The organism is Yeosuana aromativorans (assembly GCF_014646655.1).
Lineage (GTDB): Bacteria > Bacteroidota > Bacteroidia > Flavobacteriales > Flavobacteriaceae > Yeosuana > Yeosuana aromativorans.
The window spans coordinates 1-57,671 of the sequence record NZ_BMNR01000010.1; the positions used below are offsets into that span (position 1 = coordinate 1).

46 protein-coding genes (1 of these 46 running past the window's edge) are annotated in these 57,671 nt (G+C 33.0%); 12 read left to right on the top strand and 34 right to left on the bottom strand.

Annotated elements, in window-relative coordinates; translation table 11 throughout:
* Window positions 1–796: PIG-L family deacetylase (locus tag IEW94_RS15660; protein WP_188654809.1), on the top strand; the 796-nt coding region annotated here is incomplete at its 5' end.
* Window positions 797–1,044: 248 nt separating this feature from the next.
* Here IEW94_RS15660 and IEW94_RS15665 read toward each other — a convergent pair.
* From IEW94_RS15665 to IEW94_RS15710, 10 genes are all read right to left on the bottom strand, one after another.
* Entirely contained in the window at window positions 1,045–1,371 is a 327-nt protein-coding gene (locus tag IEW94_RS15665; protein ID WP_188654811.1) for a hypothetical protein, read from the bottom strand.
* A gap of 22 nt (window positions 1,372–1,393) precedes the next feature.
* Window positions 1,394–2,671, bottom strand: coding sequence for a DUF4832 domain-containing protein (locus IEW94_RS15670; RefSeq protein ID WP_188654813.1), 1,278 nt, complete (start codon window positions 2,669–2,671; stop codon window positions 1,394–1,396).
* Between the two features lie 67 nt (window positions 2,672–2,738).
* Entirely contained in the window at window positions 2,739–4,880 is a 2,142-nt protein-coding gene (locus IEW94_RS15675; RefSeq protein WP_188654815.1) for a hypothetical protein, read from the bottom strand.
* Between the two features lie 33 nt (window positions 4,881–4,913).
* Complete coding sequence (locus tag IEW94_RS15680) at window positions 4,914–5,921, bottom strand: acyltransferase family protein (RefSeq protein ID WP_373286648.1); 1,008 nt, start codon at window positions 5,919–5,921, stop codon at window positions 4,914–4,916.
* A 360-nt stretch (window positions 5,922–6,281) separates the two neighbouring features.
* Window positions 6,282–7,193, bottom strand: a complete 912-nt coding sequence (locus IEW94_RS15685) for a PKD domain-containing protein (protein WP_188654819.1) — start codon at window positions 7,191–7,193, stop codon at window positions 6,282–6,284.
* A 31-nt stretch (window positions 7,194–7,224) separates the two neighbouring features.
* Window positions 7,225–8,592 (bottom strand): DUF4832 domain-containing protein, encoded by a 1,368-nt coding sequence (locus tag IEW94_RS15690; protein WP_188654821.1) that lies wholly within the window; start codon window positions 8,590–8,592, stop codon window positions 7,225–7,227.
* A 21-nt stretch (window positions 8,593–8,613) separates the two neighbouring features.
* Entirely contained in the window at window positions 8,614–9,993 is a 1,380-nt protein-coding gene (locus tag IEW94_RS15695; RefSeq protein WP_373286649.1) for a Gfo/Idh/MocA family protein, read from the bottom strand.
* An 82-nt stretch (window positions 9,994–10,075) separates the two neighbouring features.
* Entirely contained in the window at window positions 10,076–11,548 is a 1,473-nt protein-coding gene (locus tag IEW94_RS15700; protein ID WP_188654823.1) for a RagB/SusD family nutrient uptake outer membrane protein, read from the bottom strand.
* A gap of 15 nt (window positions 11,549–11,563) precedes the next feature.
* The gene (locus IEW94_RS15705) at window positions 11,564–14,815 is read right to left on the bottom strand and encodes a SusC/RagA family TonB-linked outer membrane protein (RefSeq protein WP_229669552.1); all 3,252 of its coding nucleotides are present in this window, start codon (window positions 14,813–14,815) and stop codon (window positions 11,564–11,566) included.
* Window positions 14,816–15,041: 226 nt separating this feature from the next.
* The gene (locus IEW94_RS15710) at window positions 15,042–16,142 is read right to left on the bottom strand and encodes a mevalonate kinase family protein (RefSeq protein WP_188654827.1); all 1,101 of its coding nucleotides are present in this window, start codon (window positions 16,140–16,142) and stop codon (window positions 15,042–15,044) included.
* A 214-nt stretch (window positions 16,143–16,356) separates the two neighbouring features.
* Between IEW94_RS15710 and IEW94_RS15715 the strand changes: the two genes are divergently transcribed.
* Window positions 16,357–17,400, top strand: coding sequence for a substrate-binding domain-containing protein (locus tag IEW94_RS15715; protein ID WP_188654829.1), 1,044 nt, complete (start codon window positions 16,357–16,359; stop codon window positions 17,398–17,400).
* A gap of 1 nt (window position 17,401) precedes the next feature.
* Here IEW94_RS15715 and IEW94_RS15720 read toward each other — a convergent pair whose 3' ends face one another.
* On the bottom strand, window positions 17,402–18,022 hold the full coding sequence (locus tag IEW94_RS15720) for a carbohydrate-binding family 9-like protein (protein WP_188654831.1): 621 nt from the start codon (window positions 18,020–18,022) through the stop codon (window positions 17,402–17,404).
* 361 nt (window positions 18,023–18,383) lie between these two features.
* On the opposite strand from IEW94_RS15720, the gene IEW94_RS15725 reads away from it, so the two are divergent.
* From IEW94_RS15725 to IEW94_RS15760, 8 genes are all read left to right on the top strand, one after another.
* The gene (locus IEW94_RS15725; protein WP_188654833.1) at window positions 18,384–18,971 is read left to right on the top strand and encodes a Crp/Fnr family transcriptional regulator; all 588 of its coding nucleotides are present in this window, start codon (window positions 18,384–18,386) and stop codon (window positions 18,969–18,971) included.
* Window positions 18,972–19,046: 75 nt separating this feature from the next.
* Entirely contained in the window at window positions 19,047–19,667 is a 621-nt protein-coding gene (locus IEW94_RS15730; protein WP_188654835.1) for a hypothetical protein, read from the top strand.
* An 11-nt stretch (window positions 19,668–19,678) separates the two neighbouring features.
* The gene (locus IEW94_RS15735; RefSeq protein WP_188654837.1) at window positions 19,679–20,080 is read left to right on the top strand and encodes a DoxX family protein; all 402 of its coding nucleotides are present in this window, start codon (window positions 19,679–19,681) and stop codon (window positions 20,078–20,080) included.
* A gap of 10 nt (window positions 20,081–20,090) precedes the next feature.
* Window positions 20,091–20,540, top strand: coding sequence for a DMT family transporter (locus IEW94_RS15740; RefSeq protein ID WP_188654839.1), 450 nt, complete (start codon window positions 20,091–20,093; stop codon window positions 20,538–20,540).
* Window positions 20,541–20,546: 6 nt separating this feature from the next.
* Window positions 20,547–21,281 (top strand): GNAT family N-acetyltransferase, encoded by a 735-nt coding sequence (locus IEW94_RS15745; protein ID WP_188654841.1) that lies wholly within the window; start codon window positions 20,547–20,549, stop codon window positions 21,279–21,281.
* A 1-nt stretch (window position 21,282) separates the two neighbouring features.
* On the top strand, window positions 21,283–21,912 hold the full coding sequence (locus tag IEW94_RS15750; RefSeq protein WP_188654844.1) for an NAD(P)H-dependent oxidoreductase: 630 nt from the start codon (window positions 21,283–21,285) through the stop codon (window positions 21,910–21,912).
* 69 nt (window positions 21,913–21,981) lie between these two features.
* Window positions 21,982–23,202 carry an MFS transporter gene (locus IEW94_RS15755; RefSeq protein WP_188654846.1) on the top strand — a complete coding sequence of 407 codons (1,221 nt, stop codon included), beginning with the start codon at window positions 21,982–21,984 and terminating at the stop codon, window positions 23,200–23,202.
* 35 nt (window positions 23,203–23,237) lie between these two features.
* Window positions 23,238–23,813 (top strand): Crp/Fnr family transcriptional regulator, encoded by a 576-nt coding sequence (locus IEW94_RS15760; RefSeq protein ID WP_188654848.1) that lies wholly within the window; start codon window positions 23,238–23,240, stop codon window positions 23,811–23,813.
* Between the two features lie 29 nt (window positions 23,814–23,842).
* Here the strand turns inward: IEW94_RS15760 and IEW94_RS15765 are convergent, their stop codons facing one another.
* The 22 genes from IEW94_RS15765 to IEW94_RS15870 all read right to left on the bottom strand — a co-directional run bounded on the left by IEW94_RS15765 (window position 23,843) and on the right by IEW94_RS15870 (window position 55,785).
* Window positions 23,843–24,748, bottom strand: coding sequence for a carbohydrate kinase family protein (locus IEW94_RS15765; protein ID WP_188654850.1), 906 nt, complete (start codon window positions 24,746–24,748; stop codon window positions 23,843–23,845).
* 106 nt (window positions 24,749–24,854) lie between these two features.
* The gene (locus tag IEW94_RS15770) at window positions 24,855–25,157 is read right to left on the bottom strand and encodes a hypothetical protein (RefSeq protein ID WP_188654852.1); all 303 of its coding nucleotides are present in this window, start codon (window positions 25,155–25,157) and stop codon (window positions 24,855–24,857) included.
* 110 nt (window positions 25,158–25,267) lie between these two features.
* Window positions 25,268–25,927: an SDR family NAD(P)-dependent oxidoreductase gene (locus tag IEW94_RS15775; RefSeq protein WP_188654853.1), complete on the bottom strand. Its 660-nt coding sequence runs from the start codon at window positions 25,925–25,927 to the stop codon at window positions 25,268–25,270.
* Window positions 25,924–27,132 carry an alpha/beta hydrolase-fold protein gene (locus IEW94_RS15780; protein WP_188654855.1) on the bottom strand — a complete coding sequence of 403 codons (1,209 nt, stop codon included), beginning with the start codon at window positions 27,130–27,132 and terminating at the stop codon, window positions 25,924–25,926. The genes IEW94_RS15775 and IEW94_RS15780 overlap by 4 nt, the downstream gene beginning before the upstream one ends.
* A gap of 76 nt (window positions 27,133–27,208) precedes the next feature.
* On the bottom strand, window positions 27,209–28,444 hold the full coding sequence (locus tag IEW94_RS15785) for an MBL fold metallo-hydrolase (protein WP_188654858.1): 1,236 nt from the start codon (window positions 28,442–28,444) through the stop codon (window positions 27,209–27,211).
* On the bottom strand, window positions 28,410–28,874 hold the full coding sequence (locus IEW94_RS15790; protein WP_188654860.1) for a nuclear transport factor 2-like protein: 465 nt from the start codon (window positions 28,872–28,874) through the stop codon (window positions 28,410–28,412). Before IEW94_RS15790 ends, IEW94_RS15785 begins: the two co-directional genes overlap by 35 nt.
* Before the next feature lie 26 nt (window positions 28,875–28,900).
* Window positions 28,901–30,028: an alpha/beta hydrolase family protein gene (locus IEW94_RS15795; RefSeq protein WP_229669553.1), complete on the bottom strand. Its 1,128-nt coding sequence runs from the start codon at window positions 30,026–30,028 to the stop codon at window positions 28,901–28,903.
* Between the two features lies 1 nt (window position 30,029).
* Window positions 30,030–33,200 (bottom strand): M1 family aminopeptidase, encoded by a 3,171-nt coding sequence (locus IEW94_RS15800; protein WP_188654862.1) that lies wholly within the window; start codon window positions 33,198–33,200, stop codon window positions 30,030–30,032.
* Entirely contained in the window at window positions 33,197–34,075 is an 879-nt protein-coding gene (locus IEW94_RS15805) for an ABC transporter ATP-binding protein (RefSeq protein ID WP_188654863.1), read from the bottom strand. Before IEW94_RS15805 ends, IEW94_RS15800 begins: the two co-directional genes overlap by 4 nt.
* Complete coding sequence (locus tag IEW94_RS15810; RefSeq protein ID WP_188654865.1) at window positions 34,072–35,217, bottom strand: alpha/beta hydrolase; 1,146 nt, start codon at window positions 35,215–35,217, stop codon at window positions 34,072–34,074. The genes IEW94_RS15805 and IEW94_RS15810 overlap by 4 nt, the downstream gene beginning before the upstream one ends.
* 16 nt (window positions 35,218–35,233) lie before the next feature.
* Window positions 35,234–35,578: a 5-carboxymethyl-2-hydroxymuconate Delta-isomerase gene (locus IEW94_RS15815; RefSeq protein WP_188654867.1), complete on the bottom strand. Its 345-nt coding sequence runs from the start codon at window positions 35,576–35,578 to the stop codon at window positions 35,234–35,236.
* A 14-nt stretch (window positions 35,579–35,592) separates the two neighbouring features.
* A complete protein-coding gene (locus tag IEW94_RS15820) occupies window positions 35,593–36,675 on the bottom strand; it encodes a serine hydrolase domain-containing protein (protein WP_188654869.1) in 1,083 nt (360 codons plus the stop codon).
* Window positions 36,676–36,810: 135 nt separating this feature from the next.
* A complete protein-coding gene (locus IEW94_RS15825; RefSeq protein ID WP_188654871.1) occupies window positions 36,811–37,503 on the bottom strand; it encodes a DUF4386 domain-containing protein in 693 nt (230 codons plus the stop codon).
* A 314-nt stretch (window positions 37,504–37,817) separates the two neighbouring features.
* The gene (locus IEW94_RS15830; protein WP_188654873.1) at window positions 37,818–38,519 is read right to left on the bottom strand and encodes a PP2C family protein-serine/threonine phosphatase; all 702 of its coding nucleotides are present in this window, start codon (window positions 38,517–38,519) and stop codon (window positions 37,818–37,820) included.
* Entirely contained in the window at window positions 38,512–43,938 is a 5,427-nt protein-coding gene (gene mads8, locus IEW94_RS15835; protein WP_188654875.1) for a methylation-associated defense system ATP-binding protein MAD8, read from the bottom strand. The genes IEW94_RS15830 and mads8 overlap by 8 nt, the downstream gene beginning before the upstream one ends.
* Window positions 43,939–43,950: 12 nt before the next feature.
* Window positions 43,951–45,516, bottom strand: a complete 1,566-nt coding sequence (mads7, locus tag IEW94_RS15840; RefSeq protein ID WP_188654877.1) for a methylation-associated defense system protein MAD7 — start codon at window positions 45,514–45,516, stop codon at window positions 43,951–43,953.
* A 2-nt stretch (window positions 45,517–45,518) separates the two neighbouring features.
* Window positions 45,519–50,006, bottom strand: coding sequence for a methylation-associated defense system protein kinase MAD6 (mads6, locus tag IEW94_RS15845; protein WP_188654879.1), 4,488 nt, complete (start codon window positions 50,004–50,006; stop codon window positions 45,519–45,521).
* Window positions 49,991–51,406 (bottom strand): methylation-associated defense system restriction endonuclease subunit S MAD5, encoded by a 1,416-nt coding sequence (gene mads5 / locus IEW94_RS15850; protein ID WP_188654881.1) that lies wholly within the window; start codon window positions 51,404–51,406, stop codon window positions 49,991–49,993. Before mads5 ends, mads6 begins: the two co-directional genes overlap by 16 nt.
* Window positions 51,403–53,451, bottom strand: coding sequence for a methylation-associated defense system DNA methyltransferase MAD2 (mads2, locus tag IEW94_RS15855; RefSeq protein WP_188654883.1), 2,049 nt, complete (start codon window positions 53,449–53,451; stop codon window positions 51,403–51,405). Before mads2 ends, mads5 begins: the two co-directional genes overlap by 4 nt.
* 7 nt (window positions 53,452–53,458) lie before the next feature.
* On the bottom strand, window positions 53,459–54,301 hold the full coding sequence (locus IEW94_RS15860) for a nucleotidyl transferase AbiEii/AbiGii toxin family protein (protein ID WP_188654885.1): 843 nt from the start codon (window positions 54,299–54,301) through the stop codon (window positions 53,459–53,461).
* On the bottom strand, window positions 54,279–55,283 hold the full coding sequence (locus IEW94_RS15865) for a type IV toxin-antitoxin system AbiEi family antitoxin (protein ID WP_188654887.1): 1,005 nt from the start codon (window positions 55,281–55,283) through the stop codon (window positions 54,279–54,281). Before IEW94_RS15865 ends, IEW94_RS15860 begins: the two co-directional genes overlap by 23 nt.
* Before the next feature lie 283 nt (window positions 55,284–55,566).
* Window positions 55,567–55,785 carry a helix-turn-helix domain-containing protein gene (locus IEW94_RS15870; protein WP_188654889.1) on the bottom strand — a complete coding sequence of 73 codons (219 nt, stop codon included), beginning with the start codon at window positions 55,783–55,785 and terminating at the stop codon, window positions 55,567–55,569.
* A 152-nt stretch (window positions 55,786–55,937) separates the two neighbouring features.
* Between IEW94_RS15870 and IEW94_RS15875 the strand changes: the two genes are divergently transcribed.
* Window positions 55,938–57,101 carry a HEPN domain-containing protein gene (locus tag IEW94_RS15875; RefSeq protein ID WP_188654891.1) on the top strand — a complete coding sequence of 388 codons (1,164 nt, stop codon included), beginning with the start codon at window positions 55,938–55,940 and terminating at the stop codon, window positions 57,099–57,101.
* A 29-nt stretch (window positions 57,102–57,130) separates the two neighbouring features.
* Window positions 57,131–57,466 (top strand): hypothetical protein, encoded by a 336-nt coding sequence (locus IEW94_RS15880; protein ID WP_188654892.1) that lies wholly within the window; start codon window positions 57,131–57,133, stop codon window positions 57,464–57,466.
* A gap of 110 nt (window positions 57,467–57,576) precedes the next feature.
* Here IEW94_RS15880 and IEW94_RS15885 read toward each other — a convergent pair whose 3' ends face one another.
* Window positions 57,577–57,671, bottom strand: the end of a protein-coding gene (locus IEW94_RS15885) for a UvrD-helicase domain-containing protein (RefSeq protein WP_188654894.1). Its footprint extends 1,900 nt past the window's final position; the window shows 95 of its 1,995 coding nt (coding positions 1,901–1,995); its start codon lies off the right edge, out of view; the stop codon is at window positions 57,577–57,579.

A 57,671-nucleotide genomic window follows, 5' to 3' on the forward strand; every position in this document is an offset into this window, starting at 1 on the left:
CGGCACCTTCAAGCGCTTGCAAGAGCAGGGACATGAAGTGCACGTGGGCTATCAGACATCAGGGAACATAGCGGTGGCAGATGATGAGGCACTGCGCTTTGCAAACTTTGTTTGTGATTACAATGAAAAATTTGGAATCGACAACAAAGAGGCGCAATCAATCTTCAAAAAGGCCAAGACATTCCTCAAGAACAAGAAATCCAGCGAAATTGATATTCCAGAGGTTAGGTATATCAAAGGACTGATCAGGAAAGGAGAGGCAAAATCAACCTGCCATTATATAGGTGTTCCAGACAGTCAAATCCATTTTATGGAATTGCCGTTTTATGAGACCGGTAGCATTGAAAAGAAACCGTTGGCAGAAAAGGACATACAAATAACAATGGACCTGATAGAGAAGATCAAGCCCCATCAGATATATGCGGCCGGTGATTTGGCCGATCCCCACGGAACCCATAAGGTGTGCCTTGATGCTGTTCTTGAAGCTGTGAAAAAGCTAAAGCCCAAAAAGTTCATGGACGATTGTTGGCTGTGGCTGTACCGGGGTGCATGGCAGGAATGGGGCATTGATGAGATTGAGATGGCCGTTCCGATGGGACCGGACCAGGTACTTGAAAAGCGCAAGGGCATTTTTAAGCACCAGTCGCAAAAGGATGGGGTTGTTTTCCAAGGCTCGGACAGCAGGGAGTTCTGGCAGCGGGCCGAGGACCGCAACAGGGAGACCGCCGAGCTGTACGACCAATTGGGACTGTCACATTATGCAGCTATGGAGGCTTTTGTGAGGTGGGAGTATTAAAAAAACAGAAATGAGTTTTTGAGTTAGTTAGTTTTTTGGTTAGGACTACTCGATAGTATTGTTAATGATTATTAATATTCGAGTAGTTCACTAACTAAAATAGATTTTGATTTAGAATGGAAACTTTAAAAGGCAACAACTTACCAAACATTAAAATTTACTCAGAAAGCCATTTACAATAACACCAATAATTTGACTGGAACACTTATACATAAAGTGTTTGTTTTTAGAGGTTTGTTGTAATCAAATTATATATTTAACTCTAGTAATTGACTTTTATTTTTCAAATTCAAAGTGCTTTTTGAATGATATAAAATCCCATCAATCTTTTCTTTAATATAATTCCCTTTTTTTAAGGATTTACTGTAAATTGATATTTTAAATTTAATATCAACATTGTTATTCTCTTGTTCAGAAATGGTAAAATAGCCTCTTGGAAAATATACTACTAATTCACTTAATTCTTCTTTCAGATACAAATCAAATTCGCCAATTATCCAATTTATAAACCGTCTAAAAGCTATCCTATTTTCAAAGCTATCAAATTCTACCCATTCATATAAATTTTTCTTCATTGAAAGTTAAACGGTTTTTGCTTTAAAAAGACCTTTTAAAATCTATCCTTTGTCCTTTTAGTAGCCTATCACAGATTATCTTTAAAGTTTCATTTCCAGTATAATCAATAGTAAAAATTTTCTCTTGATTAGGAACTAATGATTTAAGCGATTCGTTGGATTTATTTCCATTAATTGAAAAATAGGCATCGTAATAAATTGGCGCAGTACCTGTATTTTTTACCGTTAAAAAAGTTTTAGTATTGGATTTTTCTAGCTTAGTAACTTCAAACTTATATCCTGTATGCAAACTGGCTTCTTTTATGCGCTCTGTAGTTTGATATTTGTATTGATCATTTCCAATCATGTAAGAAACATGGAATCTGGAAACTGCAGATTCATAGGATTCGCCATGTGGTCCATCTGGTGACAGTACATTTTCCTGATCAAAAGCAGTATAATAGTTGAATTCACCTCCTATTGGACTGTTTTTATACCTGTTTTCATACCCCAAAAATTTAAACCTTTGCTCATTAACCCTTGCGTGTTCTTCAGCCATAAATGAATCATCAAACAATCCAAATGACAAGTTTAATAAAGATGGATTTTCACGAAATGGTGTTACTTTCCCATCCTCAACATCAATTGAAATGGACCAATGTAAATTAGAAAACAAACTATCCATCTTCTTTAAAAAGATGGTTTGAAATTCTTTTGAAGGAAATGTTTTTCCCAACTCAAAAGGACCATCATAAATATGATACTCACCCCACAAACCAAATCCTACTTGTAAAAATGCAAGCCTATTATCGTTGTTATATTTTTCAGCAAAATTCTCATAAAATTGCAATGTGAAGTCTTTTAATTCTTGATTGGACCAGTCAGGGAACCATGTTTCTTTGCCCTCGCTGAGCCCTTTAGTCTCATGATAGTCCGGCAAATCCTTAATATACTTTGGAACTGTGGTAAGCTGCCCTACATAGGTGTACCGAAAACGAAGAATTGCTTGATGATTTCTTGAAGCTATGGCGTTTAATTTATTCTCAACAACAGACCAATCATAAACACCCTTTTTGGATACAACATCATCAAAAAGCATATATGAATACTCTAAGGTATGTGCTCCAGAATTTGCATTTGGGTTTCCATCCCATACAACTATACCTGTCATGGGCTGTACATTTGTAAAACTAGAAACACCTCCTCCATTTAAAATGGAAGCATTTATTATCTTGTCGTGTTGATCATTTTTTTTATTCCCACCACATGCCATGATTAGGAGACCTATGGAAAGAGAAATAATTGGTACACTTTTTTTCATTTTTAATTAGGTTATAAATTTGGAAAACCAATAAAATTCATAAAATCAACTTTCTTTTCTCTATAAATTATCGTATTATTTTTATCACTTGGGTTCTAAGCGTTGGAACGGTGATGTTTAATTCATCATTCTTGACTTTTAATGGCATACCACTTAATACTTCTAATGCTTTAAAGTCCCTTGAGATACCTAACGTCTTTAAGTCAAAAGTTACCGTGCATGAAGCATCCTTATTTCCGTTATTTCTAATGGTAAAAAAGAGTTCTCCCCTTTCACCAAAACGCTCTATTCTCACAAAATCGATATCACAAACAGCATCGGTGACAGGCTCCCAACCAGCCGCTGAGATTTGTTTTATAATAGGAATATATTTTTTAAAGAAAGGGCGTCCATTTTCTACTTTTTCCGCATCCATCCAATAAGGGTCACTGGAAGCATCAGTACTAAAAAAAGAAGGGAAAAAGCCATAAGCCAAAAGTTTTTCAAAATAGATTTCGTATCCTTTGAATGGAAAATTGGTAAAAGCCTTGTCATTTAGTCCTTCATTTAAAAGAAAAACAATCGGTTTCTGAGAGGAAATGGCTCTTTTAAAATCTAAAGCTTCTATACCATGATCTCCAGTTGAATACCAACTTAATTCTGCTCCAAACAAATCAAGGTTAGCTGCGGCAAATGGATTCCATGCATGTCCATTGCCCATTACCAGTTTTCCTTGGGAGTGCATTTCATCTGCAATTTTTTTCATAAACTCAAATTCTGAAACAAAATTCCAAATGGCTGGCCTAGCAACGTTTTTTGAAAATGATAATGGGTAATCTGTATATTTAAACTGTTCAATCCTATAATTTAAATCATAATGCCAGTTCCATTCCATCGAATCAAAATAGACACCATCAACATTCATTTTTAGTGCTGGCGCAATTTCAGTTTGCCTAACATATTGATATCTGTTAAAACCCTCAATATCAGGATTGCAATTGGTGGTAATACTCACTGCCCATCCTGAACTGAACCATGGTGTTTCAAGTCGACGGGTTTGCCAAAGTCCATTTTTGTCTTCTGTAGCACTATTTTTAAGGTATTGTTGATGCTCCTGTGGCACCATTCTATTTGATACAAGTGTATCATAGGGAATATTTTTTCTGAGTATTGGCAATTGAATATCCCAAGGTTCTGTATATTGAAAGCTTAAGACACCCGTACCTTTATCAGATACAATACTGGGTATGCTCTTTCCTTCTTTAACGTCAAAACTATTCCATGACAATTCATGAAAAGCAAACCCAAAGTCCTTCCAATTTTTAATGGATCTAAGTGGTGTGAAAGGAAGCCAAATTCCCTCTGTTGTAACCCTCTTTTTAAAAGATTCAGGATATATGGAGTAATATTGTTTTAAAGCTGCCCGCATTCCCCAATTGGAATTAAAGTTAAAATGGCTTAATTTGAAAAAAGCACGATTTGGAAATTTCTCAGTTAATGGACTAGTTGCTATATCAAACTCAGCAATTAATCCTTCATTTTTTTTGGCACTTAAACGATAAACTATTGGAAGAGTCATATCAACACCTAAACCTTCTCCAGAATTATCAACACTAACCACTCCCAGAGGATAAAATGACATAGAGCCTTGCCCAACTGAATCCCCATAACCACCGTCAGATAATGTTTGGCCATTGAAGGCTCCGTCCGGAGGCAGCATGGTAGAAATTTTCTTGGTATCTGAATAGATTGAATCTTTACTCATTACATATTCTTTTTCCAACCCACTAAACCATTTCCATTTGTTTCCTTGTAAAGGGATAATAATTCGAAGTGTTATACAAGAATTTTCATCAGAAAGGTTTTCCAGTTCACCATTTATTTCTGTATAATTCCCCTTGTCAATTTCTTTAAGTACAACTTGGTAAAAGTTATTTTTAAATCGTGTGATCTTTGTGCTTTTAGTAAAATTTACATCATATTCAGGAAGCTTAATAAAAGTATTATTAGCCTTACCCATTTCAATATATTCAACATAAATAGAGGTTGCATCCTTTTGAGCTTTTAGGGAATTATCCTTTTTTTCTTTAACTTTTTCTTGATAAGCCAATAAAGAATCAGGCCAAACACCATGAGTCTCCCCAAACGTCTTTAATACAAAATTACCGCTGAAGCACTGTATTGTAGCAAAAAACAAAATAGTTGTTACAAATAAATAGGTTTTCTTCATTCTAATTTTACTTTTTTGGTTTAACACTAATCTTTATATTCTTATGAACAATTTCTTTTTATACATCCAAAAACAAATAAACCATAGAAAAAGAAGCACAACTATACTTAACATTATATTAGCATTTAATGTCCCTGTCCATCCAAATAAAGCATTGGAAAACGGCAAAAATATTTTCCTAATTAGTTCTGCACCACCTACATGCGCAAACAAATAAATAAACAATGGATTCATTCCTACAACCGCAAAGAACAGTACTCCTTTTTGGTATTTTTTAATATCTATCACCCAATAGCATAATGCGAGTGCCAACAAGGCCCAGCCACCGCTAGCAAAAACAAAAGTGCTTGTTGAAATTCGTTTTATGATAGGTGTATAATAACTAAATCCGTAACCAATGATTAGTCCTATAATTCCAGCTATAAGCAAAAGCTGAATTTTTTTCTTATTTGTTCTTTCGCTTATTAACAACTGACCTGCCATTACACCCCAAATGGTATGCGCAGCAGTAGGAATAGCATTAAACATAGCCCAATGCCCTGTGTCTTCATTACCTGAAATCAAAATATTTAACCATGCCCCAAAGTTATGTCCTGGGACAAAGGCTTGATTAAAACCTTCAACTGGAAAAAATCTATAAATACCTTCGCTTATTAAAATCAATAATAAGGAAAACCCTATTTGAATCATGGGCTTTTTACGAATGATTAAAAATGCAAGTATATATGTTACACCCAGTTGAGCAAGTACATTTTGAAATCTAAAAACAATTCTTCCTGGATCAATACAATATAAAGCCCATCCTAAAACCAGTAACAAAAAAGCTCTCCTAAAAGCATGTTTTTGCAATTGTTTAAATGTGTCTCCCTTTGCCATTCTTTTAGAAAAAGAAAATGGCATAGAAACACCCACAATAAACATGAAAAAGGGTTGGATTAAATCCCAAAAATGTAAACCTTCCCAATCCACATGATGAAATTGCTCTCCTATAGTATGAATAATACTTCCGTGAAGTTCAGGAGAAATCATAAATTCAAACAAACTTGAAAATTCAGCAATTAGCAAAAACATGGTAAGCCCTCTGAAAAAATCCAGTGAAAGTAAGCGGTTGTCAGTTTTAATTGTATCCATTTTTTTAATATTTATTAAAAAACTTTAAATTGTTTGTTGACATCTATATGTTGTTAGCTTTCCAAATTTATCATTATCATATTTTAGCCAAATATAGAGTTGTTTAAGCAAGAAGATATTTACTCATTTCTAAAAATTGGTTAATAGAAATGATTTAATCACATGAAAAATGCCTGAATTCTTGAAACAGAGCTCTTTGTTAACAACTTAACAGTATTCAACCATTCTTACATAAAGTATAAAGAATGGTTAAATACATTTGTATAAAAATTATTCGCAAAGACTTGCAGATTCTATTGGAAGTTCATAACTAATAAAAGCACTAGTTGCAGTTACTTTGGGGAAATCTGCTACAGATGCCCATCCACTGTTCAATTCTGAAATAGCAAGACCAATAGAGGTGCCTAGCGAACCTAGAGCCGATTTTGGGATCTTGAATTCAATAGCATTAGTTTGCGCATCTATGTTTACCACGCCAGAAGTTGTAAAATAACTATCTGCACTGGTTAACCAATTCCATGACCACCCTCCATTAGGATCGTTATGAGCATAAAAATCACCCCAATCGTTGTTTAAAAAAGCCCCTTCAACCAAAAAATCTGCGCCTGAACCATTTGGCCATTGCCAGCTTAATAATCCTGTAGATGAATTTCCGTCTGCATTAATGTACATATCGACTACTTCCAATTTCATGGACGTGTTTCCCTCTAAATAAAAATTGACAAAATCGCCACCTCCCCATATTTTAATTTTTTGCATGGTAGCTCCAGATCCACCTTCATCGTACACTACAGGAACATCTGCCCAGTCATCAAAATCACCATCAATGGCAATATTTACATGTAAAACCTCTGGTGCAGTAATTGTTTTTGTAATAGAAGCTTCTTGCCCAGAATCATTCATAGCTGTAAGGGTTACATCAATTTGTCCTCCTACTTTGGTATATCTATAACTTGGATTTTCTTTTTCGCAATAAAAATATAAATCTCCAAAATCCCATCTATAGGAAGTAGCTCCTTGTGAAAGGTTCGTAAACCTAAATAAGCTTGCATCATTTTCATCTACCGTATATGAAAAATCAGCTATTATACCTCCATCGGAGGCTGTTCCGTTGTCATCTGTCCCACAACCTGCAAGTAGTGAAACTATGATCAAAAAATAGAAAAAATTTAGTCTTTTCATGATTAATTTATTTAGAGATTAATTGTAGTTTTTAGTTTATAGTTAGGGTATGTTGCAAGTTATTGAACCCTTCAGTGGGCTCCCATGTATTGCTATTTGCCAATTGGATGGAAAAATCAGGATTATTGGACAATGTACTGTATGCATCCTCAATTTTTAAAAGTAATTGATAATTTCCTTGAGGAATACCAGAAAGGCTTACAGACTCTTGTAATTCAAAATCTGAGTCTGGTACTACGTGTCTAACATCAAAATCTAAAGCCTTTTTATATATTTCACCATCAGACACAGATCTAAATATTAAATATGCCTTTTTTTTGTTGTAAACAGGTGCAAATCCTACATTATCAATAACCACATTTAACATAAAGTTGCCATTAATGCTTACTTCTTTTTTCAAACTTGAAGTCTTTAATAAAAGCCTATATCCCAATTTTTTTTGAAAATCAGTGAAACAGTTATTGTTTCTCCATTCTTGAAGTACTGGTCCATAATAATCTAGGTTTAAATAAGTCCATTTTAACAACTTCATTTCGGTTTCCGCTGTGGTGCAACTAGCTATTGGAACATCCGTTGGCGGACAAGTTTCTCCTCCTGTTGGCACAAAAAGGGCTTCCTTGCTTATGTAGTTTTTTTCTACACTAATGTTTTGGTACGTTCCATAATCGTTTGCACTGGCCAAAAAACAATCATTATGAAATCCTACTCGGGCAATATCGCTAGTACCATATCCTACTGATGCATCTATTGGCGTAGAATAATTAAAAACCTCTTGTTTATACAATGGTGTCCTTAATTGAATTTTTATTTCTTTGGGCAAGACTTCCAATAGTTTATTTACCACGGCCTTTTTATTTTCCAGAGTCGTCAAATTATTGGTGGTATAATACCATTCTCCCCATGAACCTATAAAGCCTGCTTGAACAAAAGCAATAACATCTGCATTATCATTAAAAAGTGGTTTCAATTGATCTAAATGGGTTTCAATAATATTTAGTGGAGCATCAGTGTCTTCTGGGTTACTGTTATAAGCAAAACGCAATACACATTTTATACCAGATGTTCTTAATCTTTCAAAATCTGTCTTTATTAAATCCAGTTCGGCAGTACTTAAGCTTGAGTTTTTAAAAGCATCTAAATAGTAAAGCCGATTTATAATAGTTACGTTTTCATTTTTCAGGTTTTGTAACGTTACCAAGCTTAGTGGAGTTCCTTCAGAACTAACATTCCATAAGTGCATAAATCCACGCTCTGGATTTGAAATCACTTCGCTAGAAGCCTTGTACGTTATATTGCTTACCGTATCGTCTATTGGTTCTACAGGATCTTGATCAGTACCATTGCTGCCACAACTTATTATAAAGCTTAGAAACAATCCTAATATAAATTTAAATTTCATTTTTTTTGGGGTTTAAATCGATTAATAATTGTCTTTAATCCAATTATAGGGTGTTCTTTTCATCCAATTTCCTCTTGTAAAATCCGGGAAATCTTGTGGTTCTCCATTATTTTCAATGGAAGCTTCTGATAGCGGTGTTATAGCACTCCATGCTGCCGCATCGTAAGCATCCAAAGGAGGTGCTATATTTAATTTTGCAGACTCTACAAATGCATGGATAACAAAGAAATCCATACCACCATGTCCTGCTCCATTAGCTTTCTCTCCATATTTTTGCCATAACGGATGATCATATTTCTCCATCCATTTATCCGCAACATCCCATTCATCAAATTTAGAAACGCCTTCAATATAAATACGATTTCCATCTACCTCCCACAATCCATTTGTCCCTTGAACCCTAAAACCAAGGGAATACGGTCTTGGTAAATTTGTATCGTGTGTCACTATTATGGTTTCACCATTTGAAGTCTCTATGGTAGATGTAACAACATCTCCTAATTTAAATTTCAATTTGGCATTGGGGTGATTTTCACCTGCGGTTTTTACTATGTAGTCATGTAATCCAACTGCTTTTGTCGCATTAGAAGTTAAGGACAAGAAACGGTTCCCTCTATTAATATCACACATGGTTGCAATAGGTCCAACACCATGGGTTGGATACATATCTGCGTTCCTCATTAATGAGTGCTTGGTTCTCCAGGCGGACTCTGATATACCTTTTTCTCCAAATTCTACTCCAGGTCCATAAGCCGTTTTTCCATCATTAAATTTTACATGTCTCAAATCATGTTGGTAACCACATCTAAAGTGAATTAATTCTCCAAAAACATTTTGTTTTACCATGTTCAGCACAGCTAAAATATCCCTGCGATAACAAACATTTTCCAAAATCATTAAATGTGTTCCCGTTTGTTCATGAGTATTGACCAAATCCCAGCACTCTTCCATAGTGTTAGCAGCAGATACTTCTACTCCAGTGTACTTACCTGCCTTCATGGCATCTTTGGCCATACGGGTGTGCCACAACCAAGGTGTGGCAATAACAACAGCATCTACATTATCTAAAGTCAGAAGATTTTTATAATCATATTCGTCTTTACCAAAAACCAATGGTTTTTTGTAGCCCTTTTCTGTTATGTTATCAACGGCTATTTTTATTCTTCTTGGGTCAATATCACAAATGGCAGTAATATTTATATCACTTCTTAATAATAGGTTGTTCAAATGGTTTGTACCTCGCAAACCAACACCTATCATTCCTATTTTTAGTTTTTCGGCATTTGAGCTTGCACCAAAGGTTAAACTGGGCATTAAAGCTATACCTGTACCTGCTATTGCTGTTTTTTTAATAAAATTTCTTCTGGAGTCCATATTACTACTGTTGTTTTTTATTTTCATTTTAGAGGTTATTAAAATAAAGGGTTGCAATGATTACACTTTCAAAAAAAACAAGGCAACCCTTACTCAAAACTAAACCAAACTAATTATATCCAGGATTTTGTTTAAAAGCACCTTTTCCTTCACTTATTCTTTCAAGTGAAAATGGATATAGAACTTTATATGGAGCTGTTTGGCTAGATGCACCATTTAATTCTATGTTATGCTCACTAAATTTACCATGTCTAATCAAATCTGAACGGTATTGTCCATTTTCACACCAATATTCATGAGACCTCTCTAAAAGAATCATATCATTAAAGCTATCAATATCAGCATAATCAACCAACTTAATTGGATCTAGATTTGCTCTTTCCCTAATCATATTTACCAAGTCTATGGATTCTTGGTTAGGTGCCCCATTTTTATTGGCTATAGCTTCTGCTTTTGACAAAATCACATCAGCATATCTGTATAAAATAATATCAACAGTTGTTAGCGCGGTACTTCTGTCTGCATCAGCTGCAATTTTTAATGGAAGTGGCCCCATTTGCATGACATTACTTGGATTAGACCTATTGTAAGTCACTCCGTCTGTACCTGTATATTCAGCTATCAAGTTTGTTTTTCTAACATCATTACTTTCAAATGAATCATAAAATTGCCAAGAACTTTGAATGGTGGCCCAACCTCCTCGTTCAGGATAATTAGATGGTAAAACCATCATTTGCCATTGGTTTTCACTTGTTCCGGCATAGTCTGCAGGAACCGCGAACATGACTTCTTTATTATCAGCTTGTGATGCCGTACTGAACATACCTACATAATCAGGATTTAATTCATAATAGTTCATTGCCATAATTGCATTGGCCTGTGCTTCAACATCTGCCCATCTTTTTTCATGAAGATATAATCTAATTAACAGCATTCTAGCAAAGCCTTGACTGAATCTACCATAAGCAGCTTCTGCCGGGGATGGCAAATCTGCAGCAGCATCCAATAAGTCTTTTTCAATAAAGTTTACCATTTCTTCATATCCCATTCTTGCTAAAGGCGTTTCAGTTAATGGGTTTTGCAAAACTTCTAATGGCGCAACTACCAAAGGGCCATACATATCAAAAAGTTCATAGCATAAAAAACCTCTGGCACACTTAAGTTCTGCAATACCTTTCTTTTTTATATTATCATTGACGCTGGATTTTTCAAGTCTGTCAATACTCAATGTATTGGAACTTATTTTATTATAAAAACGGTCATAATATCTAGTGACTGATTCATTCGTTGGGTTATAACTATGTAAAGTAGCCAATTGCTGTACACCAAAATTCCCCTGAAGAATTTCGGTTGAGGCATCATTAATAAACATGATTCCGTTTTCTGATGTTGTATGAATACCATCCCACCAAGACCCTCGCAAAGGATAATAAGCAGCCACTACCAAAGCCTCAACATCTGCTTCAGATGCAGGAAAGATAGCTGGATTAATTTCATCATAATTTACAGACTCTAATTCTGGGTTACATCCAAATGTCAAGGGTATTAACAGCCCTAGCATTATCAGTTTTATTTTTTTCATAATCATTAGTTTTTTTTAAAATTTTAAATCTATTCCTATGGTATACGTCTTAATGTTAGGATATGCTGCCACATAGGCATCCGTTTCAGGATCAACACCATTGTAAGGTGTAATAACAAAGAGATTTTGAGCATCAAACCTGACTGTTGCGCTGTTTAATAATTTCCCCATCCAATTGGAAGGTAAATTATATGCTAACGATAAATTTTGAAGTCTGATAAACCATGCATCTTGTAAGAAAAAATCACCTGAACTATATTGAGTATATCCATAGTGTGAAGCCGGTCTACTGTTTGTTGGATTATCTGGTGTCCATCTGTTATAAATACTTCTTAAGGCATTGCGCCCATTTTGCCAAACACCATCTGCCGAAACGCCTAAAGCAACATCTGTTGGGTCTATAATTTGCCTTCCAAACATACCATTAAAATGAAACTTAAGTTCAAAATTTTTATAACTGATGCTATTGCTAAAACCTGCAATAAAGTCTGGATCAGTTGACCCTAACATTACAATATCTGCTTCATCTATTTTTCCGTCTGGTTCTCCAGTTGCTATAAACCTTCCATTTTCATCAACCACAGGATTTCCAGAACCATCTCTTTCAAAACCATTTATATCCTTAATTTTTATTTGACCAGGAAATAAATCCGGTTGCGCCGGAACCACCTCTCCTATTTGCATCACGCCATCGGATAAGTAAGAATATCGGGCACGTATAGGATCATCCTCTTTCTGATAAATAGCTGGTTTCCAATCATCTGCTCGTTTTTTCCATCGATCTTTGAATTTAGAAAAAGTTAATGTGCTCTTCCATTTAAAGTTTTCTGTATCTACGTTAACTGTATTTAAAGTAACTTCAACACCTCTACTTTGTGTACTTCCAATATTGGCCCAAACGGTATTTATCTCATTGTAGGAATTGATAGGTTTTAATTGTAATAAATCTGAAATCTCTTTATTGTAAACTTCAACAGATCCTGAAAATACCCCCTTAAAGAATTCAAAATCAAGGCCAATATTAGTCTCTTTTGTTGTTTCCCATTTTAAATCTGGGTTTTCCAGTCGAGAGGGAAAAACACCAATTAATATAGACTCATCAGGATTTAAATACGCCGGTTGCGCATAATAAGCCGCAAAAGCATTGGAACCAATATCGGCATTTCCTGTTTGTCCATATCCTACCCTGAGCTTTAATTGGCCCACATCATCCTGTAATTTTTCCATAAATGGTTCTCCTGCAATATCCCAACCAACAGCCACAGATGGAAATATGGCAAATCTATTGTTTTTGGAAAATACACTTGAGCCATCTCGTCTGATGGTAGATGTTAAAATATACCTGCCTTTATAAACATAATTTAATCTCCCAAAATAAGATACTAAATTATCTTCATGCTTTGAAGATGCTATCACTTTGGTACCTGCACCTGCATTAATATTGTTCCATAAAAAGGCATCTGTTATAAAATCACTATTGCCAGAAGATGCACTTTCAGATTCATATGTTTGTCTTGAATACCCAATTAAAAAATTGAAATTATGGTCTTCATTAATGATCGTGGAGTAGTTTAAAGTAAAATCAAACAACTTGTCATTTTTCTTCTCATTAGCTATTGTAGCTTTACCGTTCTCCAATGCACCCCATAACGTTGTTCTTGGTAAATAGGTATTCCTACTTGTGTAGCCTTGGTCTATGCCAGCTTGAAACCTAGCCACTAAACCGTGCAATGGTTTTATTTCGGCAAAGAAATTGGTTAATGTTCTATCAATAACACCTTTGTCGGTTATAGTAAGCAGCGAATAAGGGTTAGGCTCCTGAGCATTATCTGGGTTAATGGGATAATTACCAAACTCATCAATAGCTTGAATATGTGGCCCATATTGCAATGCCGATCTGATAATTCCAGAATTTTCATATTGCCCTGAACCTAACTGGCTATTTTCATTATTGATTCTGCTCATAGTAAGATTCATTCCTACACTTAAAAAATCAGTTAGCTTTTGATCCAAATTGAATCGTAGCGAGGCTCTATCAAAGGCCGAATTTTTCAATATCCCATCTTGTTTATATAAGTTTCCTGATAAATAGTACTTTGTTGATTCTGTTCCTCCTGTTAAAGACAAGTTGTGTTGTTGAGTGCCACCATCCCTAGTTATTAAACCTAACCAATTGGTACCTTTTCCTGCATTATTTATTTGATCATCCGAATAAAATCTAGTAAATGCAACACCATTAACAGGGTTTGCAATAGCCTCTTCTAAAGTTTTATCACTGTATGGATAGACCCTATTTTGGAATGACCAATTTTCAAAAGCAGCTTGGTTTCTTAATTTCATCCACTCTTGCAAACTCAATACATCATAACTATCATTATAAGCTTGGTAAGAATATGAACCAGAATAAGCAACCTGTACCTTTCCGGACTTTCCTTTTTTAGTTGTAATCAAAATAACACCATTTGCAGCTCTTGCGCCATAAATAGATGTTGCACTGGCGTCTTTTAACACAGAAACAGATTCAATATCATTTGGGTTAAAAGAATTTAAAACACTTTGGGTTCCTCCATCATATCTATTACCAGTTCCTGGTTGTTGAAAATCAGTAATAGGAAAACCATCTACTACTATTAAAGGTGCATTTGAAGCATTAATGGACCCTGCTCCTCTAATTTGAATATCCAAACCACCACCTGGCTGCGCACTATTCTGTGTAATTTGTAGCCCAGACACTGTACCTCTAAGTACATCACCAATTGAAGGTGAAGATGATAATACCAAATTTTCGGTTTTCACTGTTGAAATAGCGCCTGCAATATCTTTTTTTCTTTGTGTACCATATCCAACAACAACAACTTCATCCAAACTAGTATTATCTGCTAACATTACAACATTAATCAATGACTGCCCATTAATTTCTATTTCTTGTTTAACATATCCTAAATAAGAAAAAACCAAAGTTGTTGCTCCATCAGGAATTTCTATACTATAGTCGCCATCAAATGTAGTCACTGTGCCAATTGATGTGTCTTTAACCAATATAGAAGCACCAGGAAGTGGTATTCCTGCGTCATCAGTAACTTTTCCAGAAACAACGATTTGCTGTGTGTTATTTTTCTCTACTTTGTAAAAAATCTTTGAATTTGATGAATACACATTTGCATTCATTTGAATTAACGAGATTAATAATAATAGAGTTAGCTTCATTTTTAAATCAAATTTTAATTCATTACTCTGTGTATTGAGTAGCCTAGTGAATTTTTTCATATTTTTGTTTGTGATTTATTAATTAGAGATTAAATTAAGTCACTTATTATAACCGGAAAATGCTGCAACATTTTTCGGTTTTTAAGTTAGTGTCAGTAAGGGTAAGAGTCGCTACATAATTCATAAGATGTTTTTAGTTTTAGTTAATAGTTAAATTGTTATTTGACCTGTAATTAAATTGTTCTTTAAATACCTACTGGATGTTAAGCTTGAAACTATTCAAGATTCACACTTTTATCTCTTTTGATGTTTTAATTATTCTCGCTCCAGAATCTACACTTACCTCGTAAGCATCAATCCCACCAGCATTTTTTATACCATCAATAATTTGGCTTTCTTTGTTTTTAGGAGCTAATACCACAATACTACCGCCACCGCCAGATCCAACTATTTTTGCACCGTAAGCTCCAGCATCCAAGGCCCCTTGTATCATATTATCAATTCTTGGAACAGTAATTCCCAAAACATCCTTCAATATTTTATGGTGTTGATTCATTAGCTCACCTATTTTCTTAAAATCTGGTTGATCCTTTGTAAATTCTGCAAGTGCTTTTTGTGTTATATCGTGATTGGTAATAGCGGCATATAAATAGCTTTGTAGATTATCTGGTACATAATTTAAATACGCTTGTAAATCTTCTTTTTTAGCCTGTTTTATATCAAAATTTGGGATTCCATTTTTTACTTTATGTATGGCAAGCCATGTTTTTTCTCGTAATTCGCCCAAGAGACCAACAGTTTCTTTTGGAATACCAGATTCTCCTATTATGATACCATGTATTGGAGTGTTGATTACTTGGCAAGAAAAATCATCACCTGTCTCTAGATATACTACGTTTCCAACCCCAATACTGTATTGATCCATTTTGCCTCCGGGCGCTCCTTGCTCAAGAACTTCTGCCTCGTATGAAATTTGCGATATGATTTCTGGAGTTACCTCAACATTTATCCCAAAAGCTTCAATTAAAAAATTGACCCAAGAAACCACAACGGCTGAGGAACTTGACGTCCCAGCATTTATAGGTAAGTTTCCTTTTATTTCAATATCATAACCTTTATCTGGTATGCAACCATATCGCTTTAAAACCCTAAGGGCAAACAACAAATGATCACCTTTTTCAATATGGACAACCTCATCATCAATATTGATAATTCTTTTTTGGTTTACATCAGGTTTGTTGATTTTAAAAACCCTTAATCCATTTTCAATTGCTGTTAGTTTAATATTTCTGCTGATGGCACAAGCAATAACAGGTAATCCTAAATAGTCTTGGTGGTCACCAAATAAACATGTTCTTCCAGGTGCTAATGATATTATTTTTCTCATTTAATTGGGATCTATTTTTTTGTTTTTTAAAACTAAAACAGTTTACTTTTTGGTTAAAAAATTGTCAAATTTTGATTAAGTTATAAAGCGAATGTATTTAATTATTTTTTAATAAAAAAGAAAATCAACAAAAAATGTGCTCGAACACATAAAAAAAGTGTTTTCGAGCACATTTTTGTAATACCAATCTTAAGTTTTTATATCTTTGCTCATTATGAAAAAATACACCATTAAAGATATTGCTGAATTGGCAGGAGTTTCAAAAGGGACGGTTGACAGAGTTATACACAACAGAGGAAAAGTGTCTCAAAAGGCCCTGGATAAAGTAACAAAATTACTTGAGGAAATTGATTATCAGCCCAATCCGATAGCTAGAAGTTTAAAGAACAATAAAATCTATAAAATTTATGTTGTGCTGCCAAATCCGGATGAGGATAGTTTTTGGAAGCCTTGTGTAGATGGTGTAAACCAAGCCATTGAAGAATTCAAATCTTTCTTGGTAGATATTAAATTGTTTTATTACAGTCCCCACAGTACGAAATCGTTTCAGAATGTAAACAATACCGTAATAAACTTATCCCCTGACGCTGTTTTATTTCCACCTATTTTCTATAAAGAAAGTATTAGTATAGCAAATAGGTATAAATCCGCTGGAATAATTGTAAGTATCTTTAACAATCAAATAAATTTAAAAGAAGCTGTAAATTTTGTCGGACAAGACCTGTATCAAAGTGGCAGAGTTGCTGCACGATTAATGGAAATGATTGTTCCTAAAAAGACCGATATTGTTATTTGTCATTTGGATGAACCTTTTAACAATGCAACTCACATGCAGAAGAAAGAAAAGGGATTTAGAGATTACTTTGAGAATTTAGGACATTTTGAATATAATTTATTGACTTTTAATGCTGATAAAGAAAGCCTCCACAAATCACTAAACGACTTTTTAAACATTCAAAAAAACGTTTCCGGTATATTTGTGACAACATCCAAAGTCTTTAACGTAGTAGAAGTACTCCAAGAAAGAAAACATAAAAATTTGAAAATAATTGGTTATGATCTTTTAAATAAAAATGTTAGTTTATTAAAAAGCAACGCCATCTCATTTTTAATACACCAACGATCTAAATCACAAACCTATCTAGGACTAACTTATTTAGTTGAACATTTTTTGTTTAATAAAGATATTCCGAACCAAAAACTATTGCCTATAGATATAGTAAATTCTGAAAATTTAGATTCATATATAGAAAACTAACCTACTTTAGTCTTAAAACTCCAAAAGAAGAGGAAATGTGAAAGTTTGGGGTTTCTGTTTGTGGATCAACCCAGGTTAACCAAACCGGTTCATAAGTAGAATCTTTTGTTTTATAATATTTTGCCCTATAAATACCAGTTTCTATTTTACCATCCTGAATTAAATTTAATTTTTTTAAAGAAGATATGCTTATTTTACCTTCAACACAAAATCCCTTTGGGTTTAAAGAAGATTTTACAATCAAATCATTATGGGGCCAATTCCAGTTAAAATCAAAATCTTTATCTGGACATGCTTTGAAATCCATAATTCTGGGAGTTGGGTCAATTTCTAAACAATAATAAGGATTAAGTGAAGAATCTGGTCGAAAGAACAGCTCTACTCTATCTGAAATATTTATACTATTAAAACTATTGTCTGTTCTATGTATATGAATGTTATTATCAATAACTTCAAATAAAAAAAACAAATAGTCCTCATCCCATAAAGCTTTAAATTTGGTTTCCGTATTCCTAATCTCTTTCCAAGGAGAATGGAAATCTCTTAAAAAACAAGCCCTTTCCCATAAATTACTGTCAGCTTTTCCTGTAATGATTAATTGATTTAAAGGAATATTATTCACATTATATACTCTCACCTCTATCTGGAATTATAAAAATTTTGATAAAAATAACCAATAATTTTATTATATAATTGATTAACATATACACTAGAGTAAACGAAAAATACTGTCCTATTAATTTGAAATGAGATAAATTTACTCAGTCAACTATAGTCCAGTATTTTACATTGTATAAATTACAGAACAAGTATTTTAAACTATTTGCCCGATGCAGAAAGTAACTTTTATTTATTTAAAGGTGTTTAAATGTAAACGATACAAAAACGGTACAATTATTATGCAAATAGATTAAAATGATTCAAAATACAAAATTTGTATTTTTGATATTATAAATATGAAAGATTTAAATTTCTAATACAATTTGAATAATAATCAACATATTCAGTTACTCATTAATCACATCAATCAGGATGTTATTCTTGATAACGATGTTATTAAAAAATTGTCCTCCATTATTGTCTTTAATGAATTAAATAAAAAAGAATTTTTAATTGAACCTGGAGAAACAGCTGATTCTATGAATTTTATTGTTCAAGGTTGTATGCGTAGTTATTATTTAGATGAAAATGCTCAAGAACATACCTTGCAATTAGGAATTGAAGAATGGTGGATCAATGATTTATACAGTTATTTAAGTCGCAAAAAGTCTAGAATGTATGTTCAAGCATTAGAAAAAACATTGCTTATACAATTACCGAGACTTGAACTAGAGAAACTCTATATTGAAGTGCCTGAAATCTCTAATTTCTTTCGTATTAAAATTCAAAATGCCTATGTCGCTGTTCAAGAACGTGTCATCGACAGTATGAGCGATGATGCCTATGAAAGATATGATAATTTCAGAAAATCGTATCGAAATATTGAACAACGCGTACCTCAATACATCATTGCTTCTTACCTAGGAGTCACCCCAGAATTTTTAAGTTATTTGCGAAAAAAACACTCTTAATTCCATTCTTAAGATACCTTAAGTTTTTTCTTTTAGCTTCACTATAATTTTGACCCATACAATAATAAATGGGTTATGTTACGATATTTAAACTTAACAGTTTTTATCATATTTGAAACACTAGCATCAAATGCACAAAGTGTTAATTTCTATCCGGAAATGGTTTTAGGAAATCGTTCTACTAGCTATCAGCATGTTATTGGATTTAAAATTAATGACACATGGTCTCTTAATAATGTATCGCTATTTGATACCGAGTATACTAATGATAGGAATAACATCTTTTTTATTAGAAACACGTTGTCATATAAATTGAATAATCACTTTAAAGCTAATGCTGCTTTTGGTGTTAAAAACCCAGGAGCATTTGCAACCCTTACTTCACAATACCAATACACCGTTCCAGAATTTAAACTGAGTTATGCTATAGGTAGTACCTATCAAAATGGATTTACTCTAGAGCAAACTTTATCGATGAATTATACGCCAAGCCTGACTAAAAATATCCAAGCTTATGTAAATCTATTTGTGGTAGTTAATACCAATTTGAAAGTGTTAGATAGAGGCATTCAACAGCTGCGTATTGGCGTTAAAAAGAAACAACTTATTACAGGAATAGCATTAAATCTAGACCAATTTATCAAAGCAGAAAAAACTCTTGAAAACTTTGGATTATTTATAAAATATAACTTTTAAACATTAAAATTATGAACACAAAACAACACATTGGATTATTACTTTTAAGAATAAGTATTGCATTTACAATGCTAATCTATGGGATAAGCAAATTAAACTTTGGTATTGAATATATTAATGGTTTGCTTGAACAATACGGCCTTCCTACATTTTTAGGCTATGGCGTTTTTGTTGGCGAATTTATTGCACCTATTCTCATCATTATTGGATATAGAACTAAACTAGCAGGACTTGCCTTCGCTATTAATTGCTTCGTGGCAATATTAATGGACCGACTTCCAGACGTGTTAAGCTTAAATGATCACGGTGGTTGGTCAATAGGATTAATTTTTATCTATATGATGTTTGGCATTGCTATGTTTTTTATGGGTGCTGGCAAGTATGCTCTTTCAACAAATAATAAATGGGATTAACAGCATAGCTATGAGACTATTTTTTTTATCAGTATTAGGATTAGCAGGAGGTGTTTTTTTAGCAGTCCAAGCCGGATTTAATGCTCAATTGGGCAGCACTTTAAAGCAGCCTATTCTCGCTGTGATTGCAAGTTCTATAAGTAGTGTAGTATTTGGATGCTTGATTTTATTGTTATTAAGCAAAGAGAGCATTCAAAATATTACAACAACACAAGTACCATGGTACTTGTGGTTTATTGGTGGCTTGTTTAGTGTACTAGGTATAGCTATTTACTTCTATAACATTCCAAAAATTGGAATTTCAAAAATGATAGCTCTTGGGCTTTGTGGACAGCTCATTTTTTCATTAATCGCTGGAAAATATGGCTGGCTCAATTTACCCGTAGAACCTATTACTACCAAAAGACTTGTAGGAACCATTGCTATGGTAACAGGTATTATACTTTTCAATATTAAATAATAAATTATGGAAACAATACAATCAAATATTACAAACCTAACTTCATTGTGGAAAAATGCAACGCAACCTTTCAATACCTATAATGAAGACAAAAATATAGGCTATTGCTTTATACCTAACTCGCAATGGCCTAATAAGATTTGGCTGAAAAAAACCCATGACCCTAAAGTTTTAAATGAAATTAAACTTCTTTTAAAATCAGAATTGGATGGTCTCACTTTTTCTCATTTTGATATAGATTTTAGTGAACAGAACAAAATTATTTTTGAGAATCATGGCTTTGATGAATCCTCAATACAATTCGGAATGTCTTCAAAAATTAAAGACAAATTAAAGACTTCAAAAAAATTAAATTTAAAACTAATCACCAATATTGAAGATTCCAAAAAATGGAGTCAATCATTTCAAAAAGCATTTGGATATCAAATTTCAGAAGAAACCGTTAATAAAACCTATCATCATATAAACTACTACCTAATATATGATCAAGAAAATATTGTAGGAACTGTTATTACTCATCAAACACTTGCTACAATTGGCATACATAGTCTTGGCATATTACCTAATATGCGAGGTAAGGGGTATGCTACACAAATAATGTACAGGGTACTTAACAAAGGATTAGAACAAGGATGCAACCTCGCAACCTTGCAGGCCTCAAAAATGGCAAAAAACATGTATGAAAAAATGGGATTTACAACAGAATTTATAATGAGAAACTACAAATTAAAAACACAATAAAATGGAACTATTAAAAAATTTAAAATGGCGATATGCCACCAAAAAATTCGATACTACGAAAAAAGTCTCATCAGATGATCTTGAAAAATTAAAAGAAGCGGTTCAATTATCAGTTTCGTCTTATGGATTACAACTGTATAAAGTTTTAATCATTGAAAATATAGAAATTAGAGAGCAATTGAAACCAGTATCTTGGAATCAAAGTCAGATTACGGATTCCTCTCATTTGTTCGTTTTCTGTAATTACATAGATGTATCTGATAATGCTATTGACGACTTTATTAAACAAACAGCAGAAATAAGGGGCTTGGATCTAGAACGATTAAATGGTTATGGGGATTTTATAAAAACTAAACTAGCTGAAAAATCTCAAGAAGAAAAAACAAGTTGGTTAAAATCGCAAATCTATATTGCACTTGGAAATCTTTTAAATGCTTGTGCCGAATTAAAAATAGATGCTTGCCCTATGGAGGGTTTTGAACCAGAAGCTTATAACAAAATTTTAAATCTTGAAGCCCAAGGTCTCAATGCTGTTGTTATTGCTCCGGTAGGTTACAGACACCAGGAGGACCATACTATAGGCGCAAAAAAAGTTAGAAAACCATTCAACTTATTGTTTCAAGAAATTTAAAATCAATGAGATTCTTCACTCCTTAAGGAATCTCATTTTTTGAATAGCATTATAATAAATTGAAGAATTATGCAGGTCATTGATTCAAAAAACTCTTTTCACATTATTTATTTAATAAGTTTTTCACATCTTATTAATGATTTGATACAGGGAATAATACCTTCAATATTTCCTTTGTTAAAAGAAAGCTTTCAACTTTCTTTTGGGCAAATTGGATTCATAACCTTTGCATTTCAATTTAGTGCTTCTATTTTACAACCTTTGGTAGGCTATTATACAGATAAAAACCCTAAAGTTTATGCACAAATTTATGGATTGGTCCTAACAATATCTGGAGTCATATTGTTGTCTTATGCCTTCAGTTTTGCTTACTTAGTTGTATCCTGCATTCTAATAGGAATAGGATCAGCGATCTTTCATCCTGAATCCAGTCGTATTGCTAATTTGGCTTCAGGAGGAAAGATTGGAGTGGCACAATCGATATTTCAAATAGGTGGTAACTTAGGAACAGCTCTTGCTCCCATATTAGTAACAATTTTGGTTCTACCTAACTCAAAACAATATGTAAACATCTTTATACTTCCTTTGATAATCGGTCTTTTTCTTCTAAAAAAAATCACAGCTTGGTATAAAAAGCATTTAGAAACCAAGATTTCTTATAGGTTTAACGAACATTCAATGACAAGTATCTCGTTTTCTAAGAGAAAATTAAAAATTATAATTGGAATATTATTATTAATAATTTTCTCAAAATTTATTTATGCCGCAAGCCTTTCAAATTATTATAGTTTCTACTTAATCGAGAAGTTTAATCTGACCATTGAACAATCGCAAACACATCTTTTTATTTATTTATTTTCATACATGTTGGGGACTATTCTTGGGGGACCATTAGGTGACAAATTCGGCCGTTTATATGTTATATGGTTTTCTGTTTTTGGTGCGACACCATTTATACTGTGCTTACCTTATGCAAATTTGTTTTATACAGATGTCCTAATGGTAATTATTGGATTAATAATGGCATCGGCCTTTCCTGCAATTATGTCCTATGCCCAAGAATTATTGCCTCAAAAGCTAGGTGTGATATCGGGGTTGTTTTATGGGTTTGCTTTTGGAGTTGCTGCCATAGGATCAGCGCTCATTGGACTATTGGCAGACTTTAAGTCCATTGGTTATGTGTATCAATTATGTTCATTTCTTCCCTTAATTGGAGTTGTTTGTTTCTTGCTGCCAAACATAAACCCAAAAAACAATACTGCAGTCAAGGACCGTTGTTTGTTAACATAACATTTGCTAACTTGGTCCAGGCTAATAGGTATTCAATGCAAAATGAAATCGTAAAATTAATCTCTAGATATCTTGAACTTTCAGATGAAGAGGCTTTTGCTTTTTCTGAATGTATTCCAATTAAAGAATTTAAAAAAGGTATTATTCTCTTAAGGGAAGGACAGATTTCCAGAGATTCATATTTTGTTATTCAAGGATGTGTTAGAAAATATTATATCATTGATGGTGAAGAACGAACCACCGAGTTTTATGTAGAAGATGAATCTATTTCATCATTGCAAAGTTATAAAAACAAGACACCTGCCAATCATTATTTTGAATGTATTGAAGATTGTAGATTAGCGGTTTTAAATTATGACAAGGAGCAAGAATTATTTGAGCGCGTTCCGAAATATGAATCTTTATGCAGAATGTCAATGGAAGATGATTTTGGCGAACAACAAGATGCATTAGCAAAATTTATTATTTCTAGCCCAGAAACTCGTTATAAAAATCTACTAAAAACCAGACCCGATCTAATACAACGTGTTCCACAATACCATCTTGCAAGCTATCTAGGCATAAAACCCGAATCACTGAGCAGGATCAGAAAACGTGTGGCTAAAAAATAAGCTGCTCGAATATCCTAAGAATTGTTATATCATATCTGATAGTATTCTAGGTAAATTGTTTCGAGTTTTCTTTTGTTTAAATTTTCAGAAACAAGTTCATTTGTATTAACACACAAGGCCCCGGCAATAGTTGCATATTTCATACATTCATGTATTGTTTTACCTTGCGAATAGGCAAATAGAAACCCAGAGAAAAAACTATCACCAGCACCGTTACTATTTACGAATTCAAAATCTAGTAGAGCAGGTTCATAAATCCACTCTTTTTTTTGGGTATATGCTGTTGCTCCATTGTTAGCATGAGTACAAACAACAAGTTTTTTCCCCGCTTGAATCATTTGTACCATAAATAATTTATAGTCTTTAATATTTTCAGAACTAAAAAAAATATAATCAGATGCATCTATAAAATCTTGATGATATATGTTAATTCCATCATAATCATGTAAATCCGTCCAAATATCTTTATTTAATGCTTTACAAACAGGTATAAAATTTCTGCAGTAATTTGAAATATTAATCACAACTAAATCAGATGATTTAATCCTTCTTTTATATTGTTCATAATCAATTATTGGGTTTTCAGAGTTTGGATTGGTAAATATAGAAATACGCTCCCCTTTTGAATTTAATAAATTTAAATGTCTTTCTGTTCCTTTAGGGTCAACCTCATAAACAACCTCAAGATTTGGTTGGTTTAAATATGACTTCACTTTATTTCCGTAATCATCTGCCCCTATTAAGGTATGCAAAAGAGTCTCAAAACCCAATTTAGAAAGTGACAAGGCTTTCCCGGCTCCTGTATTACCTATGGTTTCATTATACTCGCAAAAATGAATAGTTTGAGGCTTTGGCTTGAAAAACTCTGGCAAGGTAATTACTGCATTGTAAGAAACTCCCCCACAAACAAATATTTTTTTACTTTTGACTCCCATACCATATATCTTACGTATATATGTCTTTTCTTTAAATTTTATTTTGAGAAGAGTGCTCTAGAAAAAAATTCCAGAGCATCTCAATAGTTGCTATTAATCAAGGATACTACTCTTCTCTTTTAATTACTTTTACAGTTTTATGATCTACCATTCCTAATGAAAGGATTCGAAGCCATAAACTAGACTTTGTTTCTATGGTATACTTTTCAGCATCCAATTCGCTAACAAGTGCTTCCACATTACTTTCTTTTACATTGATGCCAAGTAAGTGCAAATCACTTGTTTTTTTAAAGGTTAATTCCTTTGTTTTTTCTCCAAACACTTTTCCACCATTTTCAAATGGTTGTGTTTCTGTGTTAACTGGAAACTGTTGAACAGAACAGGATGAAATTGACACGAAAACTAACATCCCAAGTAATACTTTTTTAATATTCATCATTTTATTTTTATTATGACGCAAAAGTATTATGGGATTAAAATTTATTCATTGACTTTAGTTAAGAACCATTCTATATTCAACTACCATTTTCTAACCTTACCTTGATGCCAGAACTTTCCAGTTTCTACTTCATTGTTTAATAAATTTAAAATATCAGCTGCTACATCCTTAGGCAATCGAGGAGCTACTTTTCCTCCCATATCGGTCTGGGTCCAACCAGGATCTAAAGATGACACGGTTATATCCTGATTCTCTAATCGTTTTGCTAATAATTTTGTGTACATATTTAATGCTGCTTTAGACATTTTATAATGCGGTTGAAAAGCATCAAAATTCTGTTCACTAAAAGAACCCCAATCTGAAGTTATATTAATGATATGTGCTTTAGAATTTAATCTTGGAAGGAGTTTTTCAGTTAGTTCAATAGTACCAAATACATTTGTGGCAAAGGTTTGTTTTAACTGTTTCATATTAATTGCTGAAGCATCCCATTTTTCAAGTAAAATTCCAGCATTGTTGACTATAAAATCTAATTCTACATCTCCTAAATTCTCTACAAATTTGATAATGGAATCACTATTGGATAAATCGAGTTTTAAACATTGAAAGTTTGGTCGATTTAACGTGTGGTTCCCAGAAGTAGAAGTTCCAATAACTTTAGTATTTGAATTGCTTGTTAACAATTCAGCCGTTGCTAAACCAATACCTCTACTGCTACCTGTAACTATTCCGTGTTTCATAATATTCTTTTTAGTTCTGTAATAAACTTTTCTAGTTCTGGTTCATTATTCATTCGAGCAATTTGCACTGCTTTCTTATACCATTTCCTTGTATCTTTCATTCTTCCAATAGCCTTAAAATAATTTCCTTTTGCAAAATGCAAAATCGAAGCGTCAGGAAATTTATCAAGTCCTAATTCTAAAATTTCAAGAGCATCTTCTAATTTATTATTCTCAAGATAAAAGCTAGCAAAATTATTGAACCACCTAGCTTGTCTATAATAATTTTTAATAAAATCTTTCCCATCAATTTCCCTCATTAACTCTTCAAAAATTACAAGATTATTTTCTTTATGGGCTTGTAATAAAAGATAGTGTTTTGTGTCAGGGTGAATCTCTTCTGAAACTTGATATTTTTTACCTCTTACTTGATAATGCTTTTTAAGGCTTTCAATACCGCCAAAGTCTAAAAACTCTTTAATTGAATAAAACCGGATTGGTCCATAGTAATTAAAAAACAGTTTTAACCCTTCATTTATAGTAGTCAATGGAGTTGTATAATGATTCTCTTTATCTGAAAGATTGTATTTCCATTCTATTTTTTTTGATGGATAACTTTGAAAAATAGAATCTAAGGAAGACATAGATTCTATTGCCCAATTTTCAAAACTTCCTAATGCCACATATAGTTTTAAATTATGTTGTGTGTTGTTTTTTAACATTCCGCTTACCATTTCTAAGCGGTCCTTTGAAATATGTGTAGGACTTGCCAAAAGAAAACCATTAAAAAGAGTAGGCTTGTTTGTAAATATCTCAACACCGAGTCCTGCTGCCATTTCCCAACCAAAATAAATTCTCTCATCGATTGTTCTATATTTTACGTTTATTTCAGGAATCAATTCTTCTTCCAGAAATTGAATAAATTTTGAAGACTCCTTATTGAACAGATTACGTCTTTTTTCGGAGTCTGTATTAATTCCAACAACAATAAATTCTGGTGTGATTTCTTGCCAAGTAAGATTTTGCTGAAATACAATGCCGTTCAAAAAATAGCGTTGGGCATCTATTACATAAAGAACTGGATATTTTTTTAAACTTTTATAGTAATTAGATGGTAAAAAAATTTGGATGTCTCGTTCCTCTTGTAAAATATTGGATTTTAGAATTATTGAATTACAAAATTCTTTTCTTTCATTTAAATTTTGAGATACCACTTGGCTTATCATTAAAAGTAGAATTATTATGTAATGGATTTTTGTCATATTATTTTCGAAATTGCTATAAAGGCTACTCTTCATAAAATTATATACTACTGATTTTTTTATAAATCCCTTGAGTTATAATAGTAGACCACCAGCCCTTGTTTTCCAAAATTGGCGACAGGCCCAATAGTTCCCCACTAGGTGACCAATTAAATTTTATATAGTCATTGGACGTCGATCCTTTAAAGTCGAATGTGTCTTTAGAGATGGGTTTCAGTTCAAAATAAAAGGCACCTTTCTGTATTGCAAATAGTTTTCCATCTTTAAGAACAATTTCAATCACCTTCCCATCTGTTAATTTGTAAACCCCAACATAAGCCATCAGTTCATTATTTGTCAATTGATAACCTTTGCTAAAATCTACCTCCAACAATTCTTGAATTTGATATTTTAAATAAGGTCCTAAAATTGGATAGGCCTCTAAATCCCTGACAATAGCATTGAGTTCAACATCCATGGACATTTCCTCTGCCTTTAATCCTGTTTCATATAGCTGGCCTACACGTTTGGCAAATTTGGTGTAAATCTCTTTATTTGCAATCAGTTGTTTTTTGCTGCCAAAATAGAAATGAGGATTTTTGGACGTATTTCCTGAAACTATGATGGTATTTTCGTCACTCAATGAAATTGCCTTATTTATTCCTGTCACAACACCTTCCAATCCATTCGGGCCAGTATAGGTTAGCCAATTAGTCCTAAAACCATCACTCATAAACAACACATTGCTTTTTTCTAAATGAACATCAATATGATCAAGGGTATGTGAGGGTGTATGGTATGCCGTAACCACCTCATCACCTATAGGAATAGATATAGAATCCTTAAAAAGGACGTCGTAATAAGCTCGTGAATACTTCATATTGTAATGCGAAACTATAGTGGCACCTTTATTTGCAAAATAGGCATTGGCATGATGGTTATATGGATCTGAATCGCTATTGATGACATAGGTTATCGGGAAATCTGTAATTTTCCGGATTTCTTGTTCCAAAGCTGTTGCACTATTTAACATCATGACATTAATAAGCAACACTTGATCTTTGCCTATGACCACGCCTAAATTAACATTGGCATTGCCTTGCCATAGTTGCGTTAAAATATAGACGTTCTCATTTACTTTTTTAACATCATATTTAGCTTGTGCAAAAAGTGGAGTCGTCCAAAAAACAGCACATAGGCATATTACACTTATGAATTTAATAACTTTCAATACTTTTTTATTTAGCCTAAAAGACTGCATTCTACCAATACTCTTTAATCCTAAAAATCTTTCCATTCTTAAACTCGAAAAGTGCCATTTGTTCGTCACCTTCAACCATTTTACCATTTTCTTTTGTGATGAAGCGTTTGCTTACTGTAATGGCATTTAAGCCATAAATGGTATTTTCGATTTTTATATCTACAACACTTCCATCATAACCTCCATTGTCTTGATTGCGTTTATACCCATTATATAAATCCTCTCTTGCATAAACCCCTCCATATTTTGGGTGTACATAGGTAAAATCGTCGGTGAACAGTTCAAAGATGTTATCGATGTCTTTTAAGGTGGAGTTTTTTTGAAATACCTTTAGGTTTAACTTGTAATATTGATTTAACACATGGTTTAGCGAATCTTTATGTGTAGTCAATTTATTTTCCTGTGCTTGTGCCAAGTTAAGGCCGCTAAACAATAGTGTTATTAGAATGATAAATTTTAGTTTCATGATTTTAATTTTTAATTCCATTTAAATTAGTTCTCAAGAATCCAAGATGAAATCTCATTTAAGAAACCCTCTACAAATTTCTTTTCAAGTGTTGCATATTCACTTCTTTTCCCCGTTTTTGCTTTTTGGAAAAAATGATTCGCATTATCAAATGTGATGAAATGATAATCTGTCCCTGATTTTAGAAGGGCGTTTTCCATTCGATCCTTATTCTGCTCAAGAGGAACCTGAAAATCTAAACCTCCAAATAGGCCTAGTACTGGGACTTTTAATTGTTCTAAATCTTTTGAAGGGTCGTGGTAAAGAAACGACGTAAGTGATGGCAACCCATAAATAATTTTGAATTCATTTGCTTTAGAGGTTGCTTCCTGTTTCATTTTTAAACTATCAACCATTCCCTCGGTAGACGACATTTTATATAAAATAGATTCCGTAGTATCTTTGAATAAACGGTAAGCTTTATTTATATTTTTATCATCTTCTATAGCTCTCATCAATTTATTGTGTGCTGATACATCCGCTTCAATCAATGATTTAGGAATAGTAGTCTCCTCATATTCCTGCCTTACTTGATACAAAACAACTTCTAACAGCGGAACTGCAGGAGCAGCCATCAAAATCACTTTTTTTACTGACTTATTGTTTACAGCAACTTTTCCAGCAAGAATACCTCCTTGACTATGTCCAAACAATATAAAATCATGAAAGGTATGCTCTTTGCTAGTTTTAAAATAGTTCATTATGTTTTCCAAGTCCTTTAAATGGTCTTCAATGGTACTGTTTACAAAATCCCCTGTGCTTTCACCTACACCTCTGTCGTCATAACGAAAAGATGCGATTCCTTGAGAAGCTAGATGTTCGGCGATAACTTTCATTATTTTAAAGCCTTCTAATGTTTCGTCTCTATCCTGGTCTCCACTTCCTGAAAGCATTATAACTAGGGATGACGTTTTAAGATTTGTTGGTATAGTAAGGGTACCGCCTATTTGGACCTCTTTTGTTTTAATAATTAAGTCAATTATCTCTAAGTTCTTGTTTTGAAAACTGTTATTTGCCAAACAAGAAAAAGTAATTGTAAAAATTCCGATTATCCCAAATAATTTTATAATGTCTTTCATGTCATGTGATTTTTGTTTTAGGTAATTAATCTTCATTTTAAATTTCTTTAAATAAAGTTTCTATTTTAGACTTTAAGTTATCATTAGGAACTACCTTATAAAATTCCTCAAGCAAATCCAAAGTGGTTGGCTTTTTAGGATATTGATTATTCAAAAGGAAATTTTTAAGTGCCATATTAACATAGTCTTCTCCTATTAACTCAGTTAATTTCACAATAACTATTGCTCCTTTAGAATAGGCAATATGTGAATTCCCATAAGCGACTTTGTATAGCGGCTGATTTTCACTTAGTCCTTTCTCATTCTCATAAATTTGCTGATGAATTTTTAATCGTTCCATCATTTTCCCCTTACCATACATCTTTTTGTACAGCATCATTTCAGTGTACATTGCTAAGGTCTCAGTAAGCATAGACGCCCCTTCTCTATCATCTGGGTTGATTTGACTATTGCCCCACCAAAGATGTGAAAGCTCATGTCCTGCCAATTCATTAATAACATCTTGCTTTTTATCGCCTTCAAGATTAGTATGAAAAATCATATCTTCAGTCATGAAAATAGCTGATGGGTATGCTGTTGCAGCAAACCCCCTGGTAAAAGAGGAAACTTCTACAAAATTGATGCTCTTAAAAGGATATTTACCAAAATTATCGGTACAATAATCCAACGTTAGTTTAGCATTATCTAGCAAATGGTCTACATTTTCAAAATGATTTTTGGTGTAAAAAACATTGATTTCTATATTTTTATGTTGAACTTCTTTATGTTCATATACTGCTGATGAAACTGCAAATCGAAAAGGAATATATTCAGCTTTATAGTTGAAATAATTTCTATTAGCATCAGACCACTGTTTTGCTAAATCTCCTGTTCCAATGGCTGTTTGTGAAGCTTCTGTAGAAACTGTCATATTCAAATTTATAAAGTCGTTTTTGAAAACCTCTGGTGCTTCCAATTTCTTTATTTCAGAAGCTTTTCCTAATTGAAATTCTTCCCGCTTAAGTTCTTCTTCAATTTCTCTATCCTTTTGATATCCGATAGATGGGAAGTAATTGCTAATTCGCATAAAGGAACCATTTTCAATAATGGCATTAAATGATTGATGGCCGTTTACAGCAAACCATTTATAGGATAAGTTAAAACTTAAAGTAGCTCTTTCGTAAGGTTCCAATGGTTTTTGCAGTTTTATTTCAGTAACATATTCTTCCAGTTTTAAACTGTTGCCATTACTTTTAAATAATGCATCGTCAACTTTTAAATCGGGGTGAAAATTTATCAATATATTCTCAATTGGCTTTTCAGTTTGATTAGTTAAAACATAATCTCCGTGAATTTGATAAGCATTTTTCGAAGGATAAAGCTGAATATCTGTATTTACTTCATTTATAGTGGGTTGAGGCAGCATTTCATATTTGCGGTAATTCTGTTCATAATGAATTGCATCTAAAATAGATTTTTCTTCATTCTTCGGAATGTAGCCTTCCATAAAAAGAGTCGCACTAAAAGCTCCTAAAATCAATACTGTTGAAACGAAAATGGTCTTTCTAATAGTCCACGCCTTTGTTTTCATAAATTCGTTTATAAACCAAAGCAGCACAATTAAACTAACCCCGAACAATAGACGTTGAGAGAAGGCAGAAATATAAATTCCATAACCATTAAATTCGCTAAAACTACCCTTAAAGCTTGAAAATATTTGCACTAATGGATAGGGAAAAATCATATTAGATAATGGCGTTGCTAAAGCAAAAACCGCTACTGTAGAAACTCCTAAAGCTACAAATCGATTCTTGAAGATATCGTTTATTAGTAATAGAAAGGCCGCAAACAATATTAAAGGTATTGTATTAAAGGTGATAACGCCTAAATATGCATACCAATCAATTTTAAAGTAATTATAGCTAAACTGAAATATGAGTCCTTCAGCAATTAGCAAAAAGGTGAAAAAAAACACCAACAGGCTCACTGACATAAAATGTCCCAATAACTTACTACTAGAGAAAAAAGTACTTCTTTCAATCAAATCAAAGCCAGAAGTATGACTTCTCCAATACAAATCATTAATGAAATAGACTAAAATCAATAATCCAAATAAATGAAAGTTTTCAGAAATCGAGGTAGCTAACAGACCTGAACTGGCAAATTTTTCAGGCAATCGAATACCTTTATCTATGTCTGCAAACATTTCCATTCCTACATAAAATATTAATAGTATAGAGACGGCAACTATAGACACGCTTTTAAATAGATAGATTACATCTATTTTCGCAAAAGAAAATACTGATTTAATACCTGTTAAATTTCCAAAGTACAGTTGTGTTGTTTTAATTTCTTTTAGCTTAACAAAGGAATAAGTTTTAACTATTTCTGTTTTCTTATGGGCTTTATTTACTTTTCTTTTAGAAAAAGAAAACAAACGGTAACTCAGCCATAAAAAGAATCCTGATAGGGTAACTACGATTAAGCGGTTTATTAATAGTATTCCTGATAAGGGTACAATCAATTCATTTTTTTGATGCACAGAAAATGTTCTTGCTTCAAAAAAGTAAGCCGATAAGCCAAAGGGATCTAAAAAAGCTGATAGTTGTTGCGCCTCTATAGATTGTGGTAGACTACTTGACATAAATGGTGAGTTAGAAAACACTAAAAGCACCATATAAAGTACATACAGTAATAAGCCAGCAACAACAACTAATAACTTCTTATGTGTTGAATATGCAACGAAAAATAAAAAACTACAAACAAAAAAACAGTTTAGTAATCCAAAAACTAAAAGCGGGTACAAGTAATGCCATATACTAAAGCTAGTTTGCATTTCAGGGCCAATTCGCAAATTCTGACCAATGATAAAACCTAAAATTATCAGTACAAAACTTAAAGCTGTTTTAAAGAAAAGAAACCAAAATTTCCCTTTTAAATAAGTCGTTTTGCTTAAAGGCAGGGAGAAAAACATAATATCAAACTTAGCATCCCATTCTTTAAAAAGTATTTGACATGAATATAAAATGGCGAAAAATATAATCGACAAACTCAGCATTCCCATCATAAAACCGATGGTGTATGGTGAATTAAGATATATACCTTCTCCTGCAGTAAGATTAAATTTATTGCCACAGAAAACTCCAATAAATATCATAATTAAAACAAATAGACTCATCGTCCAAAGTTTTGGGTTTTGTCTTAATTCAAATTTAAATATAGAATTCATGACCTGTTTGTTTGAGTTAGTGCATAAAAATAAACGTGTTCCAACAAAGGTGTCGTAGCTTCAAAATCACTTGGTTGATTTTCTGAGTATACTGTGATATATAATTCTCTCTCGATTAATTGTTGACTAATAACATTATAATTGTTTATATAGGATTCCAAATCACCTGTTTTGATTGATTTAGACCAAATCTTGTTTTCTAATTCAGAAATCAGGTCTTTAGGTGTACCGGTTTTTAAAATTTGGCCTTTGTTCATAATGGTCATTTTTGAACACAGATTCTTAACATCTTCCACTAAGTGAGTGGATAGAATTACAATAACTTCAGTACTAATATCATTTAATAAAGTATTGAAACGATTGCGTTCTTCTGGGTCTAGTCCAGCAGTGGGCTCATCCACAATAATTATTTTCGGCTTTCCTAATAAAGCTTGTGCCACACCAAAGCGTTGTTTCATTCCACCTGAAAACGTATGTACTTCTTTGTTCTTAAAACCCCAAAGATTAACTTTCTCTAACAAATGTTGAATTTGGTTTTTGCGTTCTGTAGCATCTTTTACACCTTTTAAAATGGCAATATGATCTAATAGATTATAAGCACTAACTTTAGGATATACACCAAAATCCTGAGGTAAAAACCCTAGGTGTTTTTTAATGTCGTCAGGATTTTTAACAATGTTAACATCGTTAAAAAGGATTTCACCTGAAGTGGGCTTTTGAAATCCAACAATTGTTTTCATTAAAGAGGATTTTCCTGCACCATTTGGACCTAATAAACCAAACATCCCATTCTCTATTTCTAAAGAAATATTTCTAATTGCTTGATGTCCGTTTTTATAAGTCAGCTCTAGATTATCAATTTTTAAAGTGTTCATGATTTAATCTTTTTAATGGTGTTAATCGTTCTTGTCTTTCGTTGTAATAGCTTTTTGGAATCTGGATATTTTTTCAACAAAAGATTGTATAGCTGAACTGCTTCTATAAATTGATTATTCTTTTCATAAAATGCTGCAAAATGAGAAAGTGCATAATCTAAATTGCTATCAGCTAATTCATTTATTAACTCTTGTTTGTTTAATGAATTCAATAGTGTTTCAAAGTGATAAAAATCTCTTTCTCTCATGGCGCTTCTAATAATGGTAAATTTTGACCACAAAGAAAGTTCAGGAACAAAACCGTGCCTGTTGGCTCTTTCTTTTACATATTTATAGGCATAATCCAAACCACCTTCATTAATAAATTTTTGAAGGTTATCGACTTCAAATTCTTGATAGTATTTATAATAATTTCGAATTCCATGATATAGGGTTGGATACCCTGTTGAGCGGTGTTGCTCTATATCAAGTTTTAAGAAGGCCCATTGCAGACCATCTATATTTTTTTGAGCCAACAGGGAATCCAACTTAACTGCAGTGTGTTTTACATCATATTCATCCGGACTTACAGAAAAATATAGGTTAGTATGTAATGTTGAAACATCATTTAACTTATCTATGGCATCGAGTATTGGGTAACCACTTGCCATAATATGTGCATCAAACAATGTTGGGGTTGATAACATGGTATTAAACACCACACTTGCACCATATTCCCAGCCAAAAATTAGGTTTTCATCATTAGTTCTAAAATTTATATTTATATATGCTGTAAGTTCCTTTTCAAGAAACTCAATAAACCTTTCTTTGCCATCTCCTAAATCTTGAAACCGCTTTGGATAGTCTGTTTTAACACCAACAACAATAAAGTCTGGAGTTAATTGAAACTGATTGAAAGATTGACTTAAACTAACAGCGTACAAAAAAAATCGTTGCCCATCTAATACATAAAGTACAGGGTATTTTTCTTTTGAATCTTTATAATTTGGAGGAAGATAGATTTGTATCTGACGTTCCTCGTTTAATACCTTTGATTTAATAAAGTGATTGGTACCTACAATATTTTCTAATGCTCTATTTTGTGCAGCAAATTGTTGTACCCCGATAAAAAGTGTAAGTATGAAGAGAACTATTTTTTTCACAATTTAAGTTTATTTTTTAGACATTATCTTTATTACAATAAGTCGCTTTCTCAAAATCCCTTATGTTAATAGAAATAATAGGTACTTCAGGAAACATTGCTTTAAGTTCTGTTACAATTTGTTTAGAGAGGTTCGCTTTCTGTTCTGTATTTCGGCCTTGCATGATATTGGCAAATACATGGATGAAGTTATCGCTTGTATTTCCAGTCGTATAGTATTGGTATGGATTAATTCTTACTTTTATTTCCTCGGGAAGAAACAATCCGGTCGATTCTGCAGTATTATATACGTTTTGTATAATTTCTTGTGGTGATTTTAATTTTATGATCTGTTCGGAACAGTCTATTACAAAATGTGGCATAGTTTAAGTTTTAATTAATAATTATTGAAATTTTCTATTACTAAATCTGTTATGTCTCTAGCCAATTTGGTAGGTGAGTTACAGTCACAATTGCTAAAACCTATAACATAAATATCTAAACTTGGCACATAAACTCCCATTGATTTAAACCCAAAAATGCTTCCGCCATGTTCTCTTGTTGGTATGCCATTAATATCTTTCAAATGCCAGCCATAGCCATAGTTAATATGTTCTCCTTTATTTAAAGTATAGTTAGTAAACACTTTTTTCTTTGATACTTCAGTTATTAATGAATTGGTATTAATTGCTTCTTGCCATTTCAACATATCATCAACCGTTGACATTAAGGAGCCAGAAGCATACGGGATACTTAAACTGACTTGCATTTTGTTTGTAAACTCACCTCTATTGTGATAGCCATAGGCTCTATTCTTTACAATCTCTTTATCACTTGCATAACGGGAATTGTTCATCCCAAGCTTTTCGAAAATGCTTTTTTCTATAAAGTCTTCATAGGTCTTTCCAGTTACTAATTCTATAATATATCCTAATACGACATAACCAGAATTGCAATAGTCAAATTTTTCACCTGGTTTAAAATCAACTGGTTCATTTTTAAAAAAGTCAACTAGCTCCTCTGGTGACATATCTTTTTTTGCAATACCCATAATCGATTTCATTTTAGTATAGTCTTTTATACCTGACGTATGCGTCAATAAATGATGAATGGTGATATTGTTTCCGTTAGGATAATCTGGAATGTATTTTGAAATAGCATCATTTACGTTTAATTTTCCTTGTTCTTGGAGCATCATGATAGCAATGGCAGTAAATTGTTTGGTCATCGAACCTATTTGAAACACGTTTTCGGGTTTCATTTCAACATCTAATTCAATGTTAGCTTGACCAAATGCTTTTCGATAAATAGGTTTTCCATCTTTGGTTACTAAAAATACTGCTCCAGGTTCATCCGCCTCTTTAAATACTGTGGTCAAAATACTATCAATCTGTGTTTCTAAAGATTGAGAATATGTAGCTTGCATCGCCAAAATGACAATCATAAAAAGCTTGATTTGTTTTAAATATTCTAATTTCATTATGTTCATTTTTTAATTGATAATATTTTTGATGTTTAATTAAATCAAACTTAGCTGGTTAATTAACTAATAATCTTAAGGTATCTTAAGAAAATCCAACAGTTTTAAATTAAGACTGAAAACACAGACTTTAGGTTACATTATTTTTGAAATTGCTAGTGACCTCTGCTTTTTAAACCCTTTAATCAATAGCCAAACGGAAAATGAGAACTCGCCAATTACAGAAGGCATAATAACTATAACTTCGAAAACATCTTTATAATCACTATAATTAGACATAAATAGTTTTGCCATACCATCTACTATATAACCTATTGCAGCTAGTATTAATAGTAAGCCTAAAACTTTTGGTATATATGTTGATCTGATAGCCAGATAACCCAGAACGATTAAATGAATCCCAAAAAATATCAATCCAACAGTCCAAAGTGTATCAAAATCAATTAACAGCTCTGATACACTATTTTGTAAGTTTGTAGAATTACTTGTCTTAAATGTGATCTGATAGATTTCCGATAACTTGAATAAAGCAAAACCAAATAATAAAGCGTGCAATAGTCTAAAAAAGGATGCTATATAAGATGTGGTTATGTTTATTGATTTTGTCAAACCAAATAATGACCAAACCAATACTAGATCAAAAACCAACATAACTAGAAACCCAAGTAATCCATTTCCGAATAGTGAATGATTATTAATGAAGTTTGCAGTAGTAATTGATGGGTTGCTACTATCTATTAGACTTTCAAGTACCACAAAGTTGGCGTAAAAACCAGCTAAAAAAATCATTACATAAGCGATTCCCGATATTTTTCCTAATTGTTTCATAATTCTGCATATTAAATTTTATACAAAATTATTGACTCACAAAAAGGATTTCATTGACTTTGGTTAAGAAAAATCTGTTCCAATTGAAACCAAATTATTTGACAATACTACAATATCTCTATTTTAGCCAAATACTAATTTTTAAAACCTATAACAAGTTTTGAGTTAGATTTGGATGTAGTTACTTCCCGATGCAATATGTAACTTTCCTTTATTCATGGGCACTCACAGGCCTAGAGGTACAAATGGGAGACAAATTTTCAAACTGTTTTAAAAGGGTTTTAATGTTTTTTTCCTTTATTCTGGTCATCACTTTAAAATATCATAATTAAGGAAAAATTGTCCAAGGCCCTTTTGAGTAAGAAATCATTTATTTCAGAGAGTTTGTTCAATTCTTTCTTTTCTGAATTTATAATATCCAACAATTGATTGTTACTCAAAACATCTGTCACTCCATCCGAAGCTAAAATGATATAATCACCTTGTTCAAAATCTTCAATACGTTTGTAATCTATTTTTGCTTTTTTAATATCATTTTGAATAGCTCTGGTTACAATGTGATTGTACTTTTTTGCACTGTTGGCCTCAACAAAGACCTTATTTTCAATTAATTCATTTTTTAAATTGTGCTCGATTGATTCAAAACCTATTTGTCCATTTTTTATGTGCCAAATTTTTACATCACCTATCCAAAAACAGTGTAAATCTCCATTATCTTGAATTACACCTCCTAAAGTTGCCCCCATTTTAGACTCTTGTTTTTCATTTTCAAGTGCCAGTGCTTTTGTCACTTTATCCACTTCAGCTTGGATGCTATCCGCGTCAAAATTTTCAATGGTATTTAAGCCTTGATAAAGGTGTACAACGATAAAGTTTGCTGCATACCCTCCGTTCTTGTAGCCACCCATACCATCTGCCAATAAGAAAACCTTATTATCCTCATCCAGATTCTTTATGAACACTACATCCTGATTAGACTTACGTGTCCCTTTATTTGTAATGAACTTACTATTCATCCTTTTTAACCGCATTAATTGTTGCTCCTCCATGTTTCGTTACTCTTGGTCTTGTTATTATTTTTACTGGTTGATTAGTTACCCTTTTTTCGTTTGCTTTAGAAGCCCATAAAAATCCTTCTCCTGGTTTTAAAATACTCATATCTGCTGGTGTCAATGTTGCCAGTTGTGTAATGGATTTTTGAATGTGTCTTAACCATTGCGGGCTATTAAACTTATGCAATAATACTATTGAGCTTAATTCAATAATTTCATTAGGTAAACTTGGTGGGTCTTGACTAGCAATTAATATGCTCACCCCTTTGTGTCTCATTTCTCTAATGGCCGTAACAATATTTCCAGTCAACTCTTTATTATCCATGTATTTATGTGCTTCATCAAAAACAATAAACTTATTAAATTGATTTTCTGAACTGTTTGTTGCAGAAAAAATATCTAATGCTGTTACAAATAAGCCTAATGCCTGATCTTTATGGATAAACTCATCTCTCATATCAATAATTATGAGTTTTGATGGTTGCAAATAATTGGCTAAATGATTGACATCCTTTACGTATTTTGAGGCAAACCTAATTCTACGGGTGGCTAATGTTTTATCTCTTTTAGACAAAAGTTCACTATCACTTATTGCTTGATTTAATGTTGCTACATTTAAGTTATTGGTATCAAATAACTCTTCTAAAATGAAATTGATTTCGTTAATATAATCTGACGTATTACCCACTGCATTCATTAAAAACTGCCAATCCTTTATTGATAATTCATTAGGATTAAACAATAACGGCGCCACCTCAACAGATGGAAATTGATTTCTACGTTCTTCCACTTTACGTTCAGGACATAGGATTATGGTATCATCTATACTATCCGGCTCTACATTATAAACTTCCTTTAAAATCCTCAATTCGTTAGGCTGGTCGTTAGGCAGAATCATTGATGTAAACTCTGGTTCGTAATCCATACTCTCACTGTAATGGAATATTACTCCCGCAAGTGGTGATGGCAACTTATTCACATTACTGAATTGCTTTAATACCATTTCAGTTAAGGTTCCGATGGAATAACTTTTTCCGCCACCTTGTACTCCAAATAGACTCATTGTATTAACCCCACTTAAATCAATAGCGATTTTTTTGTTTTGATGCGCTGTTTCACCCAAAATCCCATATTGTGAAGATGGTTTAGAGTTACCTATAAATATTTCAAAATTTGGTTCTGAATATGGTTTTTCTGTACTTTTTATTTTACTATCGCTAGGTGTAACAATAGGTTCTTGAGGCTCATTCACTTTTTCTTGTTCTTGAATCGAATCGTTTGACCGAATCGATTTTCCTTCAGGCTTTATATCTACTACTTCAGACTTGTTAGCTTGCTCTTCTTGTGGTATATTTTCCGGTTCAATGCGTGATGGTGCTTTTTTAAGCTTTTGAATAAATGTTTTCATTTTATTGTCAACACCTAAAGCTTCTACTAACTCACTGCCCAAGTCATCTCCTTCCAATCGAATGGTATTTAAATCGGAATCTGGATCTAAAATATCTTCGATTAAATCTTTGCCCATGGTAAACATGGTTATATCGCCATCAACTATTTCTTTGAGATGTTTTTTTGATGTAGAAAAATCGTAAATAACACCTACTTTATTGAACTTTAAACTATAGCCTAAATCTAAATCCAATAAGAAGTCGTTATAATTATCATATACCAAATCACTCAAATAGTTATAACGATTTGACCTATTTATATAAAAGCCAAGTAATCCACGTAGCTCTTTATTTTTTATTTCCCTATCCAACCTATCGTTAGAGAGATTGTATTGGGGGTCGAAATGGAATCTTAAAACCTCTATAGTGTTTTCAATCTGTTCCTTCATTTTCATTTTCAGGTCTTCACGTTCTGTTTCATTAAGCGCCTTCCTGCACTTAATTTCTATAACAGTAATAAGAATTTCCCTTTTCTCTGGGTCTAGAGATACCAACAAACTATCTGCCCTACTTTTACTTTCAAAACTATTGTGGTTAAATAAATTTTGATGTAAATCGATAGGTATTAAAATGCCGTTTTCTAAAAATCCTTTCTTTTCCAACACCCTCTTTGTAAAAGCAGAACCAATTACCTCGAATGCCTTGTTTTTAGATGAGTTGAGTTGTAGTACCAAAGAGCTACTTAAAGCCCTTAAATCTTCCAAAAGGGATTTAATTTTTACTTGATGTTCTTCATTGTGAATATCCAAGTCAAACTCCTTAAAATGAGGTCCTATTAAACCGAGTACTTCTGATGTTGGCCTTGTAGTCAGATAAGATGATATTCCTGAAACTTCTTCACCAGGTACATAATCCAATAAAAATGGAATATCCTCACCATTTGAGGGTTGGTCATATACCTCTGGCCCCATATTCTTATCAAATGTTACCACCCAGTCTGAATAATCATGTAAGTGGGTTATTAACACTTTATCCCTTTCATTCAATACCATTTGTGTTGATGGAATTGCCTCTGTATATTCTAATTTTAGAGCACAACTTGTAAAGGATTGCATGTTCTCAAATAATTGAATACCCAATTGGCCAAGATTACTATAAACTATTGGTAAGTTATTACCCTTAATAAACCTGTTCCACTTAAATCTATTGTCATCGTTCTCAACATTGACTGTATAATCCGTAACAATGCCATTTACATAGAAATTTCTAGTTTCTAAATCTGGTTTTACCAATTCAATTTTTATTGGAAATGGGCTTATTAAAAAACTGATATGCGCATTGAACTTCAAGGGATTCTTTAAATAATCTGAAATATTATTTATTGAAAATCTTAATTTAGGAAACAATCTGTTTTTGGATGGCTGCGAAAATGCTTCAGCTTCTTCAGAAATGGTTGATTGTGGATTCAATAGGCTTTTAAGTGCGTCTCCATGCTCTATGATTTTATCACTATCCTTAAATAATCTTATCTCATATTTTATAGCACTAAATTCATTTTCTTTTTCCAATTCAATTAGTGCATCAGAAAAGACATTGGCATCTCCTGCATTTACCAAATTCAAAATTAATTTGTCTACATAAGGATGCTGTTTTAAGTAATTCTTAATGTGGTTAATTACTAGTTTCTTACTAATATCTGTATCGATATAGTTTTCTTTTGTGATATTAAAAAGCCCTCTGAAATAATGAAGCAACTGCCTAGATATTGATGTAAAAGACTTGCTCTCTTTATTGTCTACACCTTCTAAATACAAGCCCCAACCATGTGATAATTCACCTGAATAATTGTAATTTTTTAAAGACTGATTGCCAACAATAACCAATGGATTATTGGAATAGCTAAATTCATTGTTAAAAAGCATTTCTAAATTATTTGACCATGCTTCTTTGTATTTTGAAAAGCCTAATGTTTCTTGTTCCCATTTAAAAAACACATCCAATAGCTGAAGTGTCCAAGTTAATCTTAAAGGATGTAAAGGCGATAAAAGCAATGCTTCTATTTTTTTGCCATCAGGTAGTTTGGTGTCTAGTTTAACAACATCCAAAAATTGTAATTCACTTACCAAATCTACCAAAATAGCTTTGTCTTCCTCTGAAATTTCAGTATTGGAAATTTGATTTTGAAGTTCAGAAGTCCATGCTGTATATGCTGAAATATAATTTGAAATATCTTCTTTGAAATTAAATATATCTGCTGTTTCGAAAACACCATCATTGTTTTCATTAGATTCCTGGATACGTCTGAAAACTTTAGAACGCAAGCTCAATACTGTTTCTGGTGCATTTAAGGTTAGCTTACTCTCTATAAATTTGCAATCATTAAAATTTGTAAATGACGCATTGTTATTAATATCCACTTTAACATAACCCAAAATCTCTGCATTTTCCAGAAACTCATTTTCAATGGTTCTTAATTTAGATGATAAGAGTATTTGATAATTATGGTTTTGCGAATAGTTTATATGAAATATAGAGGTATGACTTACTTTTTTATCATCTAACCAACAATTTGATGGCTCTACTGGCTCTGGTATAACAGGTTCATTTTCATGTTTTAGGTCGTAAATTCTATGATTTAAAAACGCTTGAAGCACACTTTTAACCTTGTCTTTTCTTTGGTTGTCTTCACGGTCGATGGTATCATCAACTACAAAATCAAAATCTTCGGAATCACAGGTTAACTTGTACTGAAAATCGTCTTTTAAAGCTGTTGGGTTACTCTTCAATTCTTCTTCCCAAGCCTGTTGAATTTTTATTTCCTTAAAATCATCGTTATTGTTTAATATATCTCCAAACTCATTTTCTGCCAATACTTTTATAAAATAGGCACCATCATCAATATGGTTGGGATGTAACTCGACTTCGGCATCTCGGTATGCGCGATTGGATGTTGAATTTTTTAGTTTTCGCAACACCGTAATTTCTTCCCCTCTACCACCATCGACCGCCATAAGAACTATCCGGAAATATTTTAATTCCGATATTTGACTTGGGTTTGGTGTTGTTGAAAACCTTACTTTAATCTTTGAAGGACTATTTGGATTCGCATATAATTTTTTTATATCGTCTTCTATTTTAAAATCACTTGATTTAATATCATCAACAGATAGTTTTACTTCATTAAAATCTATTTCTAAATCGGATATCTTCCAGTTTGAAAAGTTTAGATTTTGGTATTTTTTGAAGATGGTTTCTGCTATTTCCTGCTTTGTGCTTAAATGGTCTTCATTTTTAATAAAGTTTACAATTTCCCCTTGCAGCGTATTCGATTCAATAGGGATATCTGCTATACGGTCTGCCATTGGTTTATCAAACGTTGACAGTACCTCAACACAATCTGAATTGAATTTTATTCTGGACCTTATTTTATTGCTATCCTCCAGTAATTTGGTGTCTGGTATTAAATTAAGATTATATAAATGGTTACCTATGCTATTATTACTAAAGCCAACTTCTTTAAGGTTTATCAGAAAGTTTATAATTTGAGTATTCTTGAGATTATCCCGACCTATGAAATTTATTATATCCTCAATAATCAAGTTTTTAAACTCTACAGGAATTTCATCAATCAACTTGTTGATTAATTTAGTTTCCACACCTTCTAAACTCAACTCCTTAAAGGTTGCGTTACCATAAGAATCTTCTGCTGCCGTTCTACTGTTGGATGGGATTAAAATTAAAAGCGGTTTAGATTGGTTATTCCTCAATTCAATCAGTTTGGTGGCACTAATACATTTTTCATTCGTATTCACCTCTGATATAATGTAGGTATCTATTTCTGGAAATAGTTCATTTATTTTATCGCATAAGACATTTAATTCTTTAAAAGCTAAACCTGCAATTTTCATACAATGGCCAGGTTTTGCACTTTGCAGTTCTTCTTGATGCAAATCAATAACTAACTCAATTATTTCCTTATAATATGTATTTATCATCATCGGTTCTTTCTATTGTTGGTTCAATTGGTATCTTGGTCTTACTTTTTGCAGAATGTATGCATCACTTAAATCGTCGTAAAACCCTATTTGACGTAATTTTTGTTTAAAAGCCTCCACATTTTCCTTGAATGCTAAATGTGTATTTACATTGGCATCTCTAAATCTTGGCTCTGTAATTCCATTGATTATTAAACCATATCGCTCCCTAATTCTATTCATTAATTCTTCAATAGATAAGCTACGGGTTATAAAATGGTCGTCTTGACTTTCCAAAACCATTATCTGCACCAAGGTTTCCAATAATCGTGTTCCCATAACAAACCTTCTGGGGTGCCTTTTACTTCTCCCTTGAGCCATAAACCCTCTATCTGAATTGTTTTGACTTAAATTAGCTAACATCCCCTTATATTCTTTAAGCTGTCTTTTTGATTTAGTATTTAATATTAATGCTAAATATTTATCAAAATAGGTTTCTTCATATTTAGTAATATCATCAACTAAGAGCTTATCTTCTTCATCCAAATCTTTATATAGACCATTATATTTTACTCTAAAGTAAATCTCTTTTTCTGCACTATTTTTTTTGAGCTCTTTTAATACTTTCTCCAAATTATCTGAATTATCTCTGTTTAAATCCAGATATTCTAAAGTCATGTTAATTTTAAAGGTGGCTACAATGTAATTATGAATAGAATTATATAATTTATCCGCATCCTCAATAGCAAATTCCGATACTTTACTTTCAAAATCATCTGTGGTGTCTATTACAATATTCCAACCATCTTCTACATCAGTGGTACCCTTAGCAATCATTTCAGGTAAAAAATGAACTAATTTTTGAATATATAAGGACAAGTGAAACGAAATAATTGTCTTTAAATAATCTACCAAAACAGTTCTCGGAATCTCATCTTTATAGACTAATAAACGCCTAATATCATCACAAAATAATTCGGCTTGTTGACTTAATAAAGGTTCAATTCTGTCTAAGGTATTTGGAGAATCTAATACAAACCGTGGAGATATTTTCGGTATTAAATTTAACATCCCTAAACTGTCAATATCAAGACTATCAGTATTTGTCAAAGAGTCGGTTGTTAAATCCCATCCAGATATCAAAAATTGTTTCAGGTCATTCCTAACTTTAGAATTTCCTTTCAACATAAGATATATTTGCTCTGCGGAAAAATAATCTCTTGCTATACTTGCATTGCGTACTCTATAACTTTCTAAATGCACAGGTCGTAATGAAGCTAATTTTTCTTTATCAATTCTTCCCCGAAACGCCATGTCAACAAAATTATTTCGTATCCAAGGCTCAATAGCTTCAATATTTTCTGAATAGCCTATAACTTTATTTTCTCTCTCTAAAACGCCCAAGGCATTGCTTATATGGCTAATCTCAATTTGCGTTACACCCCTTCCTCTCGACAACTGTCTAGGTCTATGTCCATTATACCTTAACAACATAAATAAATTAACGAGTGTATACTCAATTTTTATTGACTTCGCATTTATGGTACATATGAGTTCATTGCGGAACACACTTTCATCTTTATTCATTTTAATCGCCATACTTAAAAGTTTATTGGTTCGATTACTATTCTATTTTGATTGTCTTTTTTAATACTGAAATAATCGGCATCGTCTCTTGTTACGACCACTTCGTTATAGTTTAAGTTCTTGAGTAGATTTTTGAAAATAATTAGCTCTACATACTTTCCTCTAATATCATTAAGTGATGGACTAAAACCCTGCTGAATGAAATACAACATTTCATACAAGTCTAGTGATATGGTTAACTTAATATGCCGGTGTTTCACATTTTTGTGTCTAAACATGAAACTATCCGGTTCGTATTCCAGATATTTCACAAGATGTTCCGTATTGTTCACCTTGAGTTCAAAATCATTGAGATTGAACAGCCTAAAGGATTTGCTAAATGGGTCTTTTACCTCTGTAGCCGCCAAAACCAAACTTTTTTGGTCAATATTGGTGTTATCACAACCCTCATTCAATGCTATGGCTCTGGAAATACTTTGTATGGTTTCTTTGCCAGTACTCTTGTCTTGAAGCAATTGTACAAATTTGAATACCGAATGGTACGGTAGCCTTAACATAAAGGATGGCATTCCATTGCCTTTTTGGTTTTCACTCTTTATTAAAGTGGATTTCCCTTCATAATAATGGTGTCTGATATAGGATTTTTGAACGCTTCTTATGCGCTCTAGAATTTCATTTGTCTTTTCATGAACCGGCAAACGTAATTCTTCATCCTTTACCTTATTAAAAAGATCTATTAAGTCTATCTCTCGTTCTGAAAACTCAATAAATTCCTTAGGCTGATGCTTATCAAAAAATAAGTTTCTATCAGTTTCTGGAATTGGTACTTCACCAATATCTGTTTCCCTTAACAACTTAATCAATCTGTCTTGGTTGCCTGAATCATCCAAAGCTGGATTGGTAATATTAAAGTAATAGTATTGCCAATAGTTTTCAGGTTTAACAGCAGCTGCTTCATACAATTTATTGATGTCTTCACATTCATGGTCTCTAGTCAAGGTATAGGCTATAAAAGAGCGCAAATCTCTCATGGTAATATGCAACTCTCGTTTTAAACTTACGGTACGTAAGAGCCACTCCATTCTAGTGATTACCTCATCTCCTGCTGCGGAATCGTTTAAGGATTCTACATTATATTTAATGAAACATTTATTTGCTAGTGAACAGCCTTCACATTTTGTCCATAGTGCTTTATTGGTCAGTTTCTTTACTTGCTTTCTGAATAAGCTGCCTCCATTTTCGGTGTCTGCCACCACAGAGCGCAGGTTTAGATTAATAATCATGACTCCTTCAGGCAACTTAAAATGACCTTCGTTATAGAAATATTGGTCTATTAAATTATAAAGGTCTTTATGTTTTGATGTGGTCATTAAGAAATCTACCAAACGCCCTTCATTAATAGCAATGATGCGTCCCTCTTTGGCGCGACTGAAATCCTTGATATTTTCAAAAGGTTCAAAAAAGGTTTCCAAAACGTCATTATTGGCGTTGTCCTCTTGGTCTTGTGACCCATCGTAATTGCTTTCGTATGGTGTTCCTTTTATTTGGAAACGAGCGCCATTTTTATGCTGAAAACTCTCCAAGTTCTTAACCGCTTGGTTTTGTTCAATCTCTTTAATAAACGCTGTTTTACCATCACCTGCGTTTCCTGTAATGATTAATAACTTGTATCTGTCGTCTAGGATATCAGGAATTAATTTTTGGTCCAATAATGATGGTGAATACGTTAATTTATCAAACTGATTAGCTGTTTGACTTGCTCTAGTTCCGAAGTTTCCTTGTTTAGACTGACTATACAACGAATTGATGTATTCTACAATGTTAAGACCTTCAACATCTATCTTAAAGCGCTTTATTTTGTCCTTATTCTTCTCAACCGTTTCTATTAAACTTTGATAGACCCTTTCTACATTTCCTTCAGTAAAGGTTTTTGCGCCGCCGTTCCAAAATACCTCACTTACAATAGGCTCACTATCTACCTTAACACTTATTTTAATCTTATTATCAAGGTTTATTGAGTTTTTAAATTTCTTAAGGTTTTCCTTAAATTTACTTAAGGCTTCATCTATACTTTCCTTTAGAATAACAAACCTTTGCATTTTATTAATCAACTTGAACTCGACATCAGGCCTATATTGATTAATAATTATTTCAATATGATATAAGCGTTCTGTATTTGGTAATTCTGTACCCGCATCTTCTTTCTCTGCCAACAAATTATCTTCTCCAATAGCCTCTAGAGCTTCTAACATTTCTTTTGCCGACTTAAAACGCTCCTCTTTTTTAGTACTGATGGCTCTTGATAGAAAATCTGCAAAGTTTTGTGAAATGGCTTCATTTAACTTTTTAGGCTCATTTGATGGCTTATGCATCATGGGTATCTTATGTGGTGCCCATGGGTATTGTTTACACACCAATTGGAATAAGGTGACACCCAATGAAAACACATCTGCTGATGTATCCCAATTGACATTATTGCTATCTGTTACTAAATCTGGTGCGAGGTATGGATTTGTACCCACAAAATCGGTATTATCTTCGGCAAAAGAGGCCACATTAAAATCGATTAACACAAAGCGTTCCTGGTTGTCCCAAATAATATTTTGAGGTTTAATATCGCGATGGTACATGGGTGGATTTTGTGATTGCATAGACACCAATGCCGACAGGATATCTGTTGCCAATTGATAAATTCTATGCATTGGCAATCGGGCATCGGTGCGCACATAAGTACTTAAATTATCGCCATCCAGCAACTCGGTTAAGGTGTAAAATTGCCCTGATGGTGTGGTCCCATTCCAAACAAATCGTACAATATTAGGGTGACTTAACTTGCTTAATGCTGCATATTCGTCCTTTACAGATGCATCATTCACACTGGTATTAAACAGTTTCATGGCATATTCCGTACCCTGAATAGAGTGCTTAACTTTAAATACTTTAGAATAACCTCCTTTACCTAATTCATTATAGATTGTGTAATCACCAATACGGTCGCCTTCTTTTATTTCATCTAACTCCTTATCAGAAACATCTGCATCTTCTTTTTTAGGGTCTTGTGTTTCTTTTTTAATTGTACTTTCAACTTCTTGCGACGTTCCTTTTTTAATGATGGCTTCTAATTCCTCTACGCTATCAATACGCTGAAACTCATCAACCAAAATGGTTTTATTACAGATGTCGTCAATCCACTTTGGTAAGGTTGGTTTTACTTTAGATGGCCATTTGTTTTCCGGTAATCTTCCATTTAGGTTATTCAATTCGTAAGGCGATTTAATTGGTTCTTCTCCTACAAATAACCAATAGGTTAGAATACCAAAAGAATATAAATCGGATGCTCTACTGGCTTCTCCTACGGTTAGCTCTAACGCATGATATGGTGTTGCGTTTTGCTCATTTATAGTAGCCTGAACCGTGTAACCTTCTTCATTGTGGTAGGTAAAATAGGCTTTCCCGAAATTACCTAGCATCGCATAGCCACCTCTATAATAAATATTATCTGGATTGATATCGCGATGGAATACATTATGCTCGTGAGCTGCTTTTAAGGCTGACGCAATGTTTTTTAAAATATCTATTTTTTCTGAAAAGGTGAATTCGCTTGTTTTTGTTTTTAATTTATTACGTAATGAATCTTCCTCTAGAAAATCTGTGATTTCATAAAAAAGATGGTTTTCTTCATCTAATTCATATTGAACATTAGTAATAAAGGGGTTACTCTTGATATGTTCTAAAGCCTTAAACCCATTTTTAATTTTAAGTTCGCGTTGTTTGAGTTCTTCTGGTGACAAGCCTTTTACCTGAAGCGTATATTCCTTAATGCGTTTGCGGATGGATGAGGTAACACCTTTAGGTTTGGCAAGATATTCTGTATAATAATTTTCTTGGTCTACGATTTCCAGAATCTCGTGGCTGTAGAGTTCTTTTTTGTCTTCGGTTTTCTTTTCACTGAAACGCCCAACTAAATAATCTACTATTTTATCCTGTATATCGGCAATGGAATTTTCATATCTATCGCTTGCTGGATTTGCAATAAAGTTGATTAAACGTTGGTCTAACTGAAAACTCACCTTACCTGCTTCTTGAACAATATAAGGCTCTATACCGTTGGGATACGATAAGGTTACAATATTGACTATATAGGCTTTCCCTAACTCGTAATCGAACTCTTTGAGTTTAGAGGCTAAAATGGCGGTTTTAATACGCCCTGTTTTTAGCGGATTGGGTTTTTGACGGTCGTTAACATACCAGTAATTGTCATCGCCTTCTATACGTCCTTTCCAGTCTTTGTTTTCTATGTTGTAAATGGCGTGTGGTGTGACCACAATAAGGTCGTACTCCCAATATTGTGTTTGGTTGTTACGTGGGTTAGTCGCTGCTAATTCTATATTAGGGATCAACGTAAAACTATCTGGAAGGTTAACTTCCAGAAAATCTATTAAACGTTGTTCTCCTGCATTAACAACAGTCTCGAAATAAGGTGGTTTTATGATTCTTGCCATTGTTCTATTTCCTTTTCTATTAGGTTGATTGCTTCCGTGTCTTTTTTTCTTGATAATTCAAATTTATCTAATGCCAAGTTTGTCCTTTTATGTATACTCTTCATAAAATCATCATCAAATATTGGAACTGGAATTTCCTCAATAAAAACCTCAATTGGACGAATTAGAGTCGTACCGGTACCATAACTTCTTAAGAATCGAAAAACATACTCAGAATTTAACCAACTAAATAAATACCCATAAGGTATTTTTTTTGCATTCATTCTCAAAAATTCACCAGCCAAAACTTTTCCTTCAACACTATCTTTAACTAATATAACTTTACAAAATGCATCACCTTCACCCATCGAGCCTACTCCCGATATAAGTATTTCATTACGTATTGCATAATCCTTTTTTTTAGGGTACATTCTCGAAATCCTCTTACCTTGAATCTTATATTTAAAAATATCCTTTTGACTAAGTAATTCAACTCCTTTTTCAACTTCGACTCTCTTAAATGCAGATGAATGATATATACCTTTATTATCAATCGCTTCTTTTAGACTAATTGTATTAACATTCATCATCAATTTTTCCCTAATTTGATTAAGGCTTTTACTATGATTAAATGCTTTTAATGAAATTGATAATTTATTTGTTTTCTTCACTCCAAAGGCTCTGGCGGTTCTCTTCGGTGAATGATATCCATAATATTCATAGTCTTCTAAAGACAGTTGTTCTAAACCACATTTTTTTCTTAAGTCGTTCTGCACTTCTTTCATGATTTTATTAGACTCTACACGTAATGTAGCAGCATCTAAAATCAGTTTATGAATCTTATCTTGTTCAGGATCTGGAAGTATTGGGACTTTAATATTTTCAACGTGATGTGGTTCTATATGCTTTACAACACCACCATAACCCGATTGAGTTAATAAACCATACCCATATTTAGATGATAAATAAGCATACAGATAACCTCGTTTAATTTGATTTTCGGCAGGTTTAATACGTACTAAATCATCAGTACCAATCTTACCATCATAATCTTCAGTCACATATACCACTTTACCAAGAGTACCTGAACGAGTCACTAAAATCCAATCTTTCTTTAGTTCTAACTCTTCTAAATATGGTGAGTATTTTTTTGAAATATATCTACCCGAATCAACATCTGACTTAAACATATCAGATGCAGTAAAAAACATATTACCATATTCGGCTGAGCCTATATAAACTCTTTTGTGAATATTCCCTTTAAAAAGTTCATTTGCTTCGTCCCTTAAAGTTGTTGTTGGATAAGGACAATGCTTTTCAATTATTCTTTTGGTGTTAACGCCATCACTTAAATGAAAAGAGGCATCTAAACGTAAATCGGATTCTGAAAACCAACTATGTTTTACTGTTACTGTTTTCATTTCAAAATTTTGTTTAAAAATTTATCATAAGCCTCTGTAATCTTTGGTAAATCATCATCCAGTTTTTTTACTTTCTCCACTCTGGTTTTTACCTGTGGTGAACTACCATCCTTTTTTTGTACGAGGTATTCTTTTTCTACTCTAAACACCAGTTCTGCACCATCCTCATCACGTAAATAAATAGGGTTACCACGCCTGTCTTTCCCCAATTTTTCGGCAATTGCCATAAATACATCATAATCTTCATCTTTATCTTGTGCCAGTTGGCGTTGCAGGTCGCTTTTTCGTTCTAAAAACAATAAGGATGCCTGTACACCTACTTGTGGTAAAAAGGCCTCTACTGCTAAATCTATAGAGGCTAAAATTTTAAATTTATCGAGTATCCACTCCCGAACGCTTTGTGTATTTGGATTTCCTAAAATACCATCTGGTAATACAATAGCCATTTTACCACCTGGTTTTAAAAAGTTGTAGCAGGCTTCTATAAACAATACTTCTGGCGCATTGCTGTAAGCTCCTAACTCGTAACGTAAGGAACCATCTTCTTTATAAATAATACTGGCATCTACCTTTACTTTAGCGCCAAATGGCGGGTTGGTAAATACCATATCGAACTTTTCTCTGGCATCAAAACCATAGGCATTGCTTTCTTCGTCCATTGCCAAAAGGCTTTGTTTAATACTGGCTTCTATTTTTTCAATCTCGGTAGGGTGCTCCCAATTTGGGTATGCCAAGGAATTGACGTGAAATATATTGGCGTGACCATCACCAGCCATTACCATATTCATACGTGCTGCTTTCTTCAAATCAGGGTCAAAGTCAAAACCAAAGATGTTGTTTTCGGCATATTGTTTAACGAGTTCATTTACTTGAGGACTATTGTACTGCGCTTCCAATAAAGGTCCTGATAAGTCTGGAAATAATTCTTGGGTAATTTGCTTACGTACATGGTCTAACACCATCACCAAGAAACCACCCGAACCACAAGCTGGGTCTAATACCCGATGGTTTTCTTTAGGGTCTAGCATTTCTACCATCGCCTTAATAATGTTACGTGGTGTAAAAAACTGACCTGCTTCTTGTTTTAAGGTGTTACTTACAATAGTTTCATAAGCCATACCCTTAACATCTACCGAAGCATCTAAAAAAGAATATTTTGCCAGTTCACCAGCGATAAAAGCTAATCCTTTGTTTGTAAGGTCGATGGATTCGTTTCCAGAAAACACTTCAGAGAACACTTCATCATCTTTTAATTCCTGAAATAAGCCTTTAATACGTTGTGCCACCGCTTCACGACCAGCATCTGTATTTTGTTCTTTAACACCCACCCAAAATTTTCGTCTGTAGGTTGACCCATCATCATTTGCAGAAAAGCGACGTTTTTCATCATAGAGTTTACAGAAAATAAGATTTAAGAGTTGCCAGAAGGCATCCTTTTTACGTCCTTCATTTCCATAGATGTAATCGTGCGAGCGTTTAAATACCTTGATTAAGGAATCGTTAGCCGGTTTTCTACTAAAAGAACGGTCGTTACGGTCTAAATCTTCCAGTGTTTCGCCTTCACCAGGGAAATCGGATAAGTCTGTGAATTGGAAATCTAAACCAATGTCATCTTCCTCTTTTTGTAGAAAGTGATAACTTGAACCGTTTGCCCATAAACCAAACTCGCAATCATCGGCTGCTCCCATGGCATTTTCCAATGTAGCTGTAAGGCCTTTTTTCTTATCGGTTACTTTCACCTTATCATCTTGCACCACCACCATACGGATGATATTTTCCTGTACATGTTCTTTACCGTTGGCAAAGACCACCAATTCCAACTTCTGCTTTTTGGATTTATCGGTTTCTGGGTCGGTATAGATAATGGTAAAATCACGTTCCATATCATCTAAATCAAACCCATACTCTTCATTGAGCATTAAGATTACCGATTGTAGGTTGTTTTCTTTGGCGCTAATTTTTTTAGCTTGATTGGTTAATACGCAGAGTAATTGATTATCCTCTAATACTGTACTATCCTTTTTTTCTTTTATTTCTGTTGCCATTGATTGACTATAATTTTATTTGGTTGTTTATATTCTCTATGCTGTTTAAAACCTCATCGTAGCTTAAGACTTTATGGGTTTCCAATATTTGATTAATGAGTCTGCTTTCTTCTTTTTGTTCTATTTCCGCAGTTAAAATTTCTTTAATGCTTTGTTTAGCCTCTGGATAAGCTACCAATAATTGATTGATATGAATACCTAATAAGGTTGCACCTCCTTTAACTATGGTATGGTCGTCTGTATAGACAGCTTCAAAATGTTCTAGCGATTCGTCTCGATGGATTTCCAGATAGTTTTGCAGGATAAAAGCGATATCATCCGCATCCTTATTGGTTTTATGGTTGCGATCTCTCCAGGCTACTATTTTCAAAAGCCCTATACCTGCCAAGGATGCGATTTGAATGTCGATATCCTCATCGATACTTACCTTTAATGACGCATCGTTTACCGCAGGAAAACCAAGGACTGACATCGCGAATTCCTCTTCTGGCGGCCAAAAGATTTTATCGTCTTCCTTCATGATATTACCGAAAGGCACGATATCTAAATCGAACTTTCCCAAATATTGGAAACGTTGCTTTTGGTCTGGGTCTTTAGTAAAATTAGGTAGTTGTGTAATGCCTTCTTCTACCGTTTTGTATTGTTCCCAATCGTTGATGGTGATGGCTATATCCAAATCGTGCGTTAAACGTCCGGAACTTTCATCATGCAACTCCATAATAATATCGCGAGCTGTCGCCCCAATGACAAAAAAGGAAATACCCGCATCTTTGAAATAGTCGGTTAATTCCTGAAGAATAGGCTTTAATAGCGGATGGTTAAATTTTTTACTGGATATGCTGTAACTCATTTTCAAATATTTGGTTAGCGATTTCCACGTTTCGACCATAGCCGCTATTCATTAAATCGGTATAAATCAATAAGGCTGGCACCGTGTTTTTATTCCAGTTGTTGTTTTGCCAAAATTTTTGGCGTACTTCTACATTACCCGTTTTATCAGGAACTAAACGCAATGTTTTTGCAATTTCAGGTAATTCCAGATTGCTATAGATGGTAAATTCTTGCGGTCTTAAATTCTCGGTTAGGATGGCTCCCGCAGGTTCACCTCCCAAAAGGATTTCACCACCTGTTTGATTTAAAAGTGTGTAACGCCAATTTTGAGCCATATCAGAATCTATGAACTTCATTCGGCTTCTTATAATTCGAGGTTTTAAAACGGTGTTGAACTCCACTAACCATCGTTCCAAAAGCTCTTCCTTATTTTTAAGTACTCTTTTGTCTTTGGTTTTAATCAAATAATTTAATTCTTCCAGTTCAGCCATCACATTACTTACAGAACCTAGAGATACTCCAACTTTTTCTGCAATAGTTCTGTATGAATCCTGTAAGTTTTCGGGTTCGCTTAACAGATGGAAGATTATTTTAACCCCAGCCTCTTGAAAGGCTCGAGATTGATTGGTTAAGGTAGCCGTTCTTCTCTTCTGGCCTTCAATAAAAATTATCAAGTCGTCTTTTTTAACAAAAGCGTTACCTGCAATATCTATATAATTAAACTCCCTCTCCTTTAGATGATTTGCCGCTTCTTTAGATATATATTGTGCAATTAATATAATTGGCTTATTGCTTCGATTTCTAATTTCTTCAAGCTGTGACAATACCAATCCCTGATTAGAGGTTCTCATAGCTGATTTTGCTTCTACTACAAACTGTATGTTTTTGATGTTTAAAATAGCATCATAATTAGCTCTTGATGTTTCAATATCAATTGGAATATCAATTAATTTTTCAAGGTTAGTAACAGCTTCGTATATAAAATCCTGATTTCGATACATAGTCTTTTGTTCATTATTTTTAAGTGTTCAGTGACAATGAACATTCAAATATATTGAACATTAGATTAAAAAACAAGTAAAAAGTAAATAAAAGCAAACAGGATTACATTTCATTACGGAAAAGCTTAAATACGTATTTAGGGAAATAAACATATCTCCTTTTGAAAAGACATATTTGATCATAGTTAATCATTTCTAATATTAGTTGCTTATCGAAGTAAAATACTTATAAAAATAATAGAAAAGAAAATCTAATTAATAGCAATTAAAAAAAACAAACATTCTAATCATTATATAGTTTTAAATTTTTACATACTTCCTTCAATAAGTCACCTGGTTCAACGTCAATAGCCAAAGCGATTAAATAAAGTTCATCAGCACGGAGTCTAGTAGATTCGTTAGAGCTCAATTGAGAAAGTCTAGCCTGACTTATTCCAGTACGTCTTGAAACCATTGCTCTATTCACTGATTTTTTTGTGAGATACAATCCAAGGAAAGTCATAAATATTTCGATTTTTAATAGATAAATATACTTTGAATATAGAAAAATACAGAAATTCTAAAGTTTTATTTTGAATTTAAATAGATTATATATAGATTTGTTTAGAAAATCTAAAGAATCATTAAGGATTCTAATATTCAAAAACAGTAGATATGGACGACAAAATTCACACGGAAAAAAAACTTATTATAAACAAACTAAAATCGTTTTTGGAAATTAAGTATGTTTATGAATCAAGAGTTGATACAGAGGACTTATTCAATTCTTTTCTAATTATAATACTTCAAGGAAACTGTTCTTCATTAACCAAAGAATTGTCTTCCATGGTGGCCAAAATATTTCAGGAAGAAACGGACTTTCTATACCGGATATTTTCTTTTGAATATGCCCAGCAACAGCTAAAAGAAGACAATTTGTTTTTTGTCCATGGTTGTAGATGGGAGAATGTGATTTATCATAATCCAAATGCAGAATTAGACATGTTTCATGAATATCAAATATCCGAAAAAACATTAAATAACATTAAATCTGCTTTTGAAAAGGAGCATATTAAAATTACAGCATTTTTGGATGGTGCTTCTTTTTTTATCGAAAAAAATAATCTTTCACACGCCGCTTATATGCTTCACCAATATTTGGAATTATGGTTTAGATATGCTGGGCTTTTTATTATGGGCAAGGAACGTAAAAGCCATAGTATTAAAGAACTTCAAACCTATATTAAATCATTTGCTCCTGAACTAGGCAATTTATTTAACACGGAAATTGAGCAAGAACAATTCCTTTTAAAATTATTGGATGATGCTTATGTAACTACAAGATATGAAAACAATTACCACATTAATTCAGTTCAAATCAATAAGATACTTGATAAAGCTAATAAAATTCAATCTACAGTTGCCTCATTATTTAATAACAAACTTAAGTCATGCACAAAACAATCAATCCACGCAAAAAATATAGGCCTTTCTAACAAAGAGCCTGAAGATCAAAAAGAAAGTGACCTATCAAAGCTCATTAAATCCTTATCCGAAAAAGATTTTTCAGCCTTAGAACCGTATCCCTTTAAAAAAGGATATTATACCATTGGAATAGTTACGGAAGGCTATCAAGACCTTTCCTTTATAATCTCAAATCTATTGAAAGTATGCATACTTGCTATGGATGCAGAGTACTTCCCTACTCGTTCAATACCCCAACCAGAACACAATATCAAAGAGGTTTTGGGACATGTCTTGGATATGATACCCCATGAGGAAATGGAACTGCTTGATGTCATCAGGGATTTAGCATTAGAGTCAGAAATCAACAGCTAGTGAAAGAAAAAAAGAAACATAAAGAAGTATTGAAGAGAATTCAAAAGTCATTGTCAAATAGAGACGGATTGTTAAGACCTTCTGGATATTCATGTAACAATAAACCTATGATGAAAGGAGAATTTTCAATATGTGATAATGACGAACTTTTATTCAACATATCTTGCTTACTGAAAACCTGTGTATTAGCACTTGAGGGAGACGCTACCTTTTCATCATCTGCCCATTCAAATGCTGACCCTAAAGCCAATGTTATAGTATCATTGGAATTCATTATCAATTTATTACCAAGAGAACAGATGGTCACATTAGATGATATTACAAGAATACTATCTAAAATAGAGTTAGAAAAAGACCAATTATAAAACTAAAATTATAATAAAAGCAAAAAAAAGACCCTAAAAAGGTGAATGAAATCGGCTCAAATTCAATTGGTAATTTACAGTCAACAGAATCTTTCTTCATATAATCTCATTTACAAAACAACTATTCTCCATCCATTATCCTGTAATTGCTGTCTCATTTTATCATCTACCCTGCCAGAATGAGCAGCATAGCATAACAAAATTG

Excerpts from the sequence above, each read along its gene's own strand:
- IEW94_RS15665 (WP_188654811.1), bottom strand. The coding sequence starts at position 1,371 with ATGAAGAAAAATTTATATGAATGGGTAGAATTTGATAGCTTTGAAAAT.
- IEW94_RS15670 (WP_188654813.1), bottom strand. The coding sequence starts at position 2,671 with ATGAAAAAAAGTGTACCAATTATTTCTCTTTCCATAGGTCTCCTAATC.
- IEW94_RS15675 (WP_188654815.1), bottom strand. The coding sequence starts at position 4,880 with ATGAAGAAAACCTATTTATTTGTAACAACTATTTTGTTTTTTGCTACA.
- IEW94_RS15685 (WP_188654819.1), bottom strand. The coding sequence starts at position 7,193 with ATGAAAAGACTAAATTTTTTCTATTTTTTGATCATAGTTTCACTACTT.
- IEW94_RS15690 (WP_188654821.1), bottom strand. The coding sequence starts at position 8,592 with ATGAAATTTAAATTTATATTAGGATTGTTTCTAAGCTTTATAATAAGT.
- IEW94_RS15695 (WP_373286649.1), bottom strand. The coding sequence starts at position 9,993 with ATGAAAATAAAAAACAACAGTAGTAATATGGACTCCAGAAGAAATTTT.
- IEW94_RS15700 (WP_188654823.1), bottom strand. The coding sequence starts at position 11,548 with ATGAAAAAAATAAAACTGATAATGCTAGGGCTGTTAATACCCTTGACA.
- IEW94_RS15705 (WP_229669552.1), bottom strand. The coding sequence starts at position 14,815 with ATGAAAAAATTCACTAGGCTACTCAATACACAGAGTAATGAATTAAAA.
- IEW94_RS15710 (WP_188654827.1), bottom strand. The coding sequence starts at position 16,142 with ATGAGAAAAATAATATCATTAGCACCTGGAAGAACATGTTTATTTGGT.
- IEW94_RS15715 (WP_188654829.1), top strand. The coding sequence starts at position 16,357 with ATGAAAAAATACACCATTAAAGATATTGCTGAATTGGCAGGAGTTTCA.
- IEW94_RS15730 (WP_188654835.1), top strand. The coding sequence starts at position 19,047 with ATGTTACGATATTTAAACTTAACAGTTTTTATCATATTTGAAACACTA.
- IEW94_RS15735 (WP_188654837.1), top strand. The coding sequence starts at position 19,679 with ATGAACACAAAACAACACATTGGATTATTACTTTTAAGAATAAGTATT.
- IEW94_RS15740 (WP_188654839.1), top strand. The coding sequence starts at position 20,091 with ATGAGACTATTTTTTTTATCAGTATTAGGATTAGCAGGAGGTGTTTTT.
- IEW94_RS15745 (WP_188654841.1), top strand. The coding sequence starts at position 20,547 with ATGGAAACAATACAATCAAATATTACAAACCTAACTTCATTGTGGAAA.
- IEW94_RS15750 (WP_188654844.1), top strand. The coding sequence starts at position 21,283 with ATGGAACTATTAAAAAATTTAAAATGGCGATATGCCACCAAAAAATTC.
- IEW94_RS15755 (WP_188654846.1), top strand. The coding sequence starts at position 21,982 with ATGCAGGTCATTGATTCAAAAAACTCTTTTCACATTATTTATTTAATA.
- IEW94_RS15760 (WP_188654848.1), top strand. The coding sequence starts at position 23,238 with ATGCAAAATGAAATCGTAAAATTAATCTCTAGATATCTTGAACTTTCA.
- IEW94_RS15765 (WP_188654850.1), bottom strand. The coding sequence starts at position 24,748 with ATGGGAGTCAAAAGTAAAAAAATATTTGTTTGTGGGGGAGTTTCTTAC.
- IEW94_RS15770 (WP_188654852.1), bottom strand. The coding sequence starts at position 25,157 with ATGTTAGTTTTCGTGTCAATTTCATCCTGTTCTGTTCAACAGTTTCCA.
- IEW94_RS15775 (WP_188654853.1), bottom strand. The coding sequence starts at position 25,927 with ATGAAACACGGAATAGTTACAGGTAGCAGTAGAGGTATTGGTTTAGCA.
- IEW94_RS15780 (WP_188654855.1), bottom strand. The coding sequence starts at position 27,132 with ATGATAAGCCAAGTGGTATCTCAAAATTTAAATGAAAGAAAAGAATTT.
- IEW94_RS15785 (WP_188654858.1), bottom strand. The coding sequence starts at position 28,444 with ATGGAAAGATTTTTAGGATTAAAGAGTATTGGTAGAATGCAGTCTTTT.
- IEW94_RS15790 (WP_188654860.1), bottom strand. The coding sequence starts at position 28,874 with ATGAAACTAAAATTTATCATTCTAATAACACTATTGTTTAGCGGCCTT.
- IEW94_RS15795 (WP_229669553.1), bottom strand. The coding sequence starts at position 30,028 with ATGAAGATTAATTACCTAAAACAAAAATCACATGACATGAAAGACATT.
- IEW94_RS15800 (WP_188654862.1), bottom strand. The coding sequence starts at position 33,200 with ATGAATTCTATATTTAAATTTGAATTAAGACAAAACCCAAAACTTTGG.
- IEW94_RS15805 (WP_188654863.1), bottom strand. The coding sequence starts at position 34,075 with ATGAACACTTTAAAAATTGATAATCTAGAGCTGACTTATAAAAACGGA.
- IEW94_RS15815 (WP_188654867.1), bottom strand. The coding sequence starts at position 35,578 with ATGCCACATTTTGTAATAGACTGTTCCGAACAGATCATAAAATTAAAA.
- IEW94_RS15820 (WP_188654869.1), bottom strand. The coding sequence starts at position 36,675 with ATGAAATTAGAATATTTAAAACAAATCAAGCTTTTTATGATTGTCATT.
- IEW94_RS15825 (WP_188654871.1), bottom strand. The coding sequence starts at position 37,503 with ATGAAACAATTAGGAAAAATATCGGGAATCGCTTATGTAATGATTTTT.
- IEW94_RS15830 (WP_188654873.1), bottom strand. The coding sequence starts at position 38,519 with ATGAATAGTAAGTTCATTACAAATAAAGGGACACGTAAGTCTAATCAG.
- mads8 (WP_188654875.1), bottom strand. The coding sequence starts at position 43,938 with ATGATAAATACATATTATAAGGAAATAATTGAGTTAGTTATTGATTTG.
- mads7 (WP_188654877.1), bottom strand. The coding sequence starts at position 45,516 with ATGGCGATTAAAATGAATAAAGATGAAAGTGTGTTCCGCAATGAACTC.
- mads6 (WP_188654879.1), bottom strand. The coding sequence starts at position 50,006 with ATGGCAAGAATCATAAAACCACCTTATTTCGAGACTGTTGTTAATGCA.
- mads5 (WP_188654881.1), bottom strand. The coding sequence starts at position 51,406 with ATGAAAACAGTAACAGTAAAACATAGTTGGTTTTCAGAATCCGATTTA.
- mads2 (WP_188654883.1), bottom strand. The coding sequence starts at position 53,451 with ATGGCAACAGAAATAAAAGAAAAAAAGGATAGTACAGTATTAGAGGAT.
- IEW94_RS15860 (WP_188654885.1), bottom strand. The coding sequence starts at position 54,301 with ATGAGTTACAGCATATCCAGTAAAAAATTTAACCATCCGCTATTAAAG.
- IEW94_RS15865 (WP_188654887.1), bottom strand. The coding sequence starts at position 55,283 with ATGTATCGAAATCAGGATTTTATATACGAAGCTGTTACTAACCTTGAA.
- IEW94_RS15870 (WP_188654889.1), bottom strand. The coding sequence starts at position 55,785 with ATGACTTTCCTTGGATTGTATCTCACAAAAAAATCAGTGAATAGAGCA.
- IEW94_RS15875 (WP_188654891.1), top strand. The coding sequence starts at position 55,938 with ATGGACGACAAAATTCACACGGAAAAAAAACTTATTATAAACAAACTA.